General features: G+C 68.7%; 48 protein-coding genes and 1 pseudogene (1 of these 49 cut by a window edge). 18 read left to right on the top strand and 31 right to left on the bottom strand.

The features are described 5' to 3' along the window. The coding region (locus ABY44_RS02415; RefSeq protein ID WP_431640805.1) for a 4-hydroxyphenylpyruvate dioxygenase family protein at positions 1-1,107 on the bottom strand (1,107 nt) is incomplete at its 3' end. Between the two features lie 355 nt (positions 1,108-1,462). Here ABY44_RS02415 and shiA point away from each other — a divergent pair. Then, positions 1,463-2,770: a shikimate transporter gene (gene shiA, locus ABY44_RS02410; RefSeq protein ID WP_060170925.1), complete on the top strand. Its 1,308-nt coding sequence runs from the start codon at positions 1,463-1,465 to the stop codon at positions 2,768-2,770. Positions 2,771-2,974: 204 nt separating this feature from the next. Beyond that, on the top strand, positions 2,975-4,276 hold the full coding sequence (locus tag ABY44_RS02405) for a UDP-N-acetylglucosamine 1-carboxyvinyltransferase (RefSeq protein ID WP_027791585.1): 1,302 nt from the start codon (positions 2,975-2,977) through the stop codon (positions 4,274-4,276). Between the two features lie 96 nt (positions 4,277-4,372). On the opposite strand, the gene ABY44_RS02400 is transcribed toward ABY44_RS02405, so the two are convergent. Beyond that, the gene (locus ABY44_RS02400; RefSeq protein WP_059694860.1) at positions 4,373-4,984 is read right to left on the bottom strand and encodes a hypothetical protein; all 612 of its coding nucleotides are present in this window, start codon (positions 4,982-4,984) and stop codon (positions 4,373-4,375) included. 172 nt (positions 4,985-5,156) lie between these two features. Between ABY44_RS02400 and ABY44_RS02395 the strand changes: the two genes are divergently transcribed. Next, positions 5,157-5,927 carry an IclR family transcriptional regulator domain-containing protein gene (locus ABY44_RS02395; protein ID WP_021162744.1) on the top strand — a complete coding sequence of 257 codons (771 nt, stop codon included), beginning with the start codon at positions 5,157-5,159 and terminating at the stop codon, positions 5,925-5,927. A gap of 21 nt (positions 5,928-5,948) precedes the next feature. On the opposite strand, the gene ABY44_RS02390 is transcribed toward ABY44_RS02395, so the two are convergent. The 5 genes from ABY44_RS02390 to ABY44_RS02370 form a co-directional block, all read right to left on the bottom strand. After that, on the bottom strand, positions 5,949-8,249 hold the full coding sequence (locus ABY44_RS02390) for an ATP-dependent DNA helicase (protein WP_060170927.1): 2,301 nt from the start codon (positions 8,247-8,249) through the stop codon (positions 5,949-5,951). Next, positions 8,246-9,940 carry a VRR-NUC domain-containing protein gene (locus tag ABY44_RS02385; RefSeq protein ID WP_060170930.1) on the bottom strand — a complete coding sequence of 565 codons (1,695 nt, stop codon included), beginning with the start codon at positions 9,938-9,940 and terminating at the stop codon, positions 8,246-8,248. The genes ABY44_RS02390 and ABY44_RS02385 overlap by 4 nt, the downstream gene beginning before the upstream one ends. A gap of 97 nt (positions 9,941-10,037) precedes the next feature. Continuing rightward, positions 10,038-10,919: a MipA/OmpV family protein gene (locus ABY44_RS02380; protein ID WP_021162747.1), complete on the bottom strand. Its 882-nt coding sequence runs from the start codon at positions 10,917-10,919 to the stop codon at positions 10,038-10,040. A gap of 203 nt (positions 10,920-11,122) precedes the next feature. Next, a complete protein-coding gene (locus ABY44_RS02375; RefSeq protein ID WP_060085522.1) occupies positions 11,123-11,434 on the bottom strand; it encodes a hypothetical protein in 312 nt (103 codons plus the stop codon). Positions 11,435-11,740: 306 nt separating this feature from the next. Beyond that, the gene (locus ABY44_RS02370; RefSeq protein WP_060170932.1) at positions 11,741-12,040 is read right to left on the bottom strand and encodes a hypothetical protein; all 300 of its coding nucleotides are present in this window, start codon (positions 12,038-12,040) and stop codon (positions 11,741-11,743) included. A gap of 140 nt (positions 12,041-12,180) precedes the next feature. Here ABY44_RS02370 and ABY44_RS02365 point away from each other — a divergent pair, with 140 nt between their 5' ends. The 3 genes from ABY44_RS02365 (at position 12,181) to ABY44_RS02355 (ending at position 13,768) form a co-directional block, all read left to right on the top strand. Further along, entirely contained in the window at positions 12,181-12,429 is a 249-nt protein-coding gene (locus ABY44_RS02365) for a hypothetical protein (protein WP_021162008.1), read from the top strand. Positions 12,430-12,781: 352 nt separating this feature from the next. Further along, on the top strand, positions 12,782-13,213 hold the full coding sequence (locus ABY44_RS02360; RefSeq protein ID WP_027791577.1) for a CBS domain-containing protein: 432 nt from the start codon (positions 12,782-12,784) through the stop codon (positions 13,211-13,213). A 57-nt stretch (positions 13,214-13,270) separates the two neighbouring features. After that, on the top strand, positions 13,271-13,768 hold the full coding sequence (locus tag ABY44_RS02355; RefSeq protein ID WP_060170935.1) for a PRC-barrel domain-containing protein: 498 nt from the start codon (positions 13,271-13,273) through the stop codon (positions 13,766-13,768). Positions 13,769-13,780: 12 nt separating this feature from the next. On the opposite strand, the gene ABY44_RS02350 is transcribed toward ABY44_RS02355, so the two are convergent. The 4 genes and pseudogenes from ABY44_RS02350 to ABY44_RS02335 all read right to left on the bottom strand — a co-directional run bounded on the left by ABY44_RS02350 (position 13,781) and on the right by ABY44_RS02335 (position 17,214). Then, complete coding sequence (locus ABY44_RS02350; protein WP_060170937.1) at positions 13,781-14,392, bottom strand: DUF4142 domain-containing protein; 612 nt, start codon at positions 14,390-14,392, stop codon at positions 13,781-13,783. 49 nt (positions 14,393-14,441) lie between these two features. Beyond that, on the bottom strand, positions 14,442-14,987 hold the full coding sequence (locus ABY44_RS02345) for a hypothetical protein (RefSeq protein ID WP_060170939.1): 546 nt from the start codon (positions 14,985-14,987) through the stop codon (positions 14,442-14,444). Positions 14,988-15,076: 89 nt separating this feature from the next. Further along, positions 15,077-15,207: pseudogene (locus ABY44_RS02340) on the bottom strand (BON domain-containing protein); the annotation flags it as partial. A gap of 15 nt (positions 15,208-15,222) precedes the next feature. After that, entirely contained in the window at positions 15,223-17,214 is a 1,992-nt protein-coding gene (locus tag ABY44_RS02335; protein ID WP_060170941.1) for a PAS domain-containing hybrid sensor histidine kinase/response regulator, read from the bottom strand. Between the two features lie 46 nt (positions 17,215-17,260). Here ABY44_RS02335 and ABY44_RS02330 point away from each other — a divergent pair, with 46 nt between their 5' ends. Then, the gene (locus tag ABY44_RS02330) at positions 17,261-17,461 is read left to right on the top strand and encodes a hypothetical protein (RefSeq protein WP_155637847.1); all 201 of its coding nucleotides are present in this window, start codon (positions 17,261-17,263) and stop codon (positions 17,459-17,461) included. A gap of 134 nt (positions 17,462-17,595) precedes the next feature. After that, positions 17,596-18,633, top strand: coding sequence for a sigma-54 interaction domain-containing protein (locus ABY44_RS02325; protein WP_060171245.1), 1,038 nt, complete (start codon positions 17,596-17,598; stop codon positions 18,631-18,633). A 58-nt stretch (positions 18,634-18,691) separates the two neighbouring features. Here ABY44_RS02325 and ABY44_RS02320 read toward each other — a convergent pair whose 3' ends face one another. Together ABY44_RS02320 and ABY44_RS02315 are read right to left on the bottom strand one after the other, a co-directional pair. Further along, positions 18,692-20,491 (bottom strand): methyl-accepting chemotaxis protein, encoded by a 1,800-nt coding sequence (locus ABY44_RS02320; protein ID WP_027791571.1) that lies wholly within the window; start codon positions 20,489-20,491, stop codon positions 18,692-18,694. Positions 20,492-20,845: 354 nt separating this feature from the next. After that, positions 20,846-21,100, bottom strand: coding sequence for a DUF3562 domain-containing protein (locus ABY44_RS02315; protein ID WP_060085258.1), 255 nt, complete (start codon positions 21,098-21,100; stop codon positions 20,846-20,848). Positions 21,101-21,654: 554 nt separating this feature from the next. On the opposite strand from ABY44_RS02315, the gene ABY44_RS02310 reads away from it, so the two are divergent. Further along, positions 21,655-22,089: a hypothetical protein gene (locus tag ABY44_RS02310; protein WP_027791569.1), complete on the top strand. Its 435-nt coding sequence runs from the start codon at positions 21,655-21,657 to the stop codon at positions 22,087-22,089. A 544-nt stretch (positions 22,090-22,633) separates the two neighbouring features. Here the strand turns inward: ABY44_RS02310 and ABY44_RS02305 are convergent. The 5 genes from ABY44_RS02305 to ABY44_RS02285 all read right to left on the bottom strand — a co-directional run bounded on the left by ABY44_RS02305 (position 22,634) and on the right by ABY44_RS02285 (position 28,169). Then, positions 22,634-23,569, bottom strand: a complete 936-nt coding sequence (locus ABY44_RS02305; RefSeq protein WP_060170943.1) for a universal stress protein — start codon at positions 23,567-23,569, stop codon at positions 22,634-22,636. Positions 23,570-23,778: 209 nt separating this feature from the next. Further along, complete coding sequence (locus ABY44_RS02300) at positions 23,779-25,161, bottom strand: amino acid permease (protein ID WP_059694883.1); 1,383 nt, start codon at positions 25,159-25,161, stop codon at positions 23,779-23,781. A 443-nt stretch (positions 25,162-25,604) separates the two neighbouring features. Continuing rightward, positions 25,605-26,630, bottom strand: a complete 1,026-nt coding sequence (locus tag ABY44_RS02295) for a DedA family protein/thiosulfate sulfurtransferase GlpE (RefSeq protein ID WP_021159151.1) — start codon at positions 26,628-26,630, stop codon at positions 25,605-25,607. Between the two features lie 185 nt (positions 26,631-26,815). Then, positions 26,816-27,322, bottom strand: a complete 507-nt coding sequence (locus ABY44_RS02290; RefSeq protein WP_027791561.1) for a cupin domain-containing protein — start codon at positions 27,320-27,322, stop codon at positions 26,816-26,818. A gap of 376 nt (positions 27,323-27,698) precedes the next feature. Beyond that, positions 27,699-28,169 carry a universal stress protein gene (locus ABY44_RS02285; RefSeq protein WP_060085250.1) on the bottom strand — a complete coding sequence of 157 codons (471 nt, stop codon included), beginning with the start codon at positions 28,167-28,169 and terminating at the stop codon, positions 27,699-27,701. A gap of 322 nt (positions 28,170-28,491) precedes the next feature. Here ABY44_RS02285 and ABY44_RS02280 point away from each other — a divergent pair, with 322 nt between their 5' ends. Together ABY44_RS02280 and ABY44_RS02275 are read left to right on the top strand one after the other, a co-directional pair. Beyond that, positions 28,492-30,600, top strand: a complete 2,109-nt coding sequence (locus ABY44_RS02280) for a PAS domain-containing sensor histidine kinase (protein ID WP_060170945.1) — start codon at positions 28,492-28,494, stop codon at positions 30,598-30,600. Continuing rightward, a complete protein-coding gene (locus ABY44_RS02275) occupies positions 30,597-31,244 on the top strand; it encodes a response regulator (protein WP_006483707.1) in 648 nt (215 codons plus the stop codon). Before ABY44_RS02280 ends, ABY44_RS02275 begins: the two co-directional genes overlap by 4 nt. A 54-nt stretch (positions 31,245-31,298) precedes the next feature. Here ABY44_RS02275 and ABY44_RS02270 read toward each other — a convergent pair whose 3' ends face one another. Beyond that, positions 31,299-31,703 carry a lysozyme inhibitor LprI family protein gene (locus ABY44_RS02270; protein WP_021159155.1) on the bottom strand — a complete coding sequence of 135 codons (405 nt, stop codon included), beginning with the start codon at positions 31,701-31,703 and terminating at the stop codon, positions 31,299-31,301. A 348-nt stretch (positions 31,704-32,051) separates the two neighbouring features. Between ABY44_RS02270 and ABY44_RS02265 the strand changes: the two genes are divergently transcribed. The 3 genes from ABY44_RS02265 to ABY44_RS02255 are packed head-to-tail and all read left to right on the top strand — an operon-like array spanning position 32,052 to position 34,368. Further along, positions 32,052-32,654, top strand: a complete 603-nt coding sequence (locus ABY44_RS02265; RefSeq protein ID WP_059683480.1) for a DUF1326 domain-containing protein — start codon at positions 32,052-32,054, stop codon at positions 32,652-32,654. Positions 32,655-32,677: 23 nt separating this feature from the next. Beyond that, entirely contained in the window at positions 32,678-33,466 is a 789-nt protein-coding gene (locus ABY44_RS02260; RefSeq protein WP_060171247.1) for a DUF2182 domain-containing protein, read from the top strand. An 8-nt stretch (positions 33,467-33,474) separates the two neighbouring features. Continuing rightward, positions 33,475-34,368, top strand: coding sequence for a DMT family transporter (locus ABY44_RS02255; protein WP_059694888.1), 894 nt, complete (start codon positions 33,475-33,477; stop codon positions 34,366-34,368). Positions 34,369-34,503: 135 nt separating this feature from the next. Here the strand turns inward: ABY44_RS02255 and ABY44_RS02250 are convergent, their stop codons facing one another. The 6 genes from ABY44_RS02250 to ABY44_RS02225 all read right to left on the bottom strand — a co-directional run bounded on the left by ABY44_RS02250 (position 34,504) and on the right by ABY44_RS02225 (position 41,834). After that, positions 34,504-34,830 (bottom strand): DUF4148 domain-containing protein, encoded by a 327-nt coding sequence (locus ABY44_RS02250; RefSeq protein WP_027791556.1) that lies wholly within the window; start codon positions 34,828-34,830, stop codon positions 34,504-34,506. Between the two features lie 223 nt (positions 34,831-35,053). After that, on the bottom strand, positions 35,054-35,935 hold the full coding sequence (locus ABY44_RS02245; protein WP_060170947.1) for a PilZ domain-containing protein: 882 nt from the start codon (positions 35,933-35,935) through the stop codon (positions 35,054-35,056). A gap of 79 nt (positions 35,936-36,014) precedes the next feature. After that, entirely contained in the window at positions 36,015-38,603 is a 2,589-nt protein-coding gene (locus ABY44_RS02240) for a penicillin-binding protein 1A (RefSeq protein ID WP_060171249.1), read from the bottom strand. A gap of 173 nt (positions 38,604-38,776) precedes the next feature. After that, entirely contained in the window at positions 38,777-39,784 is a 1,008-nt protein-coding gene (gene lhpH, locus ABY44_RS02235; protein WP_060170949.1) for a trans-3-hydroxy-L-proline dehydratase, read from the bottom strand. Positions 39,785-39,853: 69 nt separating this feature from the next. Further along, positions 39,854-40,975, bottom strand: a complete 1,122-nt coding sequence (locus tag ABY44_RS02230; RefSeq protein ID WP_059694892.1) for a branched-chain amino acid ABC transporter substrate-binding protein — start codon at positions 40,973-40,975, stop codon at positions 39,854-39,856. Between the two features lie 121 nt (positions 40,976-41,096). Further along, complete coding sequence (locus tag ABY44_RS02225; RefSeq protein WP_059683474.1) at positions 41,097-41,834, bottom strand: FadR/GntR family transcriptional regulator; 738 nt, start codon at positions 41,832-41,834, stop codon at positions 41,097-41,099. Between the two features lie 263 nt (positions 41,835-42,097). Between ABY44_RS02225 and lhpI the strand changes: the two genes are divergently transcribed. From lhpI to ABY44_RS02210, 3 genes are all read left to right on the top strand, one after another. Next, on the top strand, positions 42,098-43,033 hold the full coding sequence (gene lhpI, locus ABY44_RS02220; protein WP_060170951.1) for a bifunctional Delta(1)-pyrroline-2-carboxylate/Delta(1)-piperideine-2-carboxylate reductase: 936 nt from the start codon (positions 42,098-42,100) through the stop codon (positions 43,031-43,033). A 167-nt stretch (positions 43,034-43,200) separates the two neighbouring features. Beyond that, positions 43,201-43,605, top strand: coding sequence for a response regulator transcription factor (locus ABY44_RS02215; protein WP_027791549.1), 405 nt, complete (start codon positions 43,201-43,203; stop codon positions 43,603-43,605). 16 nt (positions 43,606-43,621) lie between these two features. Next, positions 43,622-44,401 carry a helix-turn-helix domain-containing protein gene (locus ABY44_RS02210; protein WP_021159167.1) on the top strand — a complete coding sequence of 260 codons (780 nt, stop codon included), beginning with the start codon at positions 43,622-43,624 and terminating at the stop codon, positions 44,399-44,401. Positions 44,402-44,435: 34 nt separating this feature from the next. Here the strand turns inward: ABY44_RS02210 and ABY44_RS02205 are convergent, their stop codons facing one another. From ABY44_RS02205 to ABY44_RS02180, 6 genes are all read right to left on the bottom strand, one after another. Then, complete coding sequence (locus ABY44_RS02205) at positions 44,436-44,786, bottom strand: hypothetical protein (protein ID WP_027791547.1); 351 nt, start codon at positions 44,784-44,786, stop codon at positions 44,436-44,438. 155 nt (positions 44,787-44,941) lie between these two features. After that, positions 44,942-45,181, bottom strand: a complete 240-nt coding sequence (locus ABY44_RS02200) for a hypothetical protein (RefSeq protein ID WP_006479066.1) — start codon at positions 45,179-45,181, stop codon at positions 44,942-44,944. Between the two features lie 22 nt (positions 45,182-45,203). Further along, positions 45,204-45,488 carry a DUF1488 domain-containing protein gene (locus ABY44_RS02195; RefSeq protein ID WP_027791546.1) on the bottom strand — a complete coding sequence of 95 codons (285 nt, stop codon included), beginning with the start codon at positions 45,486-45,488 and terminating at the stop codon, positions 45,204-45,206. A 161-nt stretch (positions 45,489-45,649) separates the two neighbouring features. Further along, positions 45,650-46,048, bottom strand: coding sequence for a DUF488 domain-containing protein (locus ABY44_RS02190; RefSeq protein WP_021159171.1), 399 nt, complete (start codon positions 46,046-46,048; stop codon positions 45,650-45,652). 164 nt (positions 46,049-46,212) lie between these two features. After that, complete coding sequence (locus ABY44_RS02185) at positions 46,213-47,415, bottom strand: amino acid aminotransferase (protein WP_021159172.1); 1,203 nt, start codon at positions 47,413-47,415, stop codon at positions 46,213-46,215. Positions 47,416-47,460: 45 nt separating this feature from the next. Further along, positions 47,461-48,846, bottom strand: coding sequence for an amino acid permease (locus ABY44_RS02180; RefSeq protein WP_060170954.1), 1,386 nt, complete (start codon positions 48,844-48,846; stop codon positions 47,461-47,463). Positions 48,847-49,165: 319 nt separating this feature from the next. On the opposite strand from ABY44_RS02180, the gene ABY44_RS02175 reads away from it, so the two are divergent. Beyond that, positions 49,166-49,438, top strand: partial view of an Lrp/AsnC family transcriptional regulator gene (locus ABY44_RS02175; protein ID WP_021159174.1) — the 5' portion only. 201 nt of this gene lie beyond the right edge of the window; the window shows 273 of its 474 coding nt (coding positions 1-273); the start codon lies at positions 49,166-49,168; the stop codon falls past the right edge of the window.

Here is a 49,438-nt window from a genome sequence, read left to right as displayed (position 1 = left end):
GGCGAGCGCCGCGAGATTGCCTTCGCCGAACCCGTGGTGTCCCTTGCGCTGCACGATTTCGAAGAAGATCTCGCCGGGCCGGCGCTTGACGAAAGTCTGGAAGAACAGCCTCGGCACGCCGTCGCCGCCGATCTCGCCGTCGACCAGCACCGCGCGACGGCGCAGCGCGTCGAGATCGACACCATGCCCGGGCAGCCGCGCGTCGACGTCATCGTAATAGCGGGCCGGCGGCTCGATGAATTCGACGCCGTTCGCCCGCAGCGCATCGACGCAGGACAGGATGTCGTCGGTAGCCAGCGCGACGTGCTGCACGCCCTCGCCCGGATGGTCGGGCAGATACGCGTGCATCAGCTCGGTGCGCCGCGTGCCTTCCTCGTAGACCGGAATCCGCACCGCGCCGCACGGCGACACCATCACACGCGATTCCTCCGACACATGCCAGTGCGCGTCGATTTCGTGGATCTCGCGAAAATGCAGCAGGTCGTGGTAGAAATCCAGCCACTCCCGCATACGCCCCGCGCCGACGGTCTGCGTGAAATGATCGACCTGCTGCAGCCCGACGCCCACGCAATCGAGATCGGTATGCGCGGTCGCGATGTCGATCGGCCGGAAATCGATGTCGAAGATCGAGATGTCGCCGACGCCGCCCCGCTGGCCGTCGCGCCCGCGCCAGCGGTCGACGAAATAGAGGTGCGAATCGCCGATGCCCTGGATCGCGGGAATCTTCAGCTCGCCGACGCCGACCTTCTCGCCTTCGAACGCCCACGCACCGAGCTCGATCGCCCGCTCGAACGCGCGCCGGGCGCTGGCCACGCGCAGCCCGATCGCGCAGACACCCATCCCGTATTCCTCCGCGTAGCGCGCGGCGAACGAATCGGGTTCGGCGTTGATCAGGAAATGCATCTGACCTTGCCGGTAGAGCGTGACGTTTTTGCTGACATGCCGCGCGATCGCCTTGAACCCGAGCTGCTCGAAGCGCTGCGCGAGCGCCTCGGGCACCGGCGCCGCGAATTCGACGAATTCGAGGCCGGCCATCCCGAGCGGATTGGCGGCCGGATCGGCAACGGGCGGCGTATCGCTGGACAGGGGGTGGGAATTGCCGGGCATTCCAGTCTCCGGGGGCATGCGTTCGATGGGGATGGCGCCCGTCGCTGGCGGCAAACGCGGCCAGCGTGGCGACCGCATCCGCCCCGAACGGGCAAGTTCTCAATGCTGCAGATTTTAACCAGATCGTTCACGGCGGCACACCCTGACCAAACGGGATATCGTCGCGCCGCCTAGTGCAAACCCGAAAAGCGTTCGATAATCGCACGGACTTGTACGATAATCGCGCACTCTGCCCGATTGGCCGATTGCCGCCGTACGGCGCGCGCCCTATTCTCCGTTCACTCATCGACTTCAATGCAGCATCGGACGCGGCGCCGCCACGATTCCACGATGCGCCGTGCCAGGAGACACCGCCATGACCCCAACCTTCGACACCCTCGACGCCGCCGCCAGCGCCCGCGTACGCAACCAGGCCCGCAAGGCCGCGATCGGCAGCTTCGTCGGCGCCGTTGTCGACTGGTACGACTTCCTGCTGTACGGGATCGTCGCCGCGCTGGTATTCAACTCCGAGTTCTTCCCGAAAGTCAGCCCGACGATGGGCACGCTCGCGGCGTTCGCGACCTTCGGTGTCGGTTTCCTGTTCCGGCCGCTCGGCGGCGTCGTGTTCGGCCACTACGGCGACCGGCTCGGCCGCAAGCGGATGCTGGTCCTGACGGTGATGCTGATGGGGCTGTCGACGGTCGCGATCGGCCTGCTGCCGGCATTCTCGACGATCGGCTGGTGGGCACCCGTGCTGCTGGTGCTGATGCGCGCGATCCAGGGTTTCGCGGTCGGCGGCGAATGGGGCGGCGCGGCGCTGATGGCCGTCGAAAGCGCGCCGAAGCAAAAGAAGGCGTTCTACAGCAGCGGCGTGCAGGTCGGCTACGGCGTCGGCCTCGTGCTGGCCACGGGCATCGTGTCGATCCTGAGCCACACGCTCGGCGAGGCCGCGTTCAAGTCGTGGGGCTGGCGCCTGCCGTTCGTGTTCAGCATCGTGCTCGTGCTGATCGGGCTGTGGGTGCGCAAGAACATGGACGAATCGCAGGAGTTCGTCGAGAAGGTCGAACACGGCAACCGCAAGCTGCGCCTGCCGGTGCTGGAGGCGCTGACGCGCCATCCGAAGGCGTTCCTGCTGATCATTGCGCTGCGGCTCGCCGAGCTGTTCACGATGTACATCGTCACCGCGTTCGCGCTCAGCTATTCGACGACGAACCTCGGCATGTCGCGCGACCTGTTCCTGAACATCGGCCTGCTGGTGGGGGCGGTGAGCTGCGTGACGATCCCGTGTTTCGCGTGGCTGGCCGACCGCTACGGCCTGCGCCGCATCTACCTGATCGGCGCGCTGATCGGCGTCGCGTCCGCGGTGCCGTTCTTCCTCGCGCTGGAGGCGCGGTCGATCGCGTGGATCGTGATCTTCTCGATCCTGCTCGCGAACGCCGCGCACGACATGGTCGTGAGTGTCCAGCAGCCGCTGTTCACCGAGCTGTTCGGCGCCGAATACCGCTATAGCGGCGCGGGCGTCGGCTACCAGTTCGCGAGCGTGGTCGGCGGCGGGTTCACGCCGTTCATCGCGGTCGGCCTCGTCAGCGTGGCAGGCGGCTCGTGGCACCTCGTCGCCGGTTATCTCGCGGTGGGCTGCCTGATCTCGCTGATCGTCGCCGCGCGGATGCGGGCGGCGCAGTAACGACCCGATGGCCGGCCCCAACCGTGGCCGGCCATCACGCATCGCTCGACGGCGACTGCCAACGGCCTCGCTGCGTCGCGCGCGACGTCAAACACTGTCAGTTATACGCGCCGATTCCCCCTTTTCCCCTCTGAACATTCCACGCCGCCCGCCGACCAATGGCATCATATGGGCCTACGTCAGTCACCGATACGCCCCCATATCATGTCGAATCTCATCGTCCACGGCGGCACTCCGCTGCGCGGGGACATCAAGCCGTCCGCGAACAAGAACGCCGTCCTGCCGATCCTGTGCGCCACCCTGTTGACCGACCAGCCGTTGCGCCTCATCGGCGTGCCGGACATCACCGACGTGCGCAAGATCCTCGACATCTTCCGCACGCTCGGCAGCGACGTGTCGGTCGACTTCACGACGGGCCTGCTCGAACTCCACCATCGCGACACGAAATTCGATCCGGCCGTCCATCGGCTGCCGGAAGCGATGCGCTCGTCGATCATGCTGATCCCGCCGCTGCTCGCGCGCTTCGGCGTCGCGCGCCTCGAGAACGACGTGAAGGGCTGCACGCTCGGCGTGCGCGAGATCGATCCGCACGTCGAGGTGTTCGAGCGCTTCGGCGCGCACATCGAGCGCACGCCCGATTCGCTGATCGTCCGCACCGACGGCCCGCTGACGGCCAACGATCACTGGCTCGACTACGCGTCGGTGACGACCACCGAAAACTTCGCGCTGTGCGCGACGACCGCGAACGGCACGTCGACGCTGATGAATGCCGCGTCCGAGCCGCACGTGCAGGAGTTCTGCCAGTTCCTGGCGATGATCGGCGTCGCGATCGAGGGGATCGGCACGTCGCGGCTCTGCGTGACGGGCGGCCGCAAGCTCGGCGGCGGCGAGTTCCGCTTCGCCGAGGATTTCCATGAAATCGCGACGTTCCTCGCGCTCGGCGCGATCACGGGCGGCGACATCACGGTACGCAACTCGTCGCCCGAACACTTCCCGCTGATCGACCGCACGTTCGCGAAGTTCGGCGTCAACGTCACGCACCGCGACGGCTGGTCGCGCGCGGAACGCGACGGCCCGCTGCGCGTGCGCCGGCCGTTCACGCAGAACATCCTCACCAAGGTCGAAGCCGCGCCGTGGCCGTACCTGCCGGTCGACCTGCTGCCGATCTTCATCGCGCTCGGCGTGCGCGCGGAAGGCAGCGCGATGTTCTGGAACAAGGTCTACGACGGTGCGCTCGGCTGGTCCGGCGAACTGTCGAAGTTCGGCGCGCACGTGCTGCTGTCCGATCCGCACCGGCTGATCACGTTCGGCGGGCTGCAGCTGACGCCGGCCCGCGTCGAGAGCCCGTACATCATCCGCGTCGCGATCGCGCTGCTGATGGTGGCCGCGAGCATCGAAGGCCGCTCGGAAATCATGAACGCGCTGCCGATCCGCCGCGCGCATCCGCATTTCGTCGAGAACCTGCGCTCGGTCGGCGCGAACGTCGAATGGACGAGCAGCGAGTAAGACCCTGAAGGTACGGCGCACGCCACACGAGCGCCGTACCGCCACCCGCACCCGGTCGGCGGCTGTGTCAGCCGCCTTCTCCCGTCCCTCCCCCCGTTACTCGCCGCCCCCGCAATCGGCATCGCCGGCGCCCATGTGGTCGAACCCGTAGAGCATCACGGCGGTCGTCCCGCGCGCCGGGCTGCTCGGGCGTTTCGCCAGGCTTTCGTCGATCGGAGACGACGGATACTGGACACTCGTGTCCATCAGGTTGCCCGGCGCCGAACGCAACTCCGCGTCGGTCAGCTTGCGCGCTTCCGCGCGCGGCAGCCCGAACGCCTTGCGCACGTCCGCTTCGTTCCAGGTTCCCTTGAGCGTGACGGTGACCATCTGCAGGTCGCCGTGCTCCCAGTCCAGTTCGACCTTCGTCGCGAGCGGATGCACGCTGGCCGCGAGCCGGTCGGGGAACACCGGGCCTTCGTAGTAGGCCTTCGTGTTCCCGCACGCATCGCCGGTATTCCGGTACTTCTTCAATGCGCAATTGAAGCGCTTGTCACGGTAGCCGAAGGTCGATTCGACGTAGCAGCCGAACTTCGGCGACGTCATGCGCGGCCAGGCACGCACGTCGACGGCCGGCTTCGGGAGCGACGTACCGGACGAAGGATTCGCCGCGGCAAGCAGCGGCACGGCCGCGACGAGCACGGCCAACACGGATTCGCGAATTTTCATTGTTGTGGTCCAGTTGAGGCGCCGATTCTAAACGACGGGCATGTTCCGGGCTCGGGGCACGCACCCAGCGCCGGCTCATGCAAGCCCGGCGATACATCGCGGCAGATCCGATTTGCGCGATAATCGCCCACGCATGCGCGATTGCCGCGCACCGGGACGCCACCTTCCGACGATGAAAAAGCCCGAACTCGACCGACGCGACTGGATTGCCGGCCTCGAAAAAGGCCTGGCGATCCTCGAGGCATTCGACAGCCAGCACGCGCGCATGACACCCACCCAGGCCGCCGCGCGCACCGGCCTCACGCGCACGGCCGCGCGGCGCTACCTGCTGACGCTCGAATCGCTCGGCTATGTGTACACCGACGGCAAGCTGTACGGCCTCACGCCGCGCGTGCTGCGGGTCGGCTGGTCGTACTTCGATTCGGCGCGCCTGCCGCGCACGGTCCAGCCCTATCTGCAGCAACTGAGCGCGTCGCTGAACGAATCGGCGTACGTGAGCGTGCTCGACGGCTGGGAGCTCGTGTTCATCGCGCGCAACGGCGTGTCGCGCGTGATGACGACCGGCTTCGTGCTCGGCGCGCGCGTGCCGGCGCCGCTCACGTCGCCGGGCGTCGTGCTGCTCGCCCATCATCCCGATCGCGAAGCCGTGCGCGCGTGGCTCGACGACACCGAACTGCCGCCGTTCACGCCGCACACGGTCACCAACAAGGCGCGCCTGCTCGAACAGGTCGACCAGGCACGCGACGCCGGTTTCGCGGCGATCGAACAGCAATTGCAGGTCGGCGTGCGCGGCATCGCGGTGCCGCTGAAGAACCGTCACGGCGAAGTGGTCGCCGCGCTGAGCACGAACATGCCGATCGGCGCGGAGACGACCGATGCGGCCGTGCGGCGCGTCCTGCCGCACCTGCAGGAAGCCGCGCTCGCGATGCTCAACGTGCTGTAGCGACGCGTCGGAGCGCCCCCGTCACTTGATCCGCCACCACCGCGGCAGCAGATCGCGCACCTCCCGCCGCCGGTAACGGTCGTCGATCAGATGCACGACGCCTTCGTCGTGCTCGGTGCGAATCACGCGCCCGGCCGCCTGCACGACCTTCTGCAAGCCCGGATACAGGTACATGTAGTCGTAGCCGTTGCCGAAGCGTGCGTCCATCGCACGCCGCATCTGCTCGTTGACGTCGTTGACCTGCGGCAGCCCGAGCGTCGCGATGAACGCGCCGATCAGCCGCTCGCCGACCAGGTCCACGCCTTCCGAGAACGCTCCGCCCAGCACCGCGAAGCCGACGCCGCGCCCGCCCGCGTCGAAGCGCGCGAGAAACGCGTCGCGCTCGCCTTCCGTCATGCCGGGCGCCTGCGCCCAGACGGGCACGTCCGGGTGCCGTGCCTGCATCAGCGCGACCACGCGCCCCAGATAGTCGAAGCTGCTCAGGAACCCGAGGTAGTTGCCGGGCCGCGTCGCGTATTGCGCGGCGATCAGGTCCACGATCGGTTCGAGCGACCGGTCGCGGTCGCGCCAGCGGGTCGACACGTGGCTCGCGACGCGCACCGTCAGCTGCTCGGCGCGGAACGGCCCGTCGACGTCGAGCCAGCCCGTGTCGCCGGGCAACCCGAGCGTGTCGCGGTAGAAATGAAACGGACTCAGCGTGCCCGAGAAAAGCACGGTCGCGCACGCGGCTTCGTAGCGCGGTGAGAGAAAGCCGGCCGGAATCACGTTGCGCACGCACAGCGTCGACTGGACGCGGCGCCGGCGGCCGGCCGACGCAACGCCGTCGAGCGCCGGCTGGCGCGGCATCGGTTCGCCGTGCAGCGTCGCGTCGAAGATCGACGCACTGTCGAACGCTTCGGCGAGCACGCCGAACTGGATCGCCTCGAAATGAAACCGCAGCAGCACGTCGCCGTTCGCGCGCGGTGCGTCGGCCAGGTGCTCGCCGACCGCCGCGACGAGGTTCTGCAACGCCGACACGATCGGGCCCGGTATCTCCGGATACGCGGCATAACGCTCGGCCTGCGCGCGGTTGACCGTGCCCCACGCGCGGGCGAGCCGGTCGAAGGCCTTGCGCAGCGCGGCGGGTGCGGACTCGCGCGCGGCCGCGAATGCGAACGGATCGAGCGATGCGCTGTACATCTTGCGCGCACGATCGAGCAGGTTGTGCGCTTCGTCGACGAGCACGCCGACGCGCCACTGGTTCTGCTGCGCGAGCGTGTGCAGCATCGCGCTGCCGTCGTAGTAGTAGTTGTAGTCGCCGATCACCATGTCGGACCAGCGCGCGAGCTCCTGCGACAGGTAATACGGGCAGACGTCGTGCGCGAGCGCGGCCGCGCGCACGGTGTCGCGGTCGAGCAGCCCGGCCTCGATCGCCGCGTCGCGCGCGGCCGGCAGCCGGTCGTAGAAACCCTTCGCGAGCGGGCACGACTCGCCGTGGCACGCACTGTCGGGATGCTCGCACGCCTTGTCGCGCGCAACGAGTTCCAGCACGCGCAGCGGCAGCGCGGGCGTGCCGGCGCCGAGCGTCGCCGCCGCTTCGAGCGCGAGCGCGCGGCCGGGCGTTTTCGCGGTCAGGAAGTACACGTGGTCGAGCTCGCCCTCGCCGCAGGCCTTCAGCAGCGGAAACACGGTGCCGAGCGTCTTGCCGATGCCGGTCGGCGCCTGCGCCATCAGGCAACGATCGTCGCGGGCCGCGCGATAGACGGCCACTGCCAGCTCGCGCTGGCCGCTGCGGAACTGCCCGTGCGGAAACGCGAGCGCGCGCAGCGCCGCGTCACGCGCCGCGCGGTGCGCCGTCTCGCGTTCGGCCCAGCCGACGAAGCACGCGCACTGCTCGGCGAAGAACGCCGCGAGCTCTGCAGCCCCCAGCGTTTGCGTCAGCACCGTCTCGCGCTCGGACACGATGTCGAAATAGACGAGCGCGACATCGATTTCCGGGAGGCCGCGCGCGTCGCACATCAGGTGCGCGTAGACCTTCGCCTGCGCCCAGTGCAGTGCGCGGTGGTTGGCGGGCATCGCGTCGAGGCTGCCGCGGAAGGTCTTGATTTCCTCGAGGCGGTTCGCCGCCGGATCGTAGCCGTCCGCGCGGCCGCGCACGGTGAGCGTGCCCCACGTGCCCGTCAGCGCGATCTCGGTTTCGTAGCGAGCACCGCGGTTCGACGTGACCGCGCCGTGGCCGGCGATGCCTTCGAGCGCGGTGGGCGCGGGCGTGAAGCGCAGGTCGAGATCGCCGCGCCGCGCGGTGAACTCGCACATCGCCCGCACCGCGACGACGTAGCTCATGCGGACAGGCCCGCCGCTTCGACGGGCACGACGTCCGCGCCGGCCCACTCGACATCGATCACGCGCACCGGAATGCCGTGCGCGACGCAGTATGCGAGCCAGCGCGTCTGGTTGTCCTGCAGGCGGTCGCCGGGGCCTTTCACCTCGACGAGTTCGTAGCGGCGCTCGCCGGGCCAGAAGCGGACGAGATCGGGCAGCCCCGAACGGTTGCTGCGGACATCCGCGAGCAGGCGCGTGAACCACAGCCGCAGATGCTCCGGCGGCAGGCACGCAAGCGCCTCGTCGAGCAGTGCGTCGCTCAGCACGCCCCAGAACACGAACGGAGATTGCAGCCCCGCTTTCGTCGCGAAATGCCGGCGAATCGTCTCGCGATAAGCGCCCGAATCGAGTTGCGCGAAGCACGCGGCGAATGCGTCCGCACGGCGCGCGGCGAAATCGGGCGCGTGCAGGTCGGCCGGGCCGCGCTGGAACGGATGGAAGAACGCGCCGGGTACCGCGGCGAACACGGGTTCCCAGCACAGCAGCCCGAACAGCGAATTGATCAGCGTGTTTTCGACGTAATGGACCGGCGCAGCCGGTTGCGCGAGATGGTCGCGCACCGCGAATTCGACACTGACGAATGCATCGGGGCGCGCGAGCACGAGCGTTTCGCGCGGCACGTCCGCCGCCGGGGCCGCGCGTTCGACGCGCCGGCCGAGCCGGCGCTGCAGGCGCGGCAGCATGCGCTCGACACGCTGGCGCTCCTCGTCGCTCTCGAAACCGCCGCACGCCTCGAGCGCCAGCGCGAGCGCATCGTCGTCACGCCCGCAGCGTTCGAGCACACGGATGCGCCGATGGCGGCTGCCGGGCCAGGCGCTGCGCACATACGCGTCGAGCGCGCCGGCCCAGTCGGCCCGGCGCTCGCACGTCTGCCCGAGTGCGAACAGCAGCTTCGCGCGACGCGTCGCGAGCCAGGGCTGCGCGCAGCCGACCGCGTCGATCGCGTGCACCAGATCGTCGAACGGCAGATCGTCGGGCCACGCGTCGAGCGCATCGCGGCACGTCTGCAGCGCGAGATACGCGTCGACGTCGCCGCGCTGCTGGAACGCGCGCGACGACGGCGCGATCGGCACGCTTTCGTACTGGAACACGCCGAGATCGGCGAGCACGAATTCGCTCCAGTCCTGGTGGAGATTGCCGAAGAACATCAGGCGCAGCCGGTCGCACAGCGCGCCGACCGTCACGCGCAGCACGCGGTCGCCGGCCTGCGCGCACCACGCGTCGAGCGGTTGCGCGATGTCGTGCGCGGGCCGCAGCCGTTCGAGCCACTCGGGCTTGCGCTCGCCCGCATGCGCGGCGAGTGCCGGGAAGATACGCAGCAGATCGGCCTTGGTCGACAGCGCGAACAGTTCGTCGAGCGTCAGCGCGGGGGCCGGATCGACCCAGCCGAGTTCGACGAGCGGCGCGGCCGCGTCGAGCGCGCAGCCGATTTCGTCGTACACGAGCTTGCTCGCGCGGAAATCGGAGCCGTTGCGCATCAGCATCCGGACGAGCAGCGCGCGCGACGCCTGCGGCAGCGCGGCGAACTGCCGGACGAACGCGTGCTCGTGCGCATCGAACAGGTCGTCGTAACGCGCGCCGAGCCAGGCCAGCGCGCGTTCGAAATTGGTCAGGTAGTAAAACGCCGGGGGCGTCGGCGAAGCAGGCGTCACGGGGATTGATCACTGTACATTTGTACAGGTCTGAATCATATCAAATGTGACGGGAAATGCCGCTGCCCCGATCGCCTCGTTTGCTGCCCGGCCCCGCTCAGAACTGGTAATTCACCGACATGTCGAACACGCCGTTGGTCGACTGCTGCGTGATCGGGCTGCGCGCGGCGCGGCCGACGAGCTGCTCGATCGCGCCGTCGATCGTGATGAACCAGTGCTTGTTCACGAACCAGGCCATGGTCACGCCCGCACCGTACGACTTGATCCCGGCCCCCGACGAATACGCCGGCAGCCCCGAACGCGCGGCGGCCCCCTGGTTCACGCCGAACCAGCTGTTCATGTAGCGCGAATCGGCGAACGACACGGTCGGCCCCGCGAACCAGAAGAAATGCTCGTTGCTGCCCGGCAGCGGCATGTACGCGGAGAAATCGCCGACCCAGCCGTTCGAGCCGCCGATGCTGCGCCGGATATCCGCGCGCAGCACGAGCGGAAACTCCTTCGAGATCACGTAATCGGCCGCCAGTTTCATCACCGGCGCCGCGTTGATGTTGTCGAGGCCGTTCAGGTGCTGGATATCGTCGGCCGAGCGGCGCCCGAGGTCGTAACCGACGGACAGGCTCACGCGCCAGTTCGGCCCGCGCAGCACGTTCGCGCCGAGCCCCTCGCCCGTCGACAGGAAGAACAGGTCGCGATAGCGGATGTCGAGGTTCGGGCCGCCCATCACGCGATAGCGGTCGGAGCCCGCATAGCGCGGCTGCAGGGTCATCGCAGCGCCCACGCTGATATTCCACGTGGAAATGTTCGGGTCGAACAGTTTTTCGAGCGGCACCCCCGCCGAGTATTGCCACTCGCCGAGCGGCGAAGGCGTCTGGGCCGACGCATCGCGGGTGCCGGCCGCGGCAAGCGCCGCGCACGCCGACAGGCCGGAAACGAACCGGCGTGCGCCGGGTGACAGCAACAGGCGAGCAACTGTGGCCAAGGTGGTCTCCGTCGGTTGCGCGAAACGAACCTGAGGGAAAGCGCATCGCGCCTCTTCGGCCGCAGCGGCTGCCAGGCTGCGGCACGAACGTAGCGTGTGCTGAATTAACGGACATCCTACGCGACGCGCACGCAGACGCAAAGCGCCCGCTGCGCGCGGGCACTTTGCCCTGCGTGGGGATCGAGCGGCGTGGCAGGGACGAATCAGAATCGTTCGACGTGATAGTCGCCGGCCAGCGCGGCCGGGCTGCGTGACGACATCATCCGCGAGAAGCCGTCGGCGAGCCGGCCGAGCGCCAGCTGCTTCTGGCTCGCATCCCAGTGCGTATAGGTGTCGTACGCGGCATCGTCGAACGACACGGTGACGGCAGCCGGGCGGCCGCTGGCGCGATAGCCGATCTGCAGCACGCCGCCCGGCAGTTCCTCGATGTGATAGCGCAGCGAACGCGATTCGAAATAGCGGCCCAGCACCTGAGCGATCGCGCGCTTGTCTGGCGATTGCACGTGAATGTCCATGACGGTCCTCCTTTTCAAGGTTCGCGCGGCCGGTCGCGGTGCACCGCTTCCGCCCGGCATCCGCATCGGCGGCGGGTTCGACGGCGGGTCGCCCTGCGGCAGCCCGTCAGGCACCGGCGGGTCGACCGGATCGTCGTGTCCGGGCGGCGGCGGGTCCGGGTCGACGTCGGGAGTCGTCGGCTCGGGGCGGTGCAGCATGGATGGCATATTCATGTCGCTCCTGCGCGGCGGCGTGCGCATTTCGATGGCGCGGCGAGCGCGCAAGCAGCATGCCTGCTGTCGCACGGCGAACGTCGGCGGCTTCGCTCAGTCGTCGTAGGCCGCCATCACCAGCCACATCGTGCGTCCTTCCGCGGTCAGCTGCACCGCGAGCGCGTACGGGTCGGACGGCGCGCATTGTTCGACGAGCGCCCGCTGCGCGCGCTCCGGGCCGTCGTAGACGGTGCGGTTCAGTTCGCGTACCTCGTCCTTGCCGTCGAACATGCGCCGCTCGGGCCGGTAGACCAGCGATTCGCGTTTCCACGTGTCGAAGCACTCGCGCACGTGACCGAAATCGCCGCCGCACACGTTCGCGTCGTAACGTATCCTTTCCCTGGATGCATCCATCACGTTGTCCTCTCGTTCCCGCCGACGGCGCGTGCCTCGTGGCCGCACCCCGTCCCCGCCCCCGGCGCGCAAGCGCCGTGCCGCCGAAGCATGACGGGCACGGCGCTTGCGCCTTCAATCGCCATCAAGGAGGTTCGACCATGACCGTTCACGCCCCCGGCCGCCACCACGCCGTGCCACCGGCTGCCGGACTGCTCTGGCTCGCCACGTCGCGCCCGCCGTCGAAAGACAAGACGGAGGAGCGCATCGACGAGGGACTCGAGGAGACGTTTCCGGCCAGCGACCCGCCCGCCGTTGGCGGCGCGACCCGTATCGACCCTGCCAGGCCGTCCGGCGAGCACGAACGCCGCGCGCCGCACGTTCCTTCCCCGCCCCGCGATCACGGCTGACGGCGGCACCCGGCTCGCGCTGCGCGGCGGTGCAGCGGCAGGCCGGAGCAATCCGGAGTTGATCTGATGAAACGCCTTGAACGCAGATGGCATGAAATCAGCGGCGCCGCCGGCGTCGCGGCGCTGGCGGCAATCGAAAGCGCAGTGGTGCTCGTGATCGTCGCGATGACGGGCATCGGCCACTGACACCCTGTACGGCCCCGTTCGCGGCTTGCGCCGTGGAAGATGTACAAGCGGGCTGGCAAATTTCTCCGTCGCACGGCCGTCGAGGCCCGGCGTGTGCCCCGGCGTGTGTGTCACGCGCGCGGCACGCCGTCTGCTTGCACATCGTCCCGCTCACGAAGGAGGCTTCATGTATCGCGTCACCGAGATCATGTCGCGCGACGTGGTGTGCGTCGCGCCGACCGACACGATTCGCCACGCGGCCGAGCTGATGCGGCGCTTCGATATCGGCGTACTGCCCGTTTGCGACGGCGACGAACTCGTCGCGATCGTGACCGACCGCGACCTTGCAGTGCGCGGGCTGTCGCACGGCCATTCGTTCGATACGCCGGTGCAGGCGGTTGCGTCGAGGCCCGTGCAATGGTGCGTCGAGGACGACGGTGTCGGCGACGTCCAGCAGCGGATGGCCGACGTGCAGCTGCATCGATTGCCGGTACTCGACCGTCACCGGCGGCTGGTCGGCATGGTGTCGCTCGGCGACATCGCGACGCGCGCGGGCGGCCCCGAGCGCGACGAACTGGCCAATACGCTCGAGGACGTGTCGCTGCCGCGCCGGCGCTGACCGGCGCCGTTCATATCGGCGACCCGCCCGGGTGCCGCTTCGACCAGGAGGTGTTCGATGACAACCGACAGACCGTCACGCGACGCCACGCGCATCGTCGGCGACGACCGCCGCACGACCGGCGGCGGGCCGGGGCCCGACGTGATGGCCGCCCGCACGCTCGAAGGCGATCGCGTGCTGACGATGGACGGCGACGACATCGGCCAGGTCGACGACATCATGCTCGACGTGCGTTCCGGCCGCGTCGCGTATGCGGTCGTTTCGTCACGCGGCCGGCCGGGGATCGGCGACAAGCTGCTCGCGGTGCCGTGGAACGTACTCGTGCTCGACGTCGAGCGCCAATGCTTCGTGCTGCCCGTGGCCACCGAACGGGTGCGCGAAGCCCCCGGCTTCGACAGGAATCGCTGGCCGGCAATGGCCGATCCGGACTGGGCCGAGGCGCTGCATGCGTACTACGGCAGTTCGCCGTACTGGCTCATCGAGGAAGGCGAAACGGCGCTCGACTCGCCGCCGTACGAGGCGTCGCCGGAAGGTCCGGAAGGCGGCAAGCGGTAACGCGATCGTCGGTCAGTGCGCGGCCGCCACCGTCCGCTCGAGTTGCCGGGCGGCTGCCAGATGCGCGTTGAGCATCGGCAGCGTGTTGGCCGCGAACGCGCGAAGCTGCGGATCGCGGCCGTTCCGTGCCTCTGCTTCGTAGAGCCGGATCGCCGCTTCAAGCGCGCGCGGGCCCGCCAGCGCGACATAGGCCGTGTCGAACGCACGCCCCTCCCTGGTTCTCAATGCCGTGACGGCCGGATCGACGAGCATCCGCGACTGCACCGGCAGGCCCTTGGCCGCCCCGAGTTGCTGCAATTCGCCGGCGATCCGTCGGTGATCGTCGACCATCCGGCGCGCGAACGCCTTCACGTCCGGGTTCGACGAGCGGTCGAGCGCGAGCTGGCTGGCCTGCCGCTCCACCTTGCCGATCATGCCGGCCTTGTCGACGAACTCGGCATCGATACCGGTCGGCCGCTGCGTCATGCCAGCCTCGTCGGCCGTCGTGCCGGGGCGGATCACACCGGGCCCGACCTGCGTCGACGAAGCGGGCGACGCCTGGGCCGGCGGAAACGCGGCGGCCAGCAGGCCGACGGTCGCGGCCAGCACGGTCGCCGCCGGCCGGCGGGCTCGGTTCGCTTTCATCCCGACCTCCGTATGTCGCGACGGCACGGGCCGGTCGCGCGGGCTCCCGTCACGCCGGGCGCCGGGACGACGTGAAGAAATCGGTCCACGCGCCGTGCCGCCACGCCCCCTCGGTTCGCTCCACCGACAGCGCGCCGGCGGCGAGCATCGTCCGCTCGGCGAACACCCTCGTGCGTCGCGTCACATGCGCGGCGAGCACGACACCGTTCTCGCACTGCTGCAGCGCGCCGCGGCCCTCCGGCGCATCGCCGCGCATCTTGCCGAGCGCGCCGCACAACGCGCCGACGTAACCACCGACCAGCGGCACGCCGACCCATGCATGCGGCGAATGGAATCCGCCCACGTAGAGCAGCGCGGCTCCGGCCAGCCCGGCAGTCGCCCCGATCGCCACACCCGCCAGCGCGCCCTTCCCGCCCGGCCGCGCGGCGGAATCCGCATACGCGTCGCCGCCGAGCCAGAACAGCGCGTGCTGCCCGGGCGGATTGAGAAAGAAGACTTTCACGTCGTCCCGATGCACGAGGTGGCCGCGCAGTTGCTCCGCGCAATGTTGCGCCTGCTCGAGCGTCGAAAAACGGCCGGCAATGATGGTGTCCATGTCGATCCCTCCTGCCCGGTAAAGTACCGGACCGGGCCGCGCGCACGCGGCGCGCGACCGGCCCGGTGCTTTGCCGGTGCCTCACGTTGCTTCCGGCGGATCTGCCGCCTGTCGAACACGCCGCTCACGCCGTCGACGTCGTGCGCTGCAGTTCGTCGGGTACGCTGCCCGTCAGTTCGGCCACGCGATGGCGAACCTGCACGTCGATATCGCCGGATGCCCCGGCTACCTGGCGCTACCGGTCATGCGGGTTCCGATCGTGCCCGGCATCCGGCGCGACATCGGCGATCACGCTCGCCAGCGTCGGCATGTCCACCGGCTTGCACAGATACGCGTCGAAGCCGGCGGCCATCACGCGGTGCCGGTCGGCGTTGCCGGCGTGCGCCGTGACCGCGACGACGGGCAGATGTCCGCTGCCGCCCGGCAAATGACGGATGCGGTCGAGCAGCCAGAAACCGTCGCCGTCGGCCATCGCGAGATCCGACAGCACGACGTTCGGCGCATCCTGTTCCACCACTTCGAGTGCGTCGTGCCCCGATTGCGCGGTCGACACCTGTGCGCCCATTGTTTCGAGTGCCGCGGCGAGGCTCGCGCGCGAGGTCGCGTCGTCGTCGACGACGAGCACGCGCCGGCCGTCGAGCGCCACCGTATCCGGCGTGCCCGCCGCGTGCAGCAGGTCCTCGGCCGGATCGTCGACATCCCACCGGGTCGGCAGCGTGACCGTGACGGTCGTCCCGCGCCCGGTGCCCGCGCTCGTCGCGACGACTTCGCCGCCGTGCAGTTGCGCGATGTTGCGCACGATCGACAGGCCGAGCCCGAGGCCGCGCCTCGGCGATGCGAATGCGCGTTCGGGCCGGCTGAATGTCTCGAACAGGTGCGGCAGGTATTCCGGCGCAATACCCTGCCCCGTGTCGGCGACCGACAGCCGCACACGCTCGCCCGCCCGGGTCAGCGACACGACGACGCGGCCGCCGGACGGCGTGAACTTGATCGCGTTCGACAGCAGGTTCGACAGGATCTGGCGCACGCGCTCGCGATCCGCCGGAATCACGCAGGTCGCCATTTCGTATTTCGTCGAGAGGTCGAGCCCGTTCGCCTGCGCCGTCGCGTCGAGTTCCCGCATGGCATCGCGCACGATCCGCACGAGATCGACCGGCACGCGCTCGAGGCGCAATCGGCCCGTCGCGAGCGACGACGCGTCGAGCAGGTCGGCCACCATGTGCGACAGCGACCGCGCGCTGCGGTCGATCGCGTCGACCGCCTGTTGCGCGAGCCCGTCGCCGTCGACGTTGCGCAGTACCTCGACCCAGCCGTAGATCACGTTCAGCGGCGTGCGCAGTTCGTGCGACACCGTGGCCAGCAGTTCGTCCTTCAGCCGGTTCGACGCATCCGCCTGTGCGCGTGCGTCGCGCGCGCCGCGCAGCGAGCGCATGTTGCGCCGTTCGCCGCGGCGCCGTTCGTGCGCGTCGCGCAGCGTCATCGACAGCCCCGTGCAGTCGCCCCGCGCATCGACGATCGGCGACGCGGCGAAAGTCGCACGAAAGCGGCCGCCGTCGCGCCGCACGCACAGCACGTCGAACGGACCGACCGGCGCACGTAGCGTCGCGAACGATCCGGACAGCGGATGCCGCCGCAACCAGCGCGGCGCGATCAGCTCGGCGACGTCGAGCCCGGCGGCCTGCGCCGCATCGATGCCGAAGATCCGTCGCGCCGCCGGGTTCCAGCTCGTGATCCGGTGTGCGGTATCGACGCCGACGATCGCGTCGGGCGACGCGTCGACCACCCGGCGCAGCAGGCCGTCGTCGGGTACGGGCACGCGCGCGGCCGGCGAAGGCTCGCCATGCGGCTCGCGGGCAGCGGCGTCGCCATCGTCATGGAATTCGCGGAGACGATCGCTCGCGAGCAGCGGCTTCACGGCCATCACGAGCACGCACTCGACGAAGCTGATCGCGACGAACGCGCCGGCCTGCTCGAGCAGCGTGGCCAGCGGCGCGTTGCGCCACCAGAGCGCGCAGATCACGGCCACACTCGCGGCGGCCGCGACCAGGCCGCCGCCGAACGACGCCAGCCATGCGACGGCCGCAACGCCTGCATAGAAAGGCAGCGGCGCAAATGGCGCGTGCCCGCCGACGACGCGAACCGTCCACGCCTGCAGCGCGGACGCCAGCCCGACGGCCAGCACGACCCATGCACCCTGCCGTAACAGCTCACGGGTCAGGGTCCTCATTGCATCCTTGCCTCGCGCCGGCTCCCGTCGCACGGCGTCATGCCGCTTGTCGACCAGCCTGCCGTCGAGCGTGCCGGGCGAGCCTGATGGCACCCGCAAGCGACATGCCCGCTGCGTGCTTCAGGCGGCCGGCCGGCGCCAGCCTGCCGGGCTGCTCCGAAGGCCGCGGCCGGTCGGGCGCCGGCCGGTATCGGGGTACGCATCGACGCAAAACATCGCGACCGTCTTTTTCATCGGCGCGCTGTAAAAAAGCACCGATGCGCGCCTGGACCTCTGAAGTGCCGCGATTCGTGCCGTGAATCGATGGCCTGTTTCTTCCGCCCCCGCCACGCACATTGGATATTTCTATTCCGCGGCACCTTCGTGGTCGTTTCGCTGTCGATGATAAATATTGCAATCAACGGAACGGGTGATGCCGATTTTCAAAACGACCCGCTAATGCCGATGGGAGATACCGCAAACCGTTCGAAGCAGCGTGCAGACGCCCGCCGTTTGTCGGGCCGTTCGTCCGCGATGCGCACGCTGCTCGGCCGCATCGAAAAAATTGCACCGACCCGCGCCAGCGTGATGATTGCCGGCGAAAGCGGGGTCGGCAAGGATATCGTCGCGCGCCGGCTGCACGATCTCAGTGCCCGGCGCGACGGCCCGTTCGTGCCCGTGAACTGCGGCGCGATTCCGCCCGATATCGCGGAATCGCAATTGTTCGGGCACGAGAAGGGCAGCTTTACCGGCGCGATCGCGCAGCGGGAAGGTTTCTTCGAAGCCGCGCGCGGCGGCACGCTGCTGCTCGACGAGATCGCGGAAATGCCCGCGTCGCTGCAGGTGAAGCTGCTGCGGGCGCTCGAATCGAATGCGATCGTCCGGGTGGGCGGCACCGAGCCGATTCCGCTCGACGTGCGCATCGTGTCGGCCACGCGCCACAACCCGGCCGAAGCCGTGCGCGACGGCCGGCTGCGCGAGGACCTGTTCTATCGCCTCGCCGCGTTCGCGCTGTACGTGCCGCCGCTGCGCCAGCGCGACAGCGACATCGAGACGATCGCGCTGGAGTTCGTCGACGCGCTCAACGCGCGGCACCGCGCGCACAAGCGGCTGACCGACGCGGCGATCGCGGCACTGCGCGCGTATTCGTGGCCCGGCAACGTCCGCGAGCTGCACAACACGATCGAGCGCGCGTACATCCTGTCGGACGAAGGCATCGACGTCACGCTGCCGAAGCCGGCGGTGCCGCCCGAGCGTCTGTCGGAGGACACGATGGCGCTGCCGCTCGGCGCGACGTTGCACCATGCGCAGCAGCGCTTCATCGCGGCGACGCTGCGCCACTTCGACGGCAACAAGCCGCGCGCCGCTAAAGCGCTCGGCATCAGCCTGAAAACGCTCTACAACCGGCTCGCGCTGATGCGCGACAACGGCCGCTCCTGAGCGGCGCGGCCGTGTCGCCCGCGCACCGCATGCCGCGGTTGCGCGGTGCGCAACAGGATTACGCGACCTTGAACCGCCCGACCGTGGTCGCGAGCGCGTTCGCCTGCGACTGCAGTGCGGTCGCGGCGGCGGTCGACTGTTCGACGAGCGCCGCGTTCTGCTGCACCATTTCGTCGAGCTGCGTCACGGCGCGATTCACTTCCTGGATGCCGCGCGTCTGCTCGTTCGCCGCGTGCGTGATCTCGGAGATGATCGTCGTCACGTTCGACACGTTGGAGACGATCTCGCGCATCGTATCGCCGGCCTGACGCACCTGCCCGGACCCGGCCGACACGCTCGCGACCGTCGATTCGACCAGTACCTTCACTTCGCGCGCGGCCTGCGCGCTGCGCTGCGCGAGGCTGCGCACTTCCTGGGCGACCACCGCGAAGCCGCGGCCCTGCTCGCCCGCGCGCGCCGCTTCGACGGCCGCATTCAGCGCGAGGATGTTGGTCTGGAACGCGATCCCGTCGATCACGCCGATGATGTCGCCGATCCGGCCCGACGCTTCCTCGATCTTCTCCATCGTCGCGACGACGTCCGACACGACCACACCTCCGTGCGACGCGATCCGCGACGCGGCTGCCGCGCGTTCGTCGGCCTGGCCGGCCGCCGCCGCCGACTGGCCGACGGTCGCGGTGATCTCTTCCATCGATGCGGCCGTTTCCTCGAGGCTCGCCGCCGCCGATTCCGTGCGCGACGACAGGTCCTGGTTGCCCGCCGCGATCTCGTTCGCGGCCGTGCGCACCGATTCGCTCGCATCGCGGATCTCGCGCATCACGTCGTTCAGCTTGTCGACGAAGCTGTTGAACGAGCGTGCGATGTCGGCCACTTCGTCACGGCCGTCGGCCGGCAGGCGCTGCGTCAGGTCGCCGGCACCCGAGCCGATCGCGGCCATGGCCTGGCGCACTTGCGACAGGCGGCGGAACGCGGTCGCGGTGATCGCGCCGATGATCAGCGACGCGACGCCGACGATCACGAGCAGCGTGATCAGCGAAGCGGTCAGCAGCGAGCGCATCCCGGCCGTCGCCTCGTACTTGTCGAGCAGCACCAGCGCGTACCAGTCGGTGCCCGGCACGGGGCGCGCGCGCACCAGCTTCGCGTCGCCGCCGACGCTCACCTCGACCGGCGCGGTCGCGGCCGCGATCGTCGCGCCGTTCGTCGCGCCGAGTTCGGGCGACACGTCGGCGACCGGCTTCAGCGTGAGCTTCGGGTCCGGGTGCGCGACCACATGGCCGCTGCTGTCGATCAACATCCCGAAGCTTGCGGGCGTCGGGTGGATCGACTTCACGTTCGCGATCACGGTGTCCATTGCGACGTCGGCGGCGACGACGCCCTTCAGCGTACCGTCGCGCAGGATCGGCACCGCGAACGTGACGACGAGGTTGCCCGTGCCGGCATCGACGTAAGGCGGCGTGACGACCGGCTTGCCGGCCTGCGCGGCCTGCTTGTACCACGGGCGGCCGGTCGGATCGTAGTCGGGCGGGATGCCGGTCGGGTCGGAGAAGTGGAACGCCTTGTCTGCGTAGCCCGCGTAGACGTTCGTGAAGCCGCCGGCCGTGGCCATCTGCTTGAACACCGGCAGCGGATCGGGCGTCAGCGCGGCATCCTGCAGCGACGCGATCATCCGGCTCCGGGTGGCGACCCAGTCGGCGATCCCGACCACGTGTCCGCTTGCGACGGAGGTCAGGTTGCGGTCGATTGCGTCGTCGTTGTACGAGCGCGCGATGAAGTAGTTGATGAGCGTGGTGGCGACGAGCGCGAATACGACGATGGCGACGCACGCGGCGAGAATGCGGGCGCGGATGGACGAGAACATGGCAACGACTCGGTAAGGGAGCGCGAACGCCCGGTGGACGAATTCACCGGGTAAACGGCAATCGCGCCGCTTACTTGAGGCCACTGTGACAATTCAGTGAAACGTCTGACAAAACGCAATGCCGATCGTCAGCGGATCGTCGGCGAATCGTCAGGATGGCTGCGCGGTCCTGCGACGCGCGCGCACGCTGCCGGGACGCGACGACGGTACCTGCGCGCTTGGGCAGGATGAGTCGAAAAGGAGGTCGAGACAGGCCGGTTCCCGGTCGACGGAGCATGCGTGTCGATTGGAACCCGGCCGTGGCGCGGCGACGGATCGCGCCGCGCCCGCGTCATCAGTTGCGGCGCGCGCCCGTCACAGGCGATGGCCCGGACGCGGATCGGCTTCCGCGGGCGGCCCGTCGGCCCGCGTGTCGTTGTCGAGCTCGTCCTGCCGGCGCATCCGTTCGCGCAGGTGCCGGATCGCGAACACGTGGATGTAATCGTGCACCCGCGCGTCGGACGACAATACGCGCACTTCGTCGTCGAGCATCGCACGCAACTGATCCGCGCCGATCGCGCGCTGCCTGGCGGCTTCCTTGAGTGAATCGAGCAAACTGTCCTTGGACATCGACAGACTCCTGACGGTCGAGGAACGAAAAGAAGAAGGTACTGGAAGCTTAAAGACTGAACGGCCGCGCGGCGTGCGATGCGCCGGCGCGTGTTTGCGCGCGATCAACGGCACGTTGCGTGCCGCCGTGCCGATCCGTCCCCGAACCGGCCGCGCAAGATTCGCGGCGCAAACGGCTCGCGAACGAGACTGGAAACCTGCCACGCCACCCCGGGGCGCGGCACCGGCTGGCGGGCGAACGATGGGACGCTGCTCGACGCCGATGCATCCGCGAACTTAGACCGGCCGAAATCATGCGTCAAGCGCGCTGCGCCACGCGCCGGCCATTCGTCGGAACGAACGGGCCGGATCGTCGCCCGGACGGCCGATCGGGCGCCCTGCGTGTCAGCGGATTCCGATACGCACCGCGCAATCCCTGACAGCGAGTTCAGCGCACGCTGCTTGGCAGGGTACCGGCGCCCCACGATACTGGTGACATGGACGAAACGTTCATACAGGTCATCGCTCAGCCGGCCGTCGAGCCGGCATGCGGGGCCTGGCGCAGGAGACCAACCATGGCACATCGCAACTTACCGGGCCGGGACGGCCAACGGCGCGCGTCGGGCAACGCACGCGCCCTGCCCGCCCAGGCCGTGCCGGCCGGCAACCGTCCGTCGGACGATATCGACACCTTGCTTGCACTTGCTCGCGAAGCCGGGTTGCTCGTCACGCTCGACGGGCAGATCGGCCGCGAGAAGTACCAGAGCGTCGCGGGCTCGGTTCTCGCGCTGCAACGGTTCGCCGCGGCACTGTGCGCACGGGCCGCACCCGACGCGCCGGCCGCGGTCGAGGCACGCCGCAAGGCGCGCCCCGGCTGGCCGCATGCAAACCGCCTGCGCAACCGTACATGCGGCCTATGCGCGCCGCTGCACGTCGCGCGTCAGCGCCCGCGGGTACGCCGCGGCGCAGGCCGGCGACACGACTTGCGGTCGATGCTTCGCACCGGCTGAGCGGGCAAGCGGCCGGCACGGCACGGGGGCCGTGCAATGGCTGCTCACCGCGCAACGTCGGCAGCGCCTGCCGCACGCCGTGCCTGTAGGACGACGGCGCGGCAACGGTGAGCCGGCCGCGACCCTCACCGCTTCGCATCGGCGCAACCGCGCGCCATCACGCATCACCACGCGCCGTTCCACACGGTCGCAATGACAACGATTCCTGCGGGGAATGCACTTCAGACGGGGCCAACGACAACACCAACGCGGAAAGCGGACGGGGTGACTTGCACCCCGCCCGTCCTCCAAGGCAGCCGACGGCTGCCTACCCTCGTGCCAGAGAGTTCTCGGCCGGATGACGCGTGCCGTGCATCGCACGTCGCGGCTCCGGAAAATGATGGAATGCACCGTCGATCACGGCCTTCGACGCTCGCGCGGCTACGCGGTGCATGCACGACAGACCGGCCGCGCGGCCGGTTGTTCCGTCAATGTCTCACGCGATACTTGCGCCATTTCTGATGCAGATCAAACCAGGCCGGTTTCGATCTCGACACCGCGCGATTTACTCGGTACCGCGCACGAGCAGCACGGGCACCTGGGCGAGATGCGCCACGCGACGCGCGACGCTGCCGATCAGCCAGGCGGCGATGCCGCGCCGGCCGTGCGTGCCGACCACCAGCAGTTCGGCACGCCAGTGCACGGCGTCGCGCATCAGTGCATGGGCGACGTCGTCGCTGGTCGGGCGGGTTTCGACAATACCGCGCTTGGTCGGGTTCCCGGTCGCATGGAACAGCGGGCCGATCTTCGCGAGTGCATCCTCGCCCTCCGCGCGATAGGCATCCTCGAGCGCGCGCACCGGCACGATATCCGTCAGACGAACCGCGCGATCGATCACGTATGCCGCGTACAGCAACGTTGTCGGCGTCGCGAAGCCGAGCCCGACGCGCACCGCGTGCAGCGACGGCTCGCTGCCGTCGACCGCGAACATCAGCCGCTGCAGGCCGCCATTCGACGGCAGCGCATAGGCGGCCGGCACGATCAGCAGCGCGCAGCGCGCGCGTGTCGTCAGCGTGTCCGACATCGCGCCTTCGACGAGCCGCAGCAGCCCGTGATGCGGATTCGCGCCGACTATCAGCACGTCCGCGCGCCATTCCGACGTATCGTTCACCAGTGCATCGGCCACCGAGCCGCCCGTCACCGACGTATCGACGATGGCCTGCTCGACCTCGATCCCGCTATCGGCGAACAGCGCGGCGATCCGCTCGTTGGTGGCTTGCGCTTCGCGCATCATGTCCTCGCGCGCGGACGTCAGCAGCGCGTCGATGCGCGGGATGTCGGGCAATACGAGGCGGGGGTTGTCGATTGCGCAGACGATGCGCAATCGCATGCCGGGACGCAGCAGCGTGCGCGCGTAGCGTGCGGCGGACAGCGATTCGGGCGTCGGATCGACGGCCAGCGCGATCCGCGCAAGCGTCGGGATGGGCTGGGCAAGCTGCATGGCGAAGGCCTCCGTGCGTGCGCGTCGTCGTGGAACGACGACGGGAGCTTCGCGCGGAAGCGGCGCGCGGCGGCCGGACGGCCGCCGCGGTCGCGGGGATCGGCGGGGTGTCACGCGAAGCGCGGACAATCGATGCGTTCAGCATAGGACGTCCGGCCCGCGCGTGCATGATCGCGATCAAGGGTCGCGCGGGCCCCTGCCCGCGCCGCTTACGACTTCGTCGGCACCGATGCCGCCGGACGGTTCGCGTAGAACAGTGCATACGCGATGCCGAGCAGCACGATCCAGACCGGCCCGATCACGAGGGCGACGCGCGTGTCGGGCGTGAACGCCATCAGCACGACGACCAGCACGAGAAAACCGAGGGCGACGAACGAACCGAGCGGATAGAACGGCACGCGGATCGGCAGGCGCGCGATCTTGTCGGCCGACAGCGTGCGGCGAAAGCGCATCTGTGCGATCAGGATCACGCACCACGTCCAGATCGCGCCGAACGTCGACACCGACGTGAGCCACGTGAACACGTGCTGCGGCGCGAGATAGTTGAGCAGCACGCCGATCAGCAGCAGCGCGACCGATACGATCACGCCGTACACCGGCACGCCGTTGCGGTTGACCTTGCCGAGCTTGCTCGGCGCCTGGCCCTGCTGCGCGAGGTTGTAGAGCATCCGCGCGGTGCTGAACAGGCCGCTGTTGCACGACGACAGCGCCGCGGTCAGCACGACGAAGTTGATGATGCCCGCGGCAGCCGGGATGCCGAGCCGCGAGAACGTCATCACGAACGGGCTGCCCTGCGTGCCGATCTGATCCCACGGATAGAGCGACATGATCACGAACAGCGCGCCGATGTAGAAAATCAGCACGCGCCAGAACACCGAATTCACGGCCTTCGTCAGCGACTTCTCCGGGTTGCGCGCCTCGCCTGCCGTGAGACCGAGCATCTCGACGCCGAGATACGCGAACATCACGATCGGCAGCGCGGCGATCACGCCGTTGATGCCGTTCGGCATGAAACCGCCGTGCGCCCACAGGTTCGACAGGCCGATCGCGACACCGCCGTTGCCGATGCCGAACGCGATCATCAACCCGCCGCCGATGATCATCAGCACGATCGTGACGATCTTGATCAGCGCGAACCAGAACTCGAATTCACCGTACAGCTTGACCGCGATGAAGTTCACCGAGCCCATCGCCATGAGCGCCGCGAGCGCCCAGATCCAGTTCGGCACGGAGGGGAACCACATGTGCATGTAGACGCCGACCGCGGTGATTTCCGCCATGCAGGTGACGATCCACACGAACCAGTAGGTCCAGCCGGTCAGGTAGCCGGCCAGCGGCCCGAGGTAGTCGCGCGCATAGCGGCTGAATGCGCCGGCGACGGGATTGGCGATCGCCATCTCGCCGAGTGCGCGCATGATCAGGAAAATTGCGATGCCGCCCAGCAGGTAGGTCAGCAGGATGGCCGGGCCGGCGACGCGGATCGCGCTGGCCGAGCCGAGGAACAGGCCGACGCCGATCGTCGCGCCGAGCGCCATCAGGTTGATGTGCCGCTCTTCCAGCCCGCGGTGCAACTGGTCTTCTGGTTGTTTCAAGTCCGTCTCCTGGCAGCCGTGAACGGGCCGCCGTCATTGTCAATGTCAATGCGCGACCGTTCATGCCGAGCCCGGCATGCCGAAAACGAAATAATCTCCGCTGTCGCTTTCTAAATAAGAAACGACACGGATACTGCGTCAATCCGATGGGAATTGCCGCGGATTATCCGTATTTTCCGGAACAATCCGGAAAACGGATCGGGCCTTTCACGGAATACGCCCGTGCGGCCCGTGTGACGCGGCTGAGCGCGTAACGGACGGCACCGGGATCAATCGCTTTCGGCGCGAACGAATACGCGTCGAATGTGCGCGATCATGCGCACGCAATATGCAGGCGGGATTATATGGAGGATCAGCGGTTTCGCGCCAGCCGATTTTCGTGGAAATCGTGGCGGGTGAAATCCGCGGCGGAATTCGAATGCGCGCGTATCTCGTGCGTGGATTTATTTGGACAGCGTCGCGCGCACCGTATATTCGCCTTCGAGCGCCCCGTGTTCCGGCCGCACGAAATAACGCGACGCGTCGAGATCGGCCGGCATCGGCTCGACCGGGTAGCCGTGCTTTTCCCACGCATCGAGGCCGCCCTTCAGCGCGCGGATGTTGTGGATCATCTTCTTGCGCTGCATCTTCGCGATCAGCCGCTTCGCCGTGGCTTCGTTCGGGCACACGCAATAGACGACGATCGGCCGTTTCAGCAGTTCGGGGTCGAGCAGGTCCGGCGAATCGAGATCGACCGGCACCGCGCCGGCGATCCGGTACGGTTCGCGCTCGCGAATCGCCTTCGGCCGCGCGTCGAAAATCAGCGGCGGTTCGTCCGACGTCATCATCTCGACGAGTTGCGGCGGCGAGATGCGCACCTGCGCGAGATAACGGCGGAACTGCACGCGACGCACCCAGCGGTACAGCAGGAACGTGATGAAGATCGCGAGGAACGCGTCGAGGATCGTGCCGCCGCTCGCGCGCACCCACAGCACGAACTGGACGATCTGGTCGTGAATGGCCGCACCGCCGACCAGCCAGAACGCGGCCCACAGCGACGCGCCGGCCAGATCCCAGAACAGGAACACGCCGACACCGATCGCGGTCGTGCCGAGCAGCGGCGCCGACACGAGGCCGAGGCCCGGCAGGAACTTGGACAGCACGAGCAGCGGCGCACCGTACCTTTCGAATACGTTACGCGCGAAACGCAGCGTGGTGTCGAGCGACAGCGAGAAGCGCACGAGGCCGTTCAACAGGCGCCGGCCGCGCGTGCGGCCCATGAAGAACCACAGCGAATCGGCCAGCATCGTCGCGCCGATCGCCGCCGCGAACATGCTGACCCAGGATGCCTGCCCCATTGCCGCCATCGTGCCGCCGAGAATCAGCATCGGCACGGCCGGCACCGGCACGCCGAGCTGCGTGATCAACACGCTCGCGAACACGGCCCACGGGCCGAGCGACGATGGAATAGCGATGGGAAAGTGCCACACGGCGGCGCTCCTGGAAGACATGCGGCCGCGCGACGAGGGCCGTCGGACCGGCTGGGCAGAGGCCGCCGCGGCACGTCCGCAGCCAACCAGTGCATGACGGGCATTCTAAACGGGTTTGGCCGCGATCGCGCGGAACCCGCGCCTTCGGCGCGGGCTTCAGGAGGCTGCCGGCACCGCTGTAGTGCTCATGCGTCCGGGCGCTGCGCAAGCCGCGCGACGTGTTCCGCGTAGTCGGGAAACGCGGCGGCCAGCGCGGCTGCGTCGGCCAGTTCGAATTCCGCGAACTCGAAACCCGGCGCCACCGTGCAGCCGACGAGCGCGACGTGCTCCGGCGCCGCGCAGCGCGCGCCGAACCAGCTCCCGGCCCGCACGACCGCCTGGAACACGGTGCCCGGATGCGTGAGCGGGTTGCCCAGCCGGTGGATCGTCAACCCGTCGCGCTCGTCGAGCACCCATACCTCGATCGGATCGCCCGCATAGAAATGCCAGACTTCGTCGGAACGGATTCGATGCCACGACGAGTAAGCGCCGTCGCACAACAGGTAATAGATCGCCGTCGACGCGGCGCGCGGCGCGCCGTCGGCGGGACGCACGACCGAATCGGTCGCACGGTAGGTTTCGCGGAAATAGCCGCCCTCGGGGTGCGGCTGCAGGTCGAACTGGCGAATCAGGTCGGTAGCGGAAATCGGCATGGCGGATGACGTCGGTAAGGTAAGGAACCGGACACCCGGCGCACCGGATCGCTTCGCCCGTCGCGAACGCGATCGCATGCCGCCGGATGCCGCTGGGTCGAACGCCGCGGCCATGCGCGCGGCGAACAAGCGGACACCGGCCGATGCTGCCAGAACTGCGCATCGGGATGCAACCATGGGCACGCGATTGCGCCCATGGGGCGCATCGGGTGTACCGCCCTCGTCCGGCCGGTGCGACAGAAACGGCAGTCGCGTTCACACGCCGAGCGTCGGCCGGCGCGTCGTGCGTTTCCGTTTCGTCAGGCCGTCATCCGGCGGATCCGCGCGACAGCCGCCGCCCGCGGCCGCCCATGCGTCGGCGCCGCGCCCGCGTACGTCACGCAGCCGACGGCGCGACCGGCTCGCTGTGTCGCACCAGCAGCACGGGCCGGTCGGCCGCGCGCAGCAGCGATTCGGCGACGCTGCCGAGCAGCAGCCTGCGCAGGCCGTGCCGCCCGCTCGTGCCCATCACGATCAGGTCGGCATCGGTTTCGGCCGCCGTGCGCATCAGCACGGTGGCGACATCCTCGCCGTAGGCGTCGAGCGCGCGCACGGTGCCCGGTACATGCTCCTGGGCGAGCACCGCTTTCGCAGCGTCGAGCACCGGTGTCGCGGCATCGGTCGCGGCCGCATCGCCATCGCGCTCGGCCGCGAAACCCGCATCGACGTCGACGAGCTGCGGCCGGTGCTCGACGACATACGCGCAGGTGACTTCACCGCCCGACGCCGCCGCGATCCGGATCGCCTCGTTCAGCGCGAGACGCGCGCTCGGGCTGCCGTCGAGCCCGACGAAAATCCGCTTGTACATGGTCCGTCCCTCCGACCGGGCACGCCTCGCGCGTCGCGCGACGGCGGCCCGTTATCGCCACCCGGCCCGGTGCCGGCTGGCCTGCCGAACAGTCTGCCCCACGTGCCGACGCGCCCGTTGATGCGCGTCAAGTGCGGCCGGCGCGCCCGCTGCTTCACGCCGGTTGCCGCAATTTCTAGTGACCCCATTACAAAAAACGTGTAAATCGCGCACAATTTCATCTTGAAATTAGACGTTGCGTGCAGCCGGTGCGAGTTTTGCCCGGTTTTGCTGCGCTGCCCCCGTGCCACGGGGCGGCCCCCGACAACAGAATGGCCATCGAATGACCGCCAGTGGAACCCCGACGCGTGACGCCCGAGGGCCCACGCGCCTCCAGATCATGTTACGCCAGCCGCTCGCGGCCGGCGTCGTTGCGCTGTGCGCCGGCGCGGCGCTGTCGCTCGGCGTCGCGCTGCTCGTGCGCGAGCAGTGGCAAGGCGCCGTCCATACGCGTTTCGAACGCCGCACGTCGCACGTGACGGCCATGCTCCGCCACGAGCTGCAGTCCGGCGTTGCCGTGCTCGCAGGCGCGCGCGGCGCGTTCAGCCTCGTCCCGGACATGACGCCCGAGCAGTGGCGCCGGTACGTGGACACGCTCGACCTCGACAGCGGCCGCTCGCCGGTTCGCCAGATCGGCTATGCGCCGCTGCCGCCCGCGACCCGCACCGCGCTCGCCGGCACGAACCCGATGCCGGCCGGCACGCTCGCGACCGCGGTGCTCAGCGCGCCGGCGTCGAATTCGCCCGTCGTGCGCTTCGGCGCCTCCGACGCTGCGCCGCTCGCGCGCGCGCTGCAGACCGGTGACATCGCGCTCGGCGTCCACCCGGCCGACGACGACACATCCCGCGACGCCCGCACCTTCACGCTGTTCGTGCCGGTCGCCGCGTCGCCGCATGCGGCCGCCCCGCCGTCCGGCACGCGCGAAGCCGCCGCCGACGGGGTGCTGTTCGCGGCGTTGAGCCCGCGTCGCCTGATCGAGCGCGCGCTCGACGCGGAACGCGGAATCGACGTGTCGATGACCGCCGGCGGCGACCGGCGTGCGATCGTCAGCGTCGAAACGACGACCGACGAGGCGTCGGCATCGCCCGACCTGATGCGGCGCACCGACGAGCTGAACTTCGGCGGCACCGTGCTGGCGCTCGCCTATTCCGCGGACGGCCGCCCGAGCGCAACCGGCGCGCAACGCGCGGCCGGCACCGTGCTCGCCGCCGGGCTGATCGCGTCGATCGCGTTCGCGATGCTCGTCCACGCACTGCTGCGCCGCACCGGTGCCGCCGATTCCGGTGCGAGCAGCCGCGGCATCCTCAACGAGGCGCGGATGATGGGCATCATCCGTTCGTCGATGGAAGCGATCATCACGATCGACGAGAAGCAGACGGTCGTGATCTTCAACCCGATGGCCGAGCAGGTGTTCGGCGTGTCCGCGATGGAAGCGATCGGCGCGCCGCTGTCGCGCTTCATCCCCGAACGGTTCCGCGCCGCGCACGCGAAGCACGTCGACCAGTTCGGCGTGACGGGCGTGTCCGAACGTCAGATGGGCCGCCAGCGGGTGCTGTTCGGGCTGCGCGCCAACGGCGAGGAATTCCCGATCGAGGCATCGATCTCGCAGATCCGCGACGCGTCGGGCAAGCTCTACACGGTCATGCTGCGCGACATCACCGAGCGGCTGCGCGCGGAGAATGCGCTGAAGCTGTCGCGCGAGGAATTGCGCGAACTGTCGGCGAACCTGCAGAACGTGCGCGAAGAGGAAAAGACCCGCATCGCGCGCGAACTGCATGACGACCTCGGCCAGCAGCTCACCGCGCTGAAGATGGATCTGTCGGTGGTCGAGCAGCAACTGCGCATGCCCGGCCGCGCGCTGCCCGACGCGGGCGTGCTGTCGCACCTGCAGGGCATGCGGCGGCTGATCGACGCGACGGTCGCATCGGTGCGGCGCATCGCGGCCGACCTGCGGCCCGTGATGCTCGACGATCTCGGCCTCGTGCCGGCGATCGAATGGCTCGCGAACGATTTCACGAACCGCTACGGGATCGACGTCGAGCGGCACATCGAAACGGGCGGCCTCACGTTCACCAGCGCGGGCGCGACCACGTTGTTCCGGATCGTCCAGGAAGCGCTGACGAACGTGGCGCGCCATGCGGATGCGACGCGCGTCGCGCTGCGGCTCGACGTGGAGGAAGGCTTCTGCGTGTTGCGCGTCGCGGACAACGGCCGCGGCTCGGCACCCGGCGGCCCGGCCCACGAAGACAAATCGTTCGGCCTGATCGGCATTCGCGAACGCGCCCACATGCTGGGCGGCACCGTGACGATCGACACCGCGCTCGCGCGCGGTTTCTCGATCACCGTCGCACTCCCGCTCAGCACCGTACAACAGGAAACGCTCATCACATGATCAAGGTGCTCATCGCCGACGACCATACGCTCGTACGCGACGGTCTGCGGCACATCCTCCAGAACGCCACCGGGTTCGAAGTGGCGGGCGAAGCCTGCGACGGCCCGTCGACGATCGCGCTCGTGCGCGCCACGCCCGCCCAGGTGCTCGTGCTCGACCTGTCGATGCCGGGCCGCAACGGCGTCGAACTGATCAAGCAGATCAAGGACGAGAAGCCCGCGCTGCGCGTGCTCGTGCTGACCATGCACGCGGAGCAGCAGTACGCGGTGCGCGCGTTCCGCGCCGGCGCGTCGGGGTATCTGACGAAGGAAAGCGCGAGCGCCGAGCTGGTCGGCGCGGTCACGAAGGTGGCGTCGGGCGGCGTCTACGTGAGCCTCGCGATGGCCGAGCAGTTCGCGCAGAGCCTGAACGAGCCGGCCGAGACGTTGCCGCACCAGCGGCTGTCCGATCGCGAATTCGACGTGTTCCGGCGGATCGCGGCGGGCCAGACGCTGACCGAGATCGCCAACGCGCTGTGCGTGAGCGCGAAGACGGTCAGCACGTACAAGACACGGATCCTGGAAAAGATGCAGATGCCGCACGAAGCGGCGCTGGTGCGCTACGCGATGCGGCACAAGCTGCTCGACGAAACGGACGACGTCTAGCGACGTCTGGCAGCGGATGGCGTGCGCCGCCCGACCGCGGGCGGCTCACCACGCCTACTTCGCGGGCACCGGGCACGCGAGATCGCCTTCCTCGCACGACAGATAGCCCTTCAGCGTTTCGGTGCGCGCTTTCGTCAGATCGTCGAGGCAGGTCGACACGACCATCGGATACGCGCTGCCGCCCTCGGCGTTCGCGCTGGAGAAGCTGCATTCGGCATCGCGGTACGCGATCCACGCACGCTGCGCGTTCACGAGCTTGTCGGCGAGCGGCCGCGCATCGCGCAGGCGCGCGGTGACGGCCTGGTAGATCCGGTTCAGTTCCCCGTCGGATTTCCTGTACGCGCGATCGGCGCACGCCGTCATCGCCGCCTGGTCCGTCGCGTCGGCACAATTCGCCTGCGCATGGGCGACGTTCGCCGCCAGCGCCAGTGCGCACAGCAGGCCGGTCAAGACACGCATGGATGCTCCTTGTTGTTCGTTGAAGTCGTGGAACCCGGTGCCGGGCCTGTCGCGCTGTCGCACATCGGCCGCCGTGCGGCGGCGATACCGATCGCGATGCTAGCGCACGCGCGCCGGCTTGTCAGCCGGCATCGCAGCGCCCGCGACGGCTTGCATATCGGCCGCGCGCACCTACACTGGAAAATCGATACGCCGCTTCAGGCCCGCGCTATCGCATCCATCCCGTCTCCGCTTCCGCGCATTCCTCAGCGCATTTCGCGTTCGCATCGCCGAGCGGGGTGACGACTCGTCAGTCAGGTTCCTCCACCCGGCCCAACGTGCTATCGCCGTCGCTCCCTGGAGGGAATCATGAGCTATCACCTGGAAGGCCGTCTGCTCGAGGTCTGCAACTGCCGCGTACTCTGCCCGTGCTGGATCGGCGAGGACCCGGATTTCGGCGTCTGCGACACGATCGTCGCATGGCATGTCGACAAGGGCACCGTCGACGGCGTCGACGTGAGCGGCAACACGATCGCCGCCGTGTGCCGCGTGCCCGGCAACATCCTGCAAGGCAACTGGACGGCCGCGATCTACGTCAGCGACACGGCATCCGACGCGCAGGAGCAGGCGCTGCTGAAGGTCTACACGGGCCAGGCCGGCGGCCCGATCGCCGAACTCGCGAAACTGATCGGCACGGTCGTGTCGATCGAACGCGCCCCCATCGCCTTCAACGTCGAAGGGGCACGCGGCACACTGTCGATCGGCACCGACTACCACGCGGAACTCGAGCCGTATCTCGGCCCGAGCGGCGCGCAGACGACGCTGACCGACACCGTGTTCTCGACGGTACCCGGCGCACCGGTGTTCGTCGGCAAGGCGCCGGTCTACCGGTCGAAGAACGCGGCGATCGGCATCGACGTCGATCTGAAGAATCACAACGCGCTGCAGAGCACGTTCCTGTTCGACGCGTGAAGCGCGATCGCACGCCCACGGTCATGGCTGCTTCGCTGCATCGGCGCCTGTTTCCGCTCGTGCTCGCGAGTCTCGCCGCGTTCGCGTGGCTCACGCTGTGGGCATGGACGCGCAGCCCGTACGGGCGCTACCTCGACCACGGCGACAGCGCATTGTCCGCACCGTTCAGCGCGCTTTGCCGCGCGCTGCCGGGCGGCACGCTGTGGCTGCCGGCCGCGTTCGACGCGGCCGGCTGGACGCTGATGATCCTCGCGATGATGCTGCCGACGACGTTGTCGCTGTTCGATGCGTTCGCCCGCGTCGTCGCGAGCCGCCCCGACCAGACGCGCCTGCTCGCGCTCGTCGGCATCGGCTACGTCGCCACGTGGAGCGGTTTCGGCCTCATCGCGCACGGCCTGCACGGGCTGGTGCTGGCAGGTGTCGCGCGCGTGCCGGCGCTCGCGTGGCGCGGCTGGCTGATCGGCGCGGCCGTCTTCGCGCTCGCGGGCGCGTTCCAGTTCAGCGGACTGAAGACGCACTGTCTCGATCGTTGCCGCACGCCGTTCAGTTTCGTGATCAGCCGCTGGCGTGGCCGCACGCCGATGCGTCACGCGTTTGCGCTCGGCGTCAGCCACGGGCTCTTTTGCGTCGGCTGCTGCTGGGCGCTGATGCTGCTGATGTTCGTCGTCGGCGCCGGCAGCCTCGGCTGGATGCTGGCGCTCGCCGCGTTGATGGCACTCGAGAAGAATGCGGCCTGGGGCCAGGCACTCACCGCGCCGCTTGGCGCCGCGTTGTTCGGTGCGGCCGTGCTGATCGTTGCCAGCCACGCGTGAGGCGCGCGATGCGACCGCTTGCCTCCACGTTCGCGCTGCATGTCCGGCCGGGCATGCGCGTCGCCGCGCTGACGTCGATCGCGATGCTCGCGTTCGCGTCGAATTCGCTGCTGTGCCGGCTCGCGCTGCAGGCCGGACGAATCGACGCGGCCAGCTTCGGCAGCCTGCGTCTCGTATCCGGCGCGCTGATGCTCGCGATCGTCGCGCGCGCGGGTGCGCGGCGGCCCGCCCCGCCTGCGGACTGGCCCGCCGCGGCGATGCTGTTCGTGTACGTCGCGTGCTTCTCGTTTGCGTATCTGACCGTCAGCGCGGCCACCGGCGCGCTGATCCTGTTCGGCGCGGTGCAGCTGACGATGTTTGCGGCGGGATGGCACGCCGGCGAACGGTTTGCCGCGACCGGCTGGGCCGGGTTCGGCGCGGCGCTCGGCGGACTGGTGTATCTCGTGTCGCCCGGGCTCGCCGCGCCCACGCCGCGCGGCGCCGCGCTGATGACGGCTGCGGGCATCGCGTGGGGAATCTATTCGATACGCGGCCGTCGGCCCGTCGATCCGGTCGCGGCAACCGCAGGCAATTTCCTGCGCGCCGCGCCGCTGGCGCTCGCGCTGAGCGTCGCACTCGCCGCCCGCTTTCACGTCACGCCGGCCGGCGCCGTACTCGCCGTGCTTTCCGGCGCGCTGACCTCGGGCCTCGGCTACGTGCTCTGGTACGCCGCGCTGCGGCACCTCACGGCGATGCGCGCCGCGGCGGTCCAGCTCTCCGTTCCCCCCATCGCTGCCTGCGGCGCGGTGCTGTTCCTGTCGGAACAGCCGACCTGGCGGCTCGCGCTCGCATCGGCCGCGATCCTCGGCGGTGTCGCGACCGTGCTCGCGACCCGGGCGCGCCAGGCGGGCAGCCGCCGCTGATGCGCATCGGGCGCAACGCGCTCGCGCCCGACCCGACGATTCAGGCAGCCAAAATGCGAAACCCGCACACGGACACCGTGCGCGGGTTTCGGAAGAGACGGCAAGCGCCGGGCGCCCCTGCAGGCGCTGCCAGGCTTAGTGGCCGAAGTACACCGACGAACGGTCGGCGGCGGTCGGCACGAGCACGCGCTGACCCGACTGCGACGTCCCGACAGGGTTCGAGCCGTAGCCCGTTGCATCGGCTTGCGCGCCGGTGTTCTGTGCGGCGGCGATCTTTGCCTGCGCGGCCTGGATGTTTTCCGGGTAATTGATCCAGTCGTTCGGGTTGTAACCGGCCTTTTCGAGCTGAACCAGCTCGGCGCGCACTTGCGCGCGCGTCAGCGGCTGCTGGCTCTGGGCGAACGAAACGACCGGTGCGGCCACCAGGGCGGCCAGTGCAACTGCCTTGATCAGCGATTTCATGATGCGTTACCTCCAGGATTGTTTTGTCAGGCGCTTCGGACTCGGGGTCGTTGCGCATGAGTAGAAGTCTAGGAGGCGGCCCTATCAGGGTAAATACTTAAATCACGAATTCACTGTTGACGGAAAACATACAATCGTCGCGGAATTCACTGAATCGTCAGACGATTATCGGCGTTCGCGCACCGAATGCCGCGATTCGGTACCCGGTGCGCTCCGCCGGGCATCAGCGCCCCGACGACGCCATCAGCCGGTCGAACAACAACGCCTTGAGGCGAATCAGGTCGTCGGCGCCGGTCTCGCCGAACGCCGCATGATGCAGCGTCAGCGCGGGCGCCGCCGGGTCGGCATGGACGGCCCGCACCGTGCCGTCGAGCGCCAGCAGCTCGACCCGGCCGCCCGTCGCGTACGGCAGCAGCACGCGCAAGGGCTCGCCGATGGCGGCAATCGGCCGGTCGACGGCAATCGACAGCCCGCTCACGCTGATGTCGTGCACCATCCCGATGCCTTCCGCGCCCTCCGCTCCGCCTGCGCAGCACGCGGCGATCCGCACCGGCACGCGCGGCTCCGCACGTGTGCGCAGGCGGTCGACGAAACCCGGCGGCGACAGGACCAGAAACCGCGCGCCGCCTGCCTCGTGCACCGATTCCACCGTCGCACCGAAACGCGACACCGCGGCGCGGCCGATGGCCACCGCCTCGATGTCGTCGCCACTCGCGAAGTCGAACGCGGCCGCCGGCTGCGGCTCGACGAACAGCGCACCCGAGGCGGCAATGCCGATCAGCCGGTAGCGCTGCAGCCCGCGGGTCGTGCCGACCCGGCGGCGGATGCCGATCGCGGCGCCCGCCGACAACCCCATTCGCGCGGCATGCGGCACCGCGTCGGGCACGCGCGGCGCGGTCTCGGTTTCGGCTACGGCTTCGGTGTCGTCGCGCCGGCGTACCGGCCGGAAATGGTCGAACAGGAATGCATGCTGCGCGGCATCGCGCAGCGTCGTGCCCGCCGGCAGCAGCGCGGCGCCGTCGGCATCGTAGAGATCGAAGGCGAACGGGACACCGGCGGCGAGATCGTCGCGCGTGAGCGCGACGTAGTCGGAAGATAGCCTCATCGGAGAGGCGCGGAGCGACCGCGCGAGCTGTCGTGACACCATGATTACGGCAGCCGCGCGCGAAATCTGAACGGCTCCGTTACTGCGAAGCGCCGCTCGCGTCGGGAGCGGCCGGCATGGGCGGCTGGGCCGGCGCAGCCGAAGGAGCGGCGGCCGGCGCAGCACCGAGGCCCGAACTGCCCCCGCCTGGCATGCTCGCACCCGCTGGCGGCTGAGCAGGCTGCGGTTGCGAAGCGCCGGCCGACAGCGCGGCAGCCGACGCGGCCACTTCGGACGCCGGTACCCATTCCTCGACGATGCCACCCGATGCCGCTTCCGGCGCGGAGGCGGCCGAGGCGGTCGATTCCGTGCCGGTGTCAGCCTCGGGCGCGCGCTCCACCCGCTGCGTCCTGACCGGCGCGGGCGCCTTCTCAGGCTTGGGCGGGAACCATGTGTCGAACAGGTCCGTCACGCGCTCGCGCAGCGACGCGAACCAGCCCGGCGACGGCTCGGTATCGAATTTCGCCTTCGTGTCGACGATCCGGGCGCGCTGCGCACGCTGGAAGAAATCGCCGACGATCGGCAGCGCGCTGTGCGCGCCCTGCCCCCAGTAATCGCTGCGCAACGTCACGCGGCCGTCGTCGAAACCGACCCACGCGCCGGCAACGAGGCCGGGCTGCATCAGGATGAACCAGCCGTCCGCGTTGTCCTGCGTCGTGCCCGTCTTGCCGGCCACGTCGCCGCGAATCCCGAAGCGCGTGCGGATGCTGCCGCCCGTGCCCCGCGTCACGACGTCGCGCATCACGCTGAGCAGCGTCTTGTCGGTCTCGGCGTCGAGCGCGCGCTCGGGCGGCGCCGGCGCGTATTCGGCGAGCACGTCGCCCTGGCGGTTCTCGATGCGCGTCACCATCTGCGGCTCGACATACAGCCCGCCGTTCGCGACCGTCGCGTACGACGCGACCATCTCCTTCAGCGTGACCGGGCTCGTGCCGAGCGCGAGCGACGGCACGCGTTCGAGCGGGCTTTCCCGCACGCCCATGTCGCGCGCGAGCCTGGCGACGGAGACCGGCCCGACCTTCTCCATCACCTGCGCGGTGATCCGGTTGCGCGACAGCGCGACCGCGTCGCGCAGCGTCATCGGCTTGCCCGTCGGCGGCACGTCGTCGTTCGGCCGCCAGATCTCGCCGCCCTTCAACGGGATCTCGACCGGCTGGTCGATGAACGTGTCGTCCGGCTTCATCCCGTTCGCGAACGCGACGCCATAGACGAACGGCTTGAACGTCGAGCCCGGCTGGCGCCGCGCCTGCGCGACGTGGTCGAACGGCTCGCTGGTGAAGTCGCGGCTGCCGACCCACGCGCGGATCTGCCCGTTGCGCGGGTCGATCGCGAGGAAGCCGGCCTGCACGTCGGTCTTGGTCTTGCACAGCGCACGCATGAAGCCGCGGTCGGCCGCGAGCAGCTTCATCGCGGCCGCGTCGTCCTTGCCGGCGTCCTGCGCGGCCTTGTACTCGGGCGACTCGCGCATGAAGGTGCGGAAGACCTCGTTGTCGGTGCCGCAGCCGTCGCGGCCGCTCCACGCGTTGTTCGCGATGCCCTGCAACTGGTTGCCCTGCAGCGTGAGTGCCTGCGTCGCCATCTGCTGCAGCCGCGAGTCGATCGTCGTGCGCACGATCAGCCCGTCCGCGTAGATGTTGTAGTCGTTGCGGTCGGCCCACGCGATCAGCCATTTGCGGAGTTGCTGCGCGAAATGCGGCGCCGGCCCGGGCGGCTCCTTCTGGCGCTCGAAATCGATCCGCAACGGCCGGCGCTGCAATTGCGCGAACTGCGCGGGCGACAGCTTGCCGTACTTCACCATCTGGCCGAGCACCGTATTGCGCCGCTGCAGCGCGCGCTCGGGGTTCAGCACCGGGTTGTAGTAGCTGTTGCCCTTCAGCATCCCGACGAGCGTCGCGCTGTCGAGCACGTCGAGCTCGTCGGCGGACTTGTCGAAATAGGTGCGCGCGGCCATCTCGACACCGTACGCGTTGTACAGGAACGGCACCGTGTTCAGGTAGGTCTCGAGGATCTGGTCCTTGCTGTAGACGGCCTCGATCTTCAGCGCGGTGATCGCCTCCTTCACCTTGCGCGTGAGCGTCGGCGCGCGGCCGATTTCGTCCGGATACAGGTTGCGCGCGAGCTGCTGCGTGATCGTCGAGCCGCCCTGGCGGCTGCCCGAGAACGTATGGAGCGCGGCCGATGCCGTGCGCTTCCAGTCGAGGCCGTGATGCTCGTAGAAGCGGTGATCCTCGGTCGCGATCAGCGCGTCGACCATGCGCGGCGAGATCTGCTTGAGCGGCACCCATTCCCGGTTCGACGGCTTGAATTCAGCCAGCAGCTTGCCGTCGGCGGACAGCACCTGCGCGGGCTGGTCGACACGCGCCTTGCGGATGTCGCCGATGCCCGGCGTAAACGGGATGAGCACGACCACGTACACCACGAACAGCGCCGGCACGGCGGCGCCCGCGAGCAGCACGCCGCGGCGCGTCGGATGACGCAGGTGGTGCCACGCAACGGCGGCGAGAGGCTTGACCCGCGCGACGGCGGCAGCCGCGACGGGTTGGGCGCGCGCGACCCATCTGGCACAGAAGTCACGCACTGACGACACGTTTCGGCGATTCACGCGGGTGGAGCTCGGCTGAAAAGGGTGCATCGTACCAAACTCGCGCGGCCCGCCGAACCGCGACGGCGTCGCGCCCGCCTGCACGGGCGGCCGGGCGCCGGTTCACACGCAAAAAAGGCGCGCGCTCCCTCACGGGAACGACGCGCCAAGCCTGGTACGACAAACGGGAAGCCGCGCAACGCGCGGCCGATCGGCGCGGCGACTCAGCGCACGAGAAAACCGTAGGTCAGCGGATCGCGCTCGTCGACGATCCAGTTCGCGAACCCGCAGATATGCGCGCAGCCTTCCACTTCCGGAATCACGGCGGGCATGCCGCCGACCGTCGTTTCGCGCAGCACGCGCCCCTTGAAGACCGTGCCGACGATCGATTCGTTGACGAGCGTGTCGCCGGCCGCGAGCAACCCGCGCTGGTAGAGCTGCGCGACCCGGCCGCCGGTGCCGGAGCCCGTCGGCGAGCGGTCGACCTCGCGATCCGCGAACACGCAGCAGTTCGCCTGCGTCGAGCCCGGATGGCGCGGCGCGTTCGCGATGATCGTGCCGTAGATGTGGTTGATTTCCGGAATCTCCGGATGCACGACCGGGTATTTCGCGTTCGCGGCGGCCTTCACTTCCGCGCCGAAGCGGATCAGCCTTTCCACCGCCGCTTCGCGCACCGGCAGGTCGAACGGCGCGCCGTCGACGTAGAAATAGAACGCGCCGCCGTACGCGATGTCGCCGGTCACGGTGCCGAACGACGGCGTCTCGACCGACACGTCGCGTTGCCAGATGAACGACGGCACGTTGACGAAGCGCACCGGCCCCGCATGCTCGCCGTCCCACTTCACGAAAGCCTCGATGAAGCCGCACGGCGCGTCGATGCCGACCCGCGTTTCCGGCACCGTGCGCTGCACCCAGCCGAGCTCGACGGCGGCGGTCGACAGCGCGATCACGCCGTGTCCGCAATGGTCGCTGTAGCCTTCGTTGTGCACGAAGATCACGCCGAAATCGGCAGTCGGCGACACCGGCTCGGTGAGGTAGCCGCCGTACATGTCGGCGTGGCCGCGCGGTTCGAACATCAGCGCGCGGCGGATCTCGTCGGCGTTCTCCTTGAGCCACGCGCGGCGCTGGACGATCGTGTCGCCCGGCAGTCTCGGCAGCCCGCTCGTGACGATGCGGAACGCTTCGCCGCCCGTATGCACTTCGACGGTGGAAAGGGATCGGGAAATTTTCATGGTCGATCGGATGCGTGGAAACGAAGGACGGCGGTCGCGCCGCCGTCCGGTGACAGGCTTGTGCGGCGCTTACTTCGCGTACGGTTCCGGCAGGCCGTTGCGGATCACGTAGACGGTCGTCGGCGCGCCCTTCAGGTCGCCGTTCGCGTCGAACGAATAGGTGCCCGCGACGCCCGCGTAGTTCGACTTCGCGAGCTGCGCGATCAGCTTCGCCTTGTCGGTGGTCGTACCGGCCTTGACCATCGCGTCGGCGAGCAGCTTCATCCCGTCGTAGTAGTTCACGCCGTAGACCTGCGTATCGGTGTGATACGTGTCGTGGTACTTCTTCAGGAATTCGCGGCCGGCCGCCGTCTTCTCGAGCGCGACGCCGCCCTGCGCGCAGTAGACGATCGATGCCGCGTCGCCCGCGACCTTGCCCATGTCGGCCGAGCAGATGCCGTCGCCGCCGAGCAGCTTCGCGCGCAGGCCGCGCTGCTTCATCTGCTTGGCCATCGGCGCACCCTGCGCCGCATAGCCGCCGAGGAAGATCACGTCGGGGTTGCTGGCCTTGATCTTGGTGAGGATGCCGAGGAAATCGGTGGCCGACGAGTTCGTGAATTCCTGGTCGACGATCCTGATCCCGTTCGCCTTCGCGACGTTCATGAACTGTTCGGCGACGCCCTGCCCGTACGCGGTGCGATCGTCGATCACGGCGGCGGTTTTCGCGTTCAGCGTCTTCGCGGCGAACGTGGCCATCGTGCCGCCGAGCTGCTCGTCGCTCGCGCCGATCCGGAAGATGTTCTTGAAGCCCTGTTTGGTCAGCGCCGGGTTCGATGCGACCGGCAGCATCGGCACGCCGGCATTCGAGTACACACGCGATGCGGGAATCGCGACGCCCGAGTTGTACGGGCCGAGCACCGCGACGACGCCCTTGTCGACGAGGTTCTGCGCCACCTGCACGCCCGCTTTCGGGTCGGCCTGGTCGTCGTCGGAAACCAGTTTGAACGTGACGGTCTTGCCGGCGACCTTGATGCCGGCCTTGTTGAGTTCGTCGACGGCCAGGCGCGCGCCGTTTTCATTGTCCTTGCCGTTCGCGGCCTGCGGGCCGGTCAGCGGCGCCGAATGGCCGATCATCACGACTTCCTGCGCGTGCGCGGAAGTCAGCGCGCCGGCGGCAATGGCCACCGAAAGCGCGGTAACGAGGTGTCGCATGATGTCTCCTGATTGGTTTTGTGTGAAACCAATGTAGGACACGCGTGGTCACCGCGCAAGCAATTTCAAAATAAAGTGTTCGATTCTGGTCATTTTTCAGACCAGAACGATTTCGACGCGGTCACTTCGGCGCGATGTCGCGCCGCACGCGGCGGATGTGCTGCTCGACATAGAACGCCGCCGCATCGGCGTCGCCCGACACGATCGCCTCGTAGATCAGCCGATGCTCGGACACGTAGAGCCGGATCCGGCCGGCGTCGTAGATGCCGTCGTCCTTCAGCCGCTTCCACAGCGGCTGGTCCATCGTCTTCGCGACTTCGTCCGCGATCTTCACGATCAGCGCGTCGCCGGTCATCAACGCGAGTTGCCGGTGGAACAACCGGTCGCTCTCGTTCCACAGCGCCCGCTGATGGGGATCGTCGACATCGGTAATGGTTTCCATCTGGGCCAGGTAGCGTTCGGCGCCGGGGTCGGCCCGGCCGTGCGCGGCCGCGAGGCGCGCGATCGCCGGCTCGAGGATCAACCGCACGTCGAGCGTCGACGTCGGGCTGAAATCGGCTTCTGACGCCTCGTGCGTGTCGCCGCGCTGCGCGAGCACGTCGAGCGGCGCCGCGACCACGTAGGTGCCCGAATTGCGCTTCGTGAACACGAGCCCTTCGTTCTGCAGCGCGCCGAGCGCTTCGCGCACGGCCGGCCGGCCGACCTGGAACAGCCCCGCGAGCTCGCGCTCGGACGGCAGCCGCGACTCGGCGGCGTAGCGCCCCGCGCGAATCTCGTCGCGGATCTTCTCGGCCACCTGCTCGTAGATCTGCAGCGGCTTGAATCCGCCTTCGAGTGAGTCGGGACGCGCGGACATCATCGTGTAGCTCCTGCCCGGTCGCGGGCGTGAATCTGGAATGGGTTCGCACTATACCGGAGCGCGCCGGCATCGAGGCCATGGCGGCCCTTCTGGACAGATATTAGAACCAAAACCGGCAAGGCGCTTTATTTTCTGGGTTGCAGACGGGCCAGCAAGTGGTATAGATTCGATCCACACTGCCCTGTGTCACGGTACCCGGCAGATTTGTGGCGGGCGCGGCATGCGCCCGTCGTCCACGCTCACCGACGCATGCGACGTACACGATGACCGCGCTTTCCCCGATTCCCGTTTTCGATGCGGCCGACACGGCCGCGCTGCTCGACTACCCGGCGCTGCTCGCCACGCTCAGGCAGGCCGTCGCCGACTATGCGGCGGGCGAGATCGTCAGTCCCGAGCGTCTGGTCGTGCCGCTGCAGGCCGGCGGCGTGATGCTGTCGATGCCGTCGAGCGCGCGTGACCTCGCGACCCACAAGCTCGTGAACGTGTGCCCGGGCAACGGCGCGCGCGGGCTGCCGACGATCCTCGGCCAGGTGACCGCGTACGACGCGACCACCGGCGAGATGCGCTTCGCGCTCGACGGCCCGACGGTCACCGGACGCCGCACGGCGGCCATCACCGCGCTCGGCATCCAGGCGCTGCACGGCGCCGCGCCGCGCGACATCCTGTTGATCGGCACCGGCAAGCAGGCGGCCAATCACGCGGAAGCGCTCGCGGCGATCTTTCCCGACGCGCGCCTGCACGTGCGCGGCAATCGCGCCGACAGCGCGGCGGCATTCTGCGCCGCGCACCGCGCGCACGCGCCGCATCTCGCACCGCTCGACGGCGACGCGGTTCCCGATGCGATCGACGTCGTCGTGACGCTGACGACGAGCCGCACGCCCGTCTACCGCGAAGCCGCGCGCGAAGGCCGGCTCGTGGTCGGCGTCGGCGCGTTCACCGCGGATGCCGCGGAAATCGACTCGAACACCGTGCGCGCCAGCCGGCTGGTCGTCGACGATCCGGCCGGCGCCCGCCACGAGGCCGGCGACCTGATCGTCGCGCAGGTCGACTGGCAGCAGGTCGCGTCGCTCGCCGACGCGCTGGGCGGCGCATTCGACCGCACCGGGCCGCTGCTGTTCAAGAGCGTCGGCTGTGCGGCGTGGGATCTGGCCGCGTGCCGAACCGCGCGCGATGCGCTCGACGCGCGCCGGGCCGGCTGATCCGGCAGCACGACCCGCCTGCCCCACAGGCGGCACGTCACACCGGGGCCGCTCCGGCGGTTTCCCGTACGCGTTGTAGGAATCGCCCTACAACGCGTCGCCGCGGCCTACATCAACTTCCAATTCGGCCGATTTCATTTTCGGCGGCGCAACACGATACTGCCGGCATGAATGCCAGCCAGTTGCCCGCCGCGCTCCGGGTGTTTCTCGTCGATCACGCCGTCGCCGTCCGACAGCGGATCGCGCTGCTCGTCGGCGCGATCCGCGGTGTCGCCGTCGTGGGCGAGGCGGAAGACGGCCAGGACGCGTGGACGCATATCCGCAGCAGTCAGGCGGATGTCGTGATCGTCGACCTGCGGCTGGCGGACGGCAGCGGCCTCGACCTGATCGGGACGCTGTCGAAGGCCGCGCCGCGCATCGTCACGATCGTGCTGACGAATCACTCGGCGCCGGCATTCAGAGAGGCATGCGCGTCGGCCGGAGCCGACTACTTCTTCGACAAGACCGTCGAATTCGACGCCGCATGCCGCGTCATCGAATCCCTGGTGCACGCTCGCGTGCACCGCCCCTGACGAGCCGGAGTGACTCATGTCCACAGCCACCGCCTGCGCCGCCGACGTATCCATCACGCCCCGGCCGACGATTCCGCTTCGCGCGGTCACGCGTGCCGACGCCGCCAAGCATCCCGCCGCGCGCTGCTCGGCGTGCGCGATGCGCTCGATGTGCCTGCCGCCGCAACTGACGGCCGCCGAATACGGCCGCCTCGACGCGATCATCTGCACGACCCGGCAGGTGCGCCAGGGCGACGCGCTGTTCCGCACCGACGATCCGTTCCAGAGCATCTACGCGGTGCGCGCGGGTTCGTTCAAGACGGTGATGATGCATCGCGACGGCCGCGAGCACGTGACGGGCTTCCAGATTGCCGGTGAAACGCTCGGGATGGACGGCATCGGCAGCGGCCAGCACTGCTGCGACGCGATCGCGCTCGAAGACAGCGTCGTGTGCATCATCCCGTTCGGCGCGCTCGAAGCGGCGTGCCGCGAGATCAAGCCGATGCAGCACTTCCTCTACCAGATGCTGAGCAGCGAGATCGTCCGCGAATCGAGCCAGATGCTGCTGCTCGGTACGATGTCGGCCGAACAGCGCGTCGCGCAATTCCTGCTGAACCTGTCGTCGCGCTTCGAGGCGCGCGGCTATTCGGCGACGGAATTCAACCTGCGGATGACGCGCGAGGAAATCGGCTGCTATCTCGGGATGAAGCTCGAAACCGTCAGCCGGATGTTCTCGCGGTTCCATCGCGAAGCGCTGGTCGAAACGCGCGGCAAGCGCGTGCGCATCATCGACTCGCAAGCGCTCGCCCGGGTCTGACCGGGCGCGCCGGCGCGGCATCGCGTGCGATGCCTCATTGCGCCGCGCTGCCTGCCGCCGCATCGCGCAGCCCCACCCTTGCACCGCCCGCCTGGCATGCGATCAGCGCCTGTTCGGCCTGCATGAACGCGCGGCGCAGCGTGTCGTCCATGTCGTCGCCGACACACGCCGGCAGCAGCCAGAGCGACGTGTCGCGCATCACGAGGTCGAGCCGCACGTCGTACCGGCGCGCGCCATCGGCGGCGGCACGCGATTCGATGGCGAGGTGGCAGCCGTCGATCAGCGCGCGGAAGCGCTCGAGCCGCACCAGCAGCGCGCCGGCTTCGGCTTCGATCGCGGCGGTACCCGCGAATCCATGGCAGGCGATCTGCATGCCCACGCCCATGTCGTGTCTCCTGACGGGGCCGCCCGCTCGTCGACCGCCTTGCATATGCCGCCCGCATCGACATGCGGCGGCACGTGTTGCCCGTGGCACGGCGCGATTTCTTCGATCGCTGCCCGGCCGATAGTCTGCCCGCGCCTTCGTCGGCGCGGGATCGTTCATACGTTGAAGGTCTGCGACGCCTTCATCTCGATCCATGTCATGCCTGCCCGCAGCCCTTCGATCATCGCCTCACGCTCGGTCGGATACGCATGGCTGTGCTCGAACGTATGGTGAAAGCGCGCGGCGCCGGCGCCATGCTCGACCGACACGCGGCAGCGGAATTCGCCCGATTCGCACGGGCGCGTCTCGACTTCGACGGACCAGTCGCGTTCGTGAATGTTGCCCTGCAGTGTCATGCACCCTCCTGCTGTATCCGTCTCAGAGCCGGAAGTGGCCGCTGTGCAGCAGCACCGGCCGGCCGCCGATTTCCTCGAGCATGCGTCGCGCCATCGCCTCGATCGCCGACCGGTGCGCTTCGAATGCGGCCAGCAGGTCGCGTTCGAGCAGCGACGGCGCGCCGAAATGATCTTCCAGCGCCTCGGCCGTGACCGCGCACTGCACGCAACGTCCGTCGACCAGCGCCGAAAACGCCACGACCAGGTCGCGTGCGCAATATTCGGGCGGTTCCGGCGGGAAGGCAATCTGCATCTGTCCGCCTGTCATCGTCGTGATGGCTCCATGACAAGAGCATAGTGGCGCGCGCGCCTCCACGCTTGACCCACGTCAACGGGTTCGCTGCGCTGCACGATGGACGGCGCGGCAGCGTGCCGGCCGCGACTGCGCGACGCCCCCTCGCTCGCTTTCAACCCGCCTTCAACCCACGTTCAACCCGCGTCGGGCTCGATCGTCGCGCCGCGTTCCGCGAGCAGTTCGCGCAGCACGCTGCGGTGGCAATGGCGTTCGTCGTCGCAATAGCAGCCGATCGAGAACGCGGTGGTCGCCGACAGCGCCGCCAGCAGGTCAAGCACCTTCGGCGCGTCGCCATGCGCCATCTCCGCGCGGAAGTGACGCCGGAACGCGTTCCATTCGGCGTCCGTTTCGGCGGCCTGCGCCTGCGCGACGAGTTCCGGGCTCGGCGACAACGTCGGCAGCCATACATCATAGTAGTTGCGCGACGCGAATTCCGCCTTCGGCACGCCGCGCGGCGGCCGCCGCACCGTGCCGATCCGCAGGCCCTCGCCGGCCGCGCGCGGCGTGCCGAGCTGGATGATCCGGATGCCCATGTCGCTCCTTTTCGTGTTGCGTCCGATTGCGTGATCGTACCGCCGCGCCTGCGCCCCCGTCAGCCGGGTGGCGGACATTGCGGCCGCACAAAGAAAAACCGGCTGCCCCCTTGCGGGAGACAGCCGGTTCGGCCAGCCGCGTTGCGCGCCGGGGCGCGCCGCGATCAGACGCCGCTCTTCAGCACCTTGCCGATCGCATCGGCGACGATGGCGACGTTCGAGTCGTTCAGGCCCGCGACGCACATCCGGCCCGAACGCAGGATGTACACGCCGTGCACTTCGCGCAGCGCGTCGACCTGCGATTCGGTCAGGCCCGTGTACGTGAACATGCCGCGCTGCTTCACGTAGCGCGTCAGTGCCTCGCCGCTGACGTGGTCGCGCAGGCCGTCATGGATCGACTGGCGCATCCGCGCGATGCGGCGGCACATCGCCGCCAGTTCCTCTTCCCACTGCTTGCGCAGCGCCGGCGTGCCGAGCACGGCGGCCACGACCTTCGCGCCGTAGGTCTGCGGGTTGCTGTAGTTCGAGCGCACGGCGCCGGCCAGCTGGCCGAGCACGCGGTCGGCCGCGGCGGCATCCTCGCAGACGACGCTCAGGCCGCCCACGCGTTCGCCGTACAGCGAGAAGTTCTTCGAGAACGAGTTCGCGACCAGCGCCGGCACGCCGCGGCGGGCCAGTTCGCGCACCGCGAACGCGTCCGCGTCGAGGCCCGCGCCGAAGCCCTGGTAGGCCATGTCGACGAACGGCAGCAGCCCGCGCGCCTCGATCACGTCGATCAGCTTCTCCCACTGGCCTTCGTCGAGGTCGACGCCGGTCGGGTTATGGCAGCACGCGTGCAGCAGCACGATGCTGCGCGCCGGCAGCGCGTCGATCGCCGCGAGCATCGCGTCGAACTTCAGGCCGCCCGTCGCCTCGTCGTAGTACGGATACGTGTTCACCGTGAAGCCGGCGCGCTCGAAGATGAAGCGGTGGTTTTCCCAGCTCGGATCGCTGAGCCACACCTGCGAATCCGGGAAATAGCGCTTCAGGAAATCGGCGCCCACCTTCAGTGCGCCGGAGCCGCCGAGCGTCTGCAGCGTCGCGATGCGGCCGGCCGCGCGGGCCGGGTGATCGGCGCCGAACACGAGCGCCTGCACGGCGTCGCGATACGCGGCGAGGCCGACCATCGGCAGGTACGGCTTCGCGCCGAGGTCGCGCTGCAGCGCGGTTTCGGCTTCGCGCACGGCGCCCATCACCGGAATCCGGCCTTCGGCGTCGAAGTAGATGCCGATGCTCAGGTTGACCTTCTGGTCGCGCGGATCTTTCTGGAAGTTCTCGTTGAGCGTCAGGATCGGGTCGCCCGGGTACGCGTCGATGTGTTCGAACATGGCTTGAGTCTGTCTCGTTTGGAAGAATGATCGGGCCGGCCTGCGTCAGCGTGCGGATGCGCCGTCGTGCACCGCATAGCCTGCATTCTTCTGACGGAAGCGATACCCGACCGCGAGCACCGCGAGCCATACCGGGATCAGGTACACCGACAGGCGGAGATCCGGCGTCAGGTACATCACGACGAGAATGCCGGCCATGAATGCCAGGCACAGGTAATTCGTGAAAGGATAGCCCAGACTGCGGAAGGAAGTCTCCTCCCGGGCCGCACGCTTCGCCTGGCGGAACTTCAGGTGGATCAGCGTGATCATCGCCCAGTTGATGATCAGTGCCGACACGACGAGGCCCATCAGCACCTCGAACGCCTTGCCCGGCATGAAGTAGTTGACCAGCACGCACACGCCGGTCGCGAGCGCCGACGCGCCGAGCGCGGCGAGCGGAATGCCGCGCCTGTTCACCGAGCACAGCACCTTCGGCGCATTGCCCTGCTGCGCGAGGCCGAACAGCATCCGGCTGTTGCTGTACACGCCGCTGTTGTAGACCGACAGCGCGGCCGTCAGCACGACCACGTTCAGCACGTTGGCCACCAGGTTGCTGCTCAGCGCGTGGAAGATCAGCACGAACGGGCTGCCGCCGGTGACGACCTTTTCCCACGGATACAGCGACAGCAGCACGGCGAGCGCGCCGATGTAGAAAATCAGGATCCGGTAGATCACCTGGTTGGTCGCGCGCGGAATGCTGCGCTTCGGATCGTCGGCCTCGGCCGCGGTGATGCCGATCAACTCCAGCCCGCCGAACGAGAACATGATGGCGGCCATCGACATCACGAGCCCCGACACGCCGTTCGGGAAGAAGCCGCCGTGCTGCCACAGGTTCCGGACGCTCGCCTCCGGGCCTGCATGGCCGCTCACGAGCAGCCAGCCGCCGAAGCCGATCATGCCGACGATCGCGGCGACCTTGATGATCGAGAACCAGAATTCCGTCTCGCCGTACGACTTCACGCTCGCCAGGTTGAGGAGGTTGATCGCGACGAAGAACACCAGCGCCGACACCCAGGTCGGCACACCGGGCCACCAGTACTGCACGTAGATCCCGACGGCCGACAGCTCGGCCATGCTGACGAGGATGTACAGCACCCAGTAGTTCCAGCCCGACAGGAAGCCGGTGAAGTGGCCGACGTACTTGTTGGCGAAGTAGCTGAACGAGCCGGCGACGGGCTCGTCGACGACCATCTCGCCAAGCTGGCGCATGATGAAGAACGCGACGATGCCGGCCACCGCGTAACCGAGCAGCACGGACGGGCCCGCCATCTTGATCGTCTGCGCGATGCCGAGGAACAGCCCCGTGCCGAGCGCGCCGCCGAGCGCAATCAGCTGGATGTGCCGGTTCTTCAGCCCGCGCTTCAGGCCGTCGCTCTCGTTTCCAGAAACCATGTCTTCTCCACTCTGTCCGCCTCCGCCTGAAGCGGGGTGCGGTGCGCCTCGGTGTGCCGGGCGCTGTTTTGCTGTGCCGGGGCCGTTCGTGGAGCCGCCGGGTTGGGGACTGCAATCTTCGCGTGGCGGCGCCCGATTCGCGTCGGCGTCCCCGCCAGACCGGCCGCCGACCGTCGCCGCGCCCGCCTTGCTGCGATCGCACACGAAAATCCGGCGTCAGTTTAGCGTCGCGACGGCGAAATCGGGTTTCGTAACCCGTTCATGCAAACCCTACATTATGAGATAAGATTGCACCCAGGAGACGGATGAGGAAATAAAAATGCATGAACCGGTTCTGGATCGCCTCGATCGCCACTTGCTCGCGATCCTGCAGGAGAACGGCCGCGCGTCGAACCTCGATCTGGCGAAGGCGGTCGGCCTGTCGCCCGCGCAGACACTGCGCCGCCACCGGCGGCTGGAGGAAATCGGCGCGATCCGCCGCTACGAAACCCGGCTGTGCCCCGACACGCTCGGCTTTGGCGTCACCGCCTTCGTGCACGTGACGATGGAGCGCGGGCATATCCGCGACCTGTCGAAGTTCCAGAAACTGGTG

This window comes from Burkholderia sp. ZZQ-2 (genome assembly GCF_050768715.1).
Classification (GTDB): domain Bacteria; phylum Pseudomonadota; class Gammaproteobacteria; order Burkholderiales; family Burkholderiaceae; genus Burkholderia; species Burkholderia cepacia.
Note: the sequence above shows the minus strand (reverse complement) of the source record. Positions and strands in the feature narration are given on the sequence as shown.

What these genes read in the sequence shown, in the direction of transcription:
- ABY44_RS02255 (WP_059694888.1), top strand. Translation starts at nt 33,475, where the DNA reads ATGCGACCGCTTGCCTCCACGTTCGCGCTGCATGTCCGGCCGGGCATG.
- ABY44_RS02355 (WP_060170935.1), top strand. Translation starts at nt 13,271, where the DNA reads ATGACAACCGACAGACCGTCACGCGACGCCACGCGCATCGTCGGCGAC.
- ABY44_RS02210 (WP_021159167.1), top strand. Translation starts at nt 43,622, where the DNA reads ATGTCCACAGCCACCGCCTGCGCCGCCGACGTATCCATCACGCCCCGG.
- ABY44_RS02180 (WP_060170954.1), bottom strand. Translation starts at nt 48,846, where the DNA reads ATGGTTTCTGGAAACGAGAGCGACGGCCTGAAGCGCGGGCTGAAGAAC.
- ABY44_RS02195 (WP_027791546.1), bottom strand. Translation starts at nt 45,488, where the DNA reads ATGACAGGCGGACAGATGCAGATTGCCTTCCCGCCGGAACCGCCCGAA.
- ABY44_RS02205 (WP_027791547.1), bottom strand. Translation starts at nt 44,786, where the DNA reads ATGGGCGTGGGCATGCAGATCGCCTGCCATGGATTCGCGGGTACCGCC.
- ABY44_RS02230 (WP_059694892.1), bottom strand. Translation starts at nt 40,975, where the DNA reads ATGCGACACCTCGTTACCGCGCTTTCGGTGGCCATTGCCGCCGGCGCG.
- ABY44_RS02185 (WP_021159172.1), bottom strand. Translation starts at nt 47,415, where the DNA reads ATGTTCGAACACATCGACGCGTACCCGGGCGACCCGATCCTGACGCTC.
- ABY44_RS02315 (WP_060085258.1), bottom strand. Translation starts at nt 21,100, where the DNA reads ATGTCCAAGGACAGTTTGCTCGATTCACTCAAGGAAGCCGCCAGGCAG.
- ABY44_RS02320 (WP_027791571.1), bottom strand. Translation starts at nt 20,491, where the DNA reads ATGTTCTCGTCCATCCGCGCCCGCATTCTCGCCGCGTGCGTCGCCATC.
- ABY44_RS02390 (WP_060170927.1), bottom strand. Translation starts at nt 8,249, where the DNA reads ATGAGCTACGTCGTCGCGGTGCGGGCGATGTGCGAGTTCACCGCGCGG.
- ABY44_RS02245 (WP_060170947.1), bottom strand. Translation starts at nt 35,935, where the DNA reads ATGAGGCTATCTTCCGACTACGTCGCGCTCACGCGCGACGATCTCGCC.
- ABY44_RS02375 (WP_060085522.1), bottom strand. Translation starts at nt 11,434, where the DNA reads ATGGACATTCACGTGCAATCGCCAGACAAGCGCGCGATCGCTCAGGTG.
- ABY44_RS02265 (WP_059683480.1), top strand. Translation starts at nt 32,052, where the DNA reads ATGAGCTATCACCTGGAAGGCCGTCTGCTCGAGGTCTGCAACTGCCGC.
- ABY44_RS02260 (WP_060171247.1), top strand. Translation starts at nt 32,678, where the DNA reads ATGGCTGCTTCGCTGCATCGGCGCCTGTTTCCGCTCGTGCTCGCGAGT.
- ABY44_RS02270 (WP_021159155.1), bottom strand. Translation starts at nt 31,703, where the DNA reads ATGCGTGTCTTGACCGGCCTGCTGTGCGCACTGGCGCTGGCGGCGAAC.
- ABY44_RS02400 (WP_059694860.1), bottom strand. Translation starts at nt 4,984, where the DNA reads ATGAAAATTCGCGAATCCGTGTTGGCCGTGCTCGTCGCGGCCGTGCCG.
- ABY44_RS02240 (WP_060171249.1), bottom strand. Translation starts at nt 38,603, where the DNA reads ATGCACCCTTTTCAGCCGAGCTCCACCCGCGTGAATCGCCGAAACGTG.
- ABY44_RS02310 (WP_027791569.1), top strand. Translation starts at nt 21,655, where the DNA reads ATGGCACATCGCAACTTACCGGGCCGGGACGGCCAACGGCGCGCGTCG.
- ABY44_RS02345 (WP_060170939.1), bottom strand. Translation starts at nt 14,987, where the DNA reads ATGGACACCATCATTGCCGGCCGTTTTTCGACGCTCGAGCAGGCGCAA.
- ABY44_RS02405 (WP_027791585.1), top strand. Translation starts at nt 2,975, where the DNA reads ATGTCGAATCTCATCGTCCACGGCGGCACTCCGCTGCGCGGGGACATC.
- ABY44_RS02360 (WP_027791577.1), top strand. Translation starts at nt 12,782, where the DNA reads ATGTATCGCGTCACCGAGATCATGTCGCGCGACGTGGTGTGCGTCGCG.
- ABY44_RS02290 (WP_027791561.1), bottom strand. Translation starts at nt 27,322, where the DNA reads ATGCCGATTTCCGCTACCGACCTGATTCGCCAGTTCGACCTGCAGCCG.
- lhpI (WP_060170951.1), top strand. Translation starts at nt 42,098, where the DNA reads ATGACCGCGCTTTCCCCGATTCCCGTTTTCGATGCGGCCGACACGGCC.
- ABY44_RS02325 (WP_060171245.1), top strand. Translation starts at nt 17,596, where the DNA reads ATGATAAATATTGCAATCAACGGAACGGGTGATGCCGATTTTCAAAAC.
- ABY44_RS02285 (WP_060085250.1), bottom strand. Translation starts at nt 28,169, where the DNA reads ATGTACAAGCGGATTTTCGTCGGGCTCGACGGCAGCCCGAGCGCGCGT.
- ABY44_RS02370 (WP_060170932.1), bottom strand. Translation starts at nt 12,040, where the DNA reads ATGGATGCATCCAGGGAAAGGATACGTTACGACGCGAACGTGTGCGGC.
- ABY44_RS02200 (WP_006479066.1), bottom strand. Translation starts at nt 45,181, where the DNA reads ATGACACTGCAGGGCAACATTCACGAACGCGACTGGTCCGTCGAAGTC.
- ABY44_RS02365 (WP_021162008.1), top strand. Translation starts at nt 12,181, where the DNA reads ATGACCGTTCACGCCCCCGGCCGCCACCACGCCGTGCCACCGGCTGCC.
- shiA (WP_060170925.1), top strand. Translation starts at nt 1,463, where the DNA reads ATGACCCCAACCTTCGACACCCTCGACGCCGCCGCCAGCGCCCGCGTA.
- ABY44_RS02395 (WP_021162744.1), top strand. Translation starts at nt 5,157, where the DNA reads ATGAAAAAGCCCGAACTCGACCGACGCGACTGGATTGCCGGCCTCGAA.
- lhpH (WP_060170949.1), bottom strand. Translation starts at nt 39,784, where the DNA reads ATGAAAATTTCCCGATCCCTTTCCACCGTCGAAGTGCATACGGGCGGC.
- ABY44_RS02190 (WP_021159171.1), bottom strand. Translation starts at nt 46,048, where the DNA reads ATGGGCATCCGGATCATCCAGCTCGGCACGCCGCGCGCGGCCGGCGAG.
- ABY44_RS02215 (WP_027791549.1), top strand. Translation starts at nt 43,201, where the DNA reads ATGAATGCCAGCCAGTTGCCCGCCGCGCTCCGGGTGTTTCTCGTCGAT.
- ABY44_RS02250 (WP_027791556.1), bottom strand. Translation starts at nt 34,830, where the DNA reads ATGAAATCGCTGATCAAGGCAGTTGCACTGGCCGCCCTGGTGGCCGCA.
- ABY44_RS02225 (WP_059683474.1), bottom strand. Translation starts at nt 41,834, where the DNA reads ATGATGTCCGCGCGTCCCGACTCACTCGAAGGCGGATTCAAGCCGCTG.
- ABY44_RS02275 (WP_006483707.1), top strand. Translation starts at nt 30,597, where the DNA reads ATGATCAAGGTGCTCATCGCCGACGACCATACGCTCGTACGCGACGGT.
- ABY44_RS02280 (WP_060170945.1), top strand. Translation starts at nt 28,492, where the DNA reads ATGACCGCCAGTGGAACCCCGACGCGTGACGCCCGAGGGCCCACGCGC.
- ABY44_RS02305 (WP_060170943.1), bottom strand. Translation starts at nt 23,569, where the DNA reads ATGCAGCTTGCCCAGCCCATCCCGACGCTTGCGCGGATCGCGCTGGCC.
- ABY44_RS02350 (WP_060170937.1), bottom strand. Translation starts at nt 14,392, where the DNA reads ATGAAAGCGAACCGAGCCCGCCGGCCGGCGGCGACCGTGCTGGCCGCG.
- ABY44_RS02335 (WP_060170941.1), bottom strand. Translation starts at nt 17,214, where the DNA reads ATGAGGACCCTGACCCGTGAGCTGTTACGGCAGGGTGCATGGGTCGTG.